Here is a 57,671-nt window from a genome sequence, read left to right as displayed (position 1 = left end):
CGCTTACTTTATGCACGTGTTGGTGAACCGCGATGTCCAGATCATCATTTACCTTTGGCTGCACAAACCATTTCTCAAATGGTTGATCGCGTTTTAGCGCTAGAAGAAGGCACCAAAGTCATGGTGCTTGCTCCCGTTTTACAAGATCGCAAAGGTGAGCATGTTAAATTATTAGATAACCTAGCCGCACAAGGCTATATCCGTGCACGCATCGACGGTGAAGTGTGCGACCTTTCAGATCCACCCACTTTAGAGTTACACAAAAAGCACACCATTGAAGTTGTTGTTGACCGCCTTAAAGTGCGTGAAGACATTCAATTACGCCTTTCTGAATCTTTTGAAACGGCCCTTTCACTAACCTCTGGCACAGTAAAAGTCGCGTTTATGGATGAGCCAAAGAAAGAAGAATTAGTTTTCTCCGCTAACTTTGCTTGTTCTAAATGTGGCTATAGCATGCAGGAATTAGAGCCGCGTTTATTTTCATTCAACAATCCAGCTGGTGCATGTCAAACTTGTGATGGATTAGGTAATCAGCAGTTTTTTGATGAAAGTCGAATTATTACTAGCCCAGAATTAAGCTTAGCCGGTGGTGCTATTCGTGGTTGGGATAAACGTAATTTCTATTATTTTCAAATGTTGCAAGCCTTGGCTGATCACTACCATTTCTCCTTAGATTTAGCCTTTAGTGAGTTAGACAAAAAAATTCAGCAGCTGATTTTAAAAGGCAGTGGTAAGCAAGAAATAGAATTTAAATACATGAACGATCGAGGTGACATAGTTATTCGCAAGCACCCGTTTGAAGGTATTTTAAATAACATGGATCGCCGTTATCGCGAAACAGAGTCAAATGCGGTTCGTGAAGAATTATCTAAATATCTTAATAGCCAACATTGTCCTGACTGTAACGGTAGTCGTTTACGTCTAGAAGCACGTAATGTTTTTGTTGGTGATACGCCCTTACCTGAAGTGGCTGAATACGCTATTTCTGATGCCTTAGCTTTTTTCCAAGGGCTAGAGCTCACTGGTCAAAAAGGGCAAATAGCCGAAAAAATTCTTAAAGAAGTATGTGACCGACTAGGCTTCTTGGTTAACGTAGGTTTAAATTATCTTAACTTGTCACGCGCTGCAGGGACCTTGTCAGGTGGCGAAGCACAACGTATTCGTTTGGCTAGCCAAATTGGCGCTGGTCTAGTGGGCGTCATGTATGTTTTAGATGAGCCGTCAATTGGTTTACATCAACGTGACAATGAACGCTTGTTAGAAACCTTGATTCATTTACGTGATTTAGGCAACACGGTTATCGTGGTTGAACATGATGAAGATGCCATTCGCGCCGCAGATTACGTTATTGATATTGGCCCTGGCGCCGGTGTACATGGCGGTCATATTATTGCTGAAGGTAAAGTAGATGACATTTTAGCGTGTGAAGAATCACTTACTGGCCAGTACTTGTCAGGTAGAGAAAGCATTGCCATACCTAAAAACAGAGTTCCTTTTGACAAAAATAATGTCGTTGAATTAAAAGGCGCAACAGGCAATAACTTAAAAAATGTTGATTTAATTATTCCTAATGGCTTAATGACCTGTGTTACTGGCGTTTCTGGTTCAGGTAAATCAACCCTGATTAACGACACCTTGTATAAGTTGGCGCACATTGAGTTAAATGGCGCTACAACGCAAGAGCCTGCTCCTCACAAAGAAATTATTGGCTTAGATTTACTCGACAAAGTTATCGATATTGATCAAAGTCCTATTGGCAGAACACCGCGTTCTAATCCTGCAACTTATACTGGGATTTTTACGGCTATTCGTGACATTTTTGCTGCCACACAAGAGTCTCGTTCACGTGGTTATAAACCTGGGCGTTTTAGTTTTAACGTTAAAGGCGGGCGCTGTGAGGCTTGCCAAGGCGACGGATTAATTAAAGTTGAAATGCACTTTTTACCTGATGTTTATGTACCTTGTGACGTTTGTAAAAGTAAACGCTATAACCGTGAAACTTTAGAAGTAAAATACAAAGGTAAAAGCATTCATGAAGTGCTAGATATGACCATTGAAGATGCCTTTGAATTTTTCGCCCCTATTCCAGCGGTAAAACGTAAGCTGCAAACTTTAATGGATGTTGGTTTAAGTTATATCAAGCTTGGACAATCAGCAACCACCTTGTCAGGTGGTGAAGCACAACGTATTAAATTGGCTAAAGAGTTATCAAAACGAGATACCGGTAAAACTTTATATATTTTGGATGAGCCAACCACTGGTTTACATTTTCACGATATTAAACAATTACTACAAGTTATCCATCGCTTGCGTGACCATGGTAATACCATAGTGGTCATTGAGCATAATTTAGACGTGATAAAAACAGCTGACTGGATTGTAGATTTAGGTCCAGAAGGTGGTGGCGGTGGTGGTGAAATATTAGTTACAGGTACACCAGAGCAAGTGGCTAAACATAAAGGCTCGAATACCGCGAGATTCTTAAAGCCATTACTAGCTAAAAACAAGTCATCTAAGTAAGCTGTTGATAGTGTAATAATCCCATCAAATTTCTCCTTGATGCTTCTCTAAAGGCTTGTTTTTTAACAAGCCTTTTTATTGTGTTCATTTTTACATAAGTTAAGTTTAGTGCTGCTGATAATTGATAGTCTCAGTAAACTGTCACGGTAAATAATCCTAGTAATTAAGCGAGAAATCTAAAGTAGCTTTAACGCCTATTGCTTAGATTGATGAACTGACTTTTCTGCAATTAAGCATCAACAGAACACCATGCAATTGAATAGTTTTTATCACTTATAATTGCTCACTTTCTTAATTCAATTGGTATAAGATAACTCATCGAATTAAAACGGAAACTTAAGCAGTAAGTAAATGAATATAATAAATAACAATAATTCGCCTTGGCAGAACCCTTTAATCTATTTATTGGCCTTTAGTAGTGGCTTTTGCATCATGAGCATTGAGCTATTAGGCGGCAGGATTTTAGCGCCATTTTTTGGCAGTAGTGTCCATATTTGGGGCAGTATCATTACCGTATTTATGCTGAGTTTATCTTTTGGTTACTTAGCCGGTGGGAAGCTATCGACAAAAAATGCATCTTTAAATCGTTACGGGTTAATTTTTATTTGTGCTGGTATCACCATTTTACCCGTCGCTTTTTCTTCGCAATGGTTAATGGAAGCTATATTTCTAGCTATTGAAGATACGCGATATGGTTCGTTATTAGCGTCAATGGCCTTATTTTTTATCCCTACAGTGATACTCGGTATGATTTCACCTTACTCAGTGCGTTTGCTAGTTACTGATAAAGATAAAAGTGGTCAAGTGGCGGGGTTTCTCTACTTTGTATCAACACTGGGCAGCGCATTAGGGACTATAATTACTTCTTTCTATTTGGTTTTACTGTTCGAGGTTAACGATATTATTATGGTATGTAGTGCCGTACTGATATTTCTTGGTGTAAGTGCCATGATATTTAATCGTATTAATCAACAAAAACAAAGTCACAATAACAACGCGCTTCATCAGCAAGGGACAGCACATGAATAAATTTTTTTTTACACTTATTATCAGTGGTTTACTCATTGGCTCAATATTAAGTACGCAAGCAATCGCCAAAACTATCCACAGTGAACGCTCGTTATACCGGAACATATTGGTGGAAGAAAGCAAGGGCTTACGCTGCTTAAAATTTAATGTGAAAAGCTCGAAAACTCAACAAAGCTGCATGTTGGTTGATGACCCACAACGCTTAGTTTTTAATTATACCAAAATGCTATTTTCAAGCTTATTACTAAACCCTAACCCTGAGCGTATATTAATTATTGGTTTAGGTGGCGGCACAATGTCGAACGCTTTACACCAAATATACCCTAAGGCCACGATTACTAATGTAGAAATAGATCCCGCCGTGATTAAAGTTGCGCGTAACTACTTTACATTTTTCGAAAACGACCACATTACCGCGATAGCACAAGACGGGCGTATTTTTGTAAAGCGTGAATCAATAAAAAAACAACAATATGATTGGATAATTCTCGACGCGTTTAACGGTGACTACATACCTGAACATTTAATGACACAAGAGTTTTTACAAGAAGCTAAGAACTTACTCAGTGCCAACGGGGTATTAGCAGCAAACACATTCTCGGTAAGTGACTTATATAATTATGAGTCGGCGACTTATAAATCTGTTTTTGGTGATTTTTTCAATGTGAGAAATAATAACAACAGTAATCGCATTATATTAGCGAGTGCGAAACCCTTGCCGAGTAATGAAGTGATAGCAGCGCGAGCATTAGCGCTTAACGATAAGTTATTACCCTTTAATGTCGATATTACAGAAATTAGCCGCCAAATGACTTCAACGGCAACCACACAAGACTGGCCAAAAAATTCACCCATATTAACCGACCAGTATTCACCTGCAAACTTATTGAATTTAAAGTAAGCGTTAAAACAGTGATGTAATACATGTCAAATTAACAAGGTATAGGCAACAACTTAGCCTATACCTTGTTGCCTATACCCAGCTTTAATTCATGCATGTAATTCACTAGCGCTTGATGCTCAGCGGATGGGGATTTACTCAATGCGGCAGTTACGCCTTGTTGATCTTCAATCGACCGATGTTGACCTAGCTTAGCTTTAGCCTCAATAACTTCAATTGAAATTTTAAAACCAACAATACCTCGAGATAATTTTTCTTGATACTCGGCACTCACCACATCTCGGTCAACTAACAGTTCAGGTTCGAACTTTTGCATAAGTAATTCAAGTGCATGTGTTGTCGAGTCTGCCGTTAATATTTCAGCGCAGCCTTTAATATGAATGGCCGCATAGTTCCAAGTAGGTACCGCAGGTTTATTGTTATACCAAGTTGGAGAAATGTATCCATGTGGGCCATGAAATATCACTAGATGTTGCTGAGATATATCCTCACTTAGTTCGCGCCAATGTGGATTAATACGTGCAAAGTGGCCAATTAAGCAATGGTTTTCTCGATCTAACATTAACGGGACATGGGTCGACTGCAATGACGGTGAAACGATTGTGGCAAAGCTATGCTTTTCAATAAAAGCAAAAATATCAGCTTGCTTCTCTAACTGCCATTTTTCAGGAACATGCATAGATTTAGTTACCGTTTCTCGTTTTTACTAACCACAAAGTTAATTTTTCTTTTTTAAGCTTAAGCGTTTTTTGCCCGTTGATGTTGCTGCTGGTTTTTTGACATCAATACGCGTTAAGGTACGTGAAGAAGCCGGTGATTTAGACACGATGCTTTTACTGTCGTGTTTAATGTCGGCAATATCTACCTTTACTGCTGTATCATTCACTTCTGCTTCTGCTTCGTTAAAATCATCCGCATTAATTTCTTTTTCAATAAAATCATCATCAAGCGCAGTTTTACGAGATCCAGCTACCGCAGTATTGATTTCAGCCATTTCACTTACGGTTAAATCTCGCCATTCTCCTGGACGCAATTGACCAAGTTCAACTTTCATAATGCGTGAACGCTTTAACTCAATCACTTCATAATCAAGATATTCACACATGCGACGAATTTGTCGATTTAGTCCTTGCGTCAAAATGATACGAAAAACAAATTTACTCTCTGGTTTAACCTTACAAGGTTTGGTAATGGTACCTAAAATTGGCACACCTTTGGACATACGTTCAATAAACCGTTCGCTGATTGGCTTATCTACTTTTACGATATATTCTTTGTCGTGAGCGTTTTCAGCACGCAATATTTTATTAACAATATCGCCGTCACTGGTGAGGAATATTAACCCTTCTGAAGGTTTATCTAAGCGGCCAATAGGAAATATACGTTTAGTATGACCAATCGCATCAATAATATTACCTTTAACATGACGTTCAGTAGTACAGGTAATGCCAACCGGCTTGTTATAAGCAATATAAACACGGTCAGTATGGTTACTAGCACTGGCTTTAATCTCATTACCGTCAACACAAACTTTATCGCCCGACACAACTTTAGTGCCTAGCTCTGGAATCTTGCCATTAATGGTCACACGATTATTTTCGATTAACTTATCGGCAAATCGGCGCGAACAATAACCCGAGTCGCTAATATATTTGTTGAGACGTTTTTCGTAACTTGACACTGGCTATCCTAAATAAGATCGGTAAATAATGGTGTGTTCTACATTTGATTAAAGCTATTTTACCTAACTTTTGTCACACTGTAGAGTAATGTTATTAAAAGCAGTAAAAAATACAACAAACAAAGGTATAAATATGAAAATAGTCGCATTTGGTGCCAGTACCAGTAGTAAATCAATCAATAAGCAACTTGCTAAGTATGCCGGGCGCTTAGCGACTGAAATCAACCCAAGTATTGAAGTAGAAGTACTCGATTTAAATGATTATGAACTCCCCCTTTTTAGTCAAGATAAAGAAGCTGAATTAGGCCATCCTGAAGCGGCAAAAGCCTTTTTTAACAAACTTGGGGAGAGTGATGCCATTATTATTTCTTTTGCTGAACATAATGGTAGTTACAGTGCAGCCTATAAAAACTTATTTGACTGGACTTCACGCATCAATCAAAAACTTTTCCAAAGTAAGCCAATGTTATTACTGGCCACTTCACCGGGCGCAGGCGGCGCAGTAACGGTGTTAGCCGCAGCTACAGGATCAGCCCCTTATTTTTCTGGGGAAGTAAAAGCTTCGTTATCTGTGCCTAGCTTTTTCGACAACTTTGATGCCGATAAAGCTTCATTAACCAATACTGAGTTAGATTTAAAATTGAAAGCCGCAGTGCAAAGCTTACTTGCATAGCAGCCAATAAGACCCTAAAGCTTATTGTAAGCTTTAGGGTTTATCAGTGGCGTTAATTTGTCCGTTTACAATAACATCGGGTTGCTTAGCTTTGTTACCCACTGTGACTTTTGCACCTTGGTTACTGACAGAAAAAGAACTACAAGCAGCAAGAGTAAACACAATGATGATAAGAAATAATAATTTAAATTTCATATTTACCCTTTAATGTTGACTGTTGACGACTAATTTAGCGAGTTGTCGATCATGATATTTAGCGAGTAAGATAAGTGACATAATCGCGCCAACTAATGCTAATGCCATATCTGATTGTGTATCCCAAATATAACCTTGTGTACCTAGAAATGCTTCCGCATTTTCGCCTGAAGCAACGGCCACCCACCACTCTATTAATTCATAAAATGCGCTAAAAGCTAAACAAATAGCAACAATAATCACATTTAACCAAGCCCTACCATTAACAACGTCTTTGCGGATAAGAATTTCACGCGCCAGTAAAGCAGGTACAAAACCTTGGAAGAAATGACCAATTTTATCGTAATTATTACGCTCAGATCCCATCCAATTAGCAATGGTATCGAATAACGGCACTTCCGCATAGGTGTAGTGTCCGCCCACCATTAAGACGATACAATGCAGTAAAATAAAATTATAAAGTAAACGTGTTAACGCAAAGTTTTTGAAACTTATGACCATTAACACCAAGCCAATAATGGCCGGTAATACTTCTAGAAACCACGTAAATTGATCTTTCGGTCCTATACCCGACCAAATCAAAACAATAAAATAAAGCGTTAACCAAAGAACTTTTAACATGTTAAATACCATTGAATAAATAAAAAACACTAACGAATTAAGTAATACTTATATCGATGTGTAAACTATATAACCACCGAAAATTAAAGAGAATAGACCAAAGAATCTAAATGTAGATCTAAACGTTGTCGCCGACCACAGCGCAAATGTTCGATGTTTTTTTGCGCCCACAACACATAAAACGGCGGCAGCAATTAACATCAAGTATCCCAACACTACATTGATAGTAGGTGCCAATGTTAGTGGTGAGTAATAAACAAAAACCACACCAAAAAATAGCCGACTCATCATTTCAAAAATATGAAAGTATGTTAGCTGGCTAAAGCGAATAATACCTTTTGAAAAAGCATGAGGACTGATGATCATCAACAAACTTAACGCCATCATCATTAGACCAAAACCCGTGATCAATATCATAAAAAGTACCGTCTACTTTTCTGCTTTATCTTACTTGTAATAATTTCCCTTAGGCGCGGCACCAAACAAGCTCATCGCTGCTTGCATTTCATCTTGTGGGTAGTTGGTGATGGCAAGTTGGTGGCTTTCTATATCAACCCAACGCTCTATCATCATAAACTGATCGCTGTGTTCATTATGCTTTAAAAGCTGACATGAAATGCAGCCTTCAGCACTTGAAATATAAGGCACAAGGGTTTGTAAAAATGAAAAAAGTTCGGCTGATTTTTCAGCTGCTGCAGTAAATTCGTTAATGCGGGTTATGTTCATAGTATCCTCTTAAAGCTCATTATTTCATCATAAACAGCTAACGTATTTATTTGCTAGCTCATGTATTATTTCAGGTTATTAAAATTGAATGCTTTCTTCTTTTTACAATCCATATTCCTTAGTATTTAGACTAGGGAAATGCAAAACATGAGCGCCATTAGCACACGTGTTGTCCGAACCCCGAACAACCTAGTTAAACAAACGTTGATTAAAATAAACAATCATGTGCTTTAAAACCTAACAAGCCACTTTTAATGTAATGATATTAAGAGAGACAGGGGCTTAACTCGACCTTACCATACATTAGTTATTATCAATTTCTCGTTGTAATTGTTCTAAAGCCTCAGTAATAGTTAAAAATTTCTTTCCGAATGTAGTCACATGGTATTCGACACGTGGCGGCAATTCATTAAAACTCAAACGTTCTAAAATGCCAAATTCAATATTTTTCTTCAAACAAACATTTAACACTTTTGTCGTTAATCCTTCAACATTACGCACCATTTCACCTGGGCGATTAATTCCATTAGACAATAATTGATAAACCGTTAAAGACCATTTACACCCATAAATGGTTTCAACCATACGTGCGCTGTCCAAAGGAGGTGTTTTTCTTGAAATTATTTTTTCATTATTATTCATAAAGATGTACCAAAAAGTACCTACCCCACTAATTTGTGCCTACTTTTCAACAAGTAAAATTGCTCGCTAAACTGCTCCTACTTTAGCAATTGTAGACAATAATTTGGAGTAAAATATGAGTATTTCGAAAAACACATTAGCCGTTATTATCGGTGGTTCAAGTGGAATGGGATTAGCAACAGCAAAACAGCTAGCCGCGCAAGGAATTGAGCTTATTATCGTTGGTCGTGACAGCGACAAGCTTAATGCAGTTAAACAAGAGCTTTCTGCGTTAACCCGCATTGAAACATATTCAGTAGATTTATATAACCAAATCCAAGTAGATGATTTTAATAAATATATCAACACATTACCTCGACATATAAATTACTTAGTAAACGCGGCTGGTTATTTTAAACCGACTAGCTTTCTTGAACATAATAACGAGGTATACGATCAGTATATGGAGTTAAATCGTGCAACATTTTTCATCTCACAAGCCGTTGCCAAGAATATGATCAAGTATCAGTCTGGCGCAATTGTAAATATTGGTTCTATGTGGGCTAAACAAGCGATAAAGGCAACCCCATCTTCAGCTTACTCTATGGCGAAGGCAGGTTTACATTCATTAACTCAGAATATGGCTATGGAATTAGCCGAATTTAATATTCGGGTTAATGCCGTGGCTCCTGCTGTTGTAAAAACACCTATATATCATTCTTTTATTGAGCCAAAAGATATTGACACTGCACTAGCTGGTTTAGATGCCTTTCACCCAATTGGAAGAATTGGTCAAGCTGACGACATCGCCAACAGTGTTAGTTTCTTACTGAGTAATAAAGCAGATTGGGTGACCGGTGCTATTTGGGATCATGACGGTGGTGTCATGGCTGGTAGAAACTAAAATATAAAACTTTCAGTCACTAAATAACGCTTAATATTGATTGATAAAAAGGAGTCGAGTTATTCTCTTCTCCTTTTTGTACAGCACTGTTATCTGCCCCTGATATCTAACCCTGTTGTGATAAAAGTGCGATGAACGAATGTAAATATCAACTAGCGCTTTTTCACAATGTTTATAAGCTAAGCTGTTTCATCATGTAATATCTGCAGCCAGTTTTTGGGTAACCTTGCTGTGTCCATTGAACTTGGTAGCCATGTTTTTCATAAAATGGCATCGCTTGAAAATTCAACGTATCCAGTAAAGCTTTATTACAACCTCGTGCCTGTGCTGCTTGCTCCATTTCATGTAATATTTTACTGCCAACTTGCTGGCCTCGCAGAGTTTCTGACACCCATAAAGTATTGATCATTAACCAATCACCAAATGTTCGCCCTGCCGCGCCAGCAATAACATCACCATTTTCATCGTTTAACTTCACAGCAATGGCTTTACGTTCACTTACTTCCCAATTCGCCCAGTTAAATTCAGCAATTTTATCGTCTAAAAATGCAATTAACTCTGTTGCTGGGTTTTCAATAACTTCTATTTTCAACACTTCTTCCTGAGCAAGTTTAATACTTATATTGTCATGTATGTTTTTTATAAACTATTTAATAACATCAATTCTTTAGGGTGAGGCTTCATATAATAAGAGTCGGTAATATAGTCGTTTGGAAAGCGTCTAAAATGATGGCGTAATAATGTTATCGGCACAATAAGTGGCAACAGACCATTACGGTATTGGTCAATAATATCAACCAATTCAGTTTTGTCGTCAGCGCTAATGAAGTTTTTCAAATAGCCTTGTAGGTGATGCAAAGTATTTACGTGACCCTTACGGCTCGCTCTTAATTTGAGTAAGGTCATCATTTTGGTTAAGTATTGCGGCAATACTTCGCTCGGATCTTCAGCATGAGCTTGCGCTAGCCAGTGCCCCAACTCTTTAGCCATAGCTTGGTTATGGCTCATAAAAATATACTTATGCTGGGCATGAAAGCGGTTCAGTGTTTGTAATGAAAGTCCTTCTAAAGCTAGCTTTTGCCAACGCGCATAAATAAACACTCGTTGAATAAAGTTTTCACGCAATATCGCATCACCTAACCGGCCTTCTTCTTCAACCGGTAAATTTGGATAGTTTTCCATTAGCTTTTGAGCATAAATTCCCACGCCAATTCGATCAGGCATATCACCTTTGTATAGGCGCACGCGCTCCATACCACAACTGGGTGAATCTTTTTTCAAGATATAACCGCTCAGGTTTTGCTGCCATATTTTTTGTTCTTCAGCACAATCTTTAAGTCGATCCGTTACATCTAAATCAGGATTTTTTGAGCCAACGCAATGTACCTTATCATCTAGCAAAACCAAACGGATGGTTTCACGAGGAATACCTAAGCCTATTTCCACTTCTGGACAAAACGGAATAAAATCGAAATATTCACTTAAGGTATTATTTATATAAGAGTTATTTTTATGACCCGAGTCAAATCGTACTTTATGGCCCAATAAGCAACTACTGATGCCAATTGATATTTTGTTATCCATATTCGTTCCCTTTAACTAAGTTTTTATTTTTTATATAATTTCAGTATAACTAAAAGCCTAATTAAGTTAATCATTTAAATGATATTGGTACTCACAAAAATTTACTCAACAATGAAATAGCTAATAAAGACAATGCTGGAACAGCAATCCAAAGACACTAATGACGCTCAAGGAATGGGGTTTACATGTAACTAGAATAGATAAAGCCCAATAAATACTGGGCTTTATCTAGATACTTTAATAAAACAACGTTGAAAGGTTATTTTTCAAAGTAAAACTTAGCACGCTTATTATCGTAGTTACCCACTTCATTCATGGTTTCAGCATTATACAAACGGCCATTAACCATCGTATAAACAACACGGTCAGATAAACGAATATCTTTGCTGACATCGCCATCTACCACTAAAATATCGGCAAGTTTACCCACTTTAAGTGAACCTAATTGGCTATCTAAACCTAAGGTATGTGCTGGTGCAATGGTTGCAGTTCGAATAGCATTTAAAGGTGTCATACCACCTTGTGCCATCATCCACATTTCCCAGTGCATTGCTAAACCTTCACGTTGACCATGGCCGCCAGCGTTAACCACAACACCTAAATCTTGTAGCTCTTTGGCAACTTTTGCAACATTAATGTGGTTGTAATGATGATGAGGCGCTTTAGTACGACGCATTGAGCGCGGATCTAAAAACTCACTCGGTACATACTTACTCAAACGCGGGTGTTTCCAAACATCAGTAGTGTCATACCAGAAATGTTCTCCTGAAATACCACCATATGCTACACCCATAGTTGGCGTGTAGGCCATTTCAGATTGCGACCATAATTGCTTAATATCGTCATAAATTTTCGCAGTAGAAATAGAGTGTTCTAAGGTTGTATGACCATCAATAATCATCGATAAGTTATGCTGAAGTAATGAACCACCTTCAGGTACAACTAGAATTTCAGCCTCACGTGCTGCTTGTATCATTTGTTGACGTTGATTACGACGAGGTTGATTATAACTTTTAACACTAAACACACCGGCTTTTTTCAAACGTTCAATATGAAATTTAGCATCATCCAAACTATCAACATGTGAAGTATATCCAGCAGCGGTTGCACCGTATAAAATACTACCGGTAGAAAATAAGCGTGGGCCTACAATATCGCCTGCTTTTTGCATTTCACTCGCAGCAAAAAATTCAGTGGTGTCGTTCGACGGATCGTGAACCGTTGTTACACCTAAGGCTAAACCCGCATAGTTTTTCCAGTTTTGTTGAGGAATAATTTCATCGCTACCTTGTGGGCCATGTGCATGTGCATCAATTAAGCCTGGCATAATCGATTTACCTGTAACATCAATCACTTTCGCATTTGAAGGAATATCTACTTCGCCATTTTTACCGACAGCAATAATTTTATTACCTTCGACAACCACAACGCCATTTTCGATAATTTGCTCACCTTCCATTGTGATGACTTTACCACCAACAAAAGCAACACGTCCCGAAGGTTTATCCGCCTTTTCTTTAAAGCCTAAATAAGTTTTAACCGGTGCAGGTGTTGACGACGTTTTTGCCTGTTCATCAGTGTTTTCAGCATCGCTACTCGCAAGCTCTGTTTTGTTTTTTATATCAAATAAACCACCAACGTTTGCTTGGTATAGGTCAGGACCTAAACTCCAATACAATTGATTAGATGTACCATTCCAGTTTATGCCTTCGCCAGCACGTACAGACAATTGTTCAACCGGTAAGTTTTTCGCTTTTGGACCAATATCAATCACTTGGCCACGTTCAACAAATGGCGTTACAAACACTTTAAAGCGTTCAGCAAAAGCTAAGTACTTGCCATCTGGTGAAACTTTATATTCGGTGGCAAACTTACCTTGATAGATAGCCTGTTCCTTCTCAGCACCTAAAGTCGAATCTAAACTTACTTTGAACAGCTGAGGTGTTTCACCGTTGCGTAAAACATAAATACGCTCGTTTTTAGCGCCAAAATGTGGCAACACGCCTGATTCAGTAATTAATTTAGGCGTACCTTTTTTAATATTAACTGTGTATACACCTGGATTTAAGCCCCATGTTGGGTCAGTAATATATCCGCCAGAAACTTTGCGAAATACCACGTTTTTTCCATCAGGCGAAAAGCTAGGCTCTACATACTTACCAGGCTCCTCGGTTAACACACGACCTTTACCACCGCGTGATGAAACGATGCGAATGTCGCCAAGTTTTTTATCATTCCACGTGCTGTAAACAATTGATCTGCCATCGCGTGAAAAACTAGGGTTTAATTCAAAATGCGATTTTTGTTTTGTTAAGCGTTTAGCTTTTCCTTTTGCTTTTCCATCAGCAATGCCACGAACATAAATATGTCCCATTGATTCATAAACCACCTTGCTGCCATCAGGTGATATTTCAACATCACGTAACATTTTTACGTCAAAATTGTCTTGATCAATATCTTGTTGAAAGCGTAATGCCGTTTGAATTTTTTTCTCGGTTTTTACGTGAAAAGGAATAACGGTTGTTTTCTTACTTTTAAGGTCGAGTTTGTTAATTTCTCCACCTGACCAAAACACCATGCCCGCACTATTTGGCAACCATGCCATATTTGGATAAACACCGTGTATCGCCCACGTTTCTTGCATATCACGGTCTAGGTTTTCAAAAATAAGACTTTCTTTACCGCTTTTTAAGTCGTATAGGTACAAGTTAGATTGGAAATCGTCGCGGCTAATATAGGCTAAGTATTTACCATCAGGTGAAGGTACAGGGCGTATTGCTCCACCTTTGCCTGAAATAACCACTTTAATCTCGCCTGATTCAAGATCTAAGCGCTTAATTTTATAAATGCCTTTCTCGGAATCTTTACTGTAATGAAAGGTTTTCCCCGGTGTCGCATCTTGTGAGAAGTACACGTAATTACCGTCATGAGAAAATGCAGGTTCACCTAAATCTTTCTGCTCATTTGGACGTTTTGTTAACATAACGCCGTTACCACCAGTTTTGTGGTACATCCAAACTTCGCCGGCCCCTAAAGAACGCGATCCTGTAAAATGTTTACGACCAACAATATAATTGCCGTCAGGTGACCAAGCAGGACTATTTAATAAGCGGAAAGTTTCCGAGCTAACTGCTTTACCAGCACTACCATCTGCTTTCATAATCCATAAATTATCACCACCATCTTCATCAGAAGTAAAAGCAATGTGTTGACCATCTGGACTAAAGCGCGGTTGCATTTGCCAAGCAATATCGGTCATTAACGCTGTAGCTTCACCACCTTCAATGGGTAAGGTGTAAATGTCGCCAAGTAAATCAAATGCTAACGTTTTTCCGTCAGGGCTAATATCAACATTCATCCAAGTACCTTGGCGAACATCAATATTGGCAGTGGTAAATTTGCCTTGCGGGCTATTAACTAACCATTTTTCAGTTTTGGCCTTTTCGGGTGTTTTTGCTGTATTTTCTTCAGCAAAAGCTTGATGAGTTACACCTGTTACCAGGGCAATGCTAAGTGCAAGTGAAGTAATACGAGTAGTAAATCTAGACATATATTTAACCTAATCAGCTATATAAATTATTGTTATTACCTTACTACAACACATCATTCTTAAAAACTTAAGTCGAATGCGACAAATAGTCGCTATTTGCCGTTCAACACCTGTTACATAGACCTAAGCTAATCGCTATTATTTTGTCGATATTATGCAGAAAAAATAGACAATTTTTATGTTTTTCAGTATGGTAGATAAGCGTTATAACTGTTCTCAACTCCCTGCTATTTGCATGCTAAAAGGTAGCGGTTATATAACAATAAAAACAAGGACTGATTTTTATGAAAAGACTAGAAGAAGCACAAGCAAACTTAATTACCACCTACGCCCTCTACAATGCTGCCAGTGAAAAAAAGTTGCCCAAAATTGACCCAAACGATACAGAAACACTCAAAATTTTATTAGAAGTTATTCAAAATCGTGAAGCTATAGCCTATGTGCAAAAAATAAAGAAAAGCATCCCCACTGAAGTGACTGAACTTAAAAGGTTGTTGGCTGATGTGATGTTATTGCTTGATGGAGTAGATATTAAAATTCTAAAAGCAAAAGGCAAAGCTACAGCAAACGCTGAATAATGCCCTGCTAAGTTAAACCTTTACGTAAAGCTCGCTACTTTAAAGGCTTAATTTAGCATTATAAATTTATAACAATATAGCTAAAGCTAACTACGCAGACCTATTAATATCAATTGAATACAATAGGTCTGTAATACTCATTTCAATAAAATTTATAACAGTTTAATAAGCCTGCCAGGCAAATCTGGTATGCGCTTTATTTACTTACTTTATTTACTTTGTTTGGCTGACTGATAACCCCAACGCGGCATAATTGACTGCTCAATATTTAAATGGTCAAGCATTCGGCCCACCATAAAATCAATCAGGTCATTTATCGACTCAGGCTGATGATAAAAACCAGGACAGGCAGGCATAATGGTTACGCCCATTTGTGATAACGACAACATGTTTTGTAAATGTATGGTTGAAAAAGGCGTTTCACGCGGCACTAAAATTAATTGCCCACGTTCTTTAATCACGACATCAGCAGCGCGCTCAATCAGGTTGTCACTCATACCTTGGCTAATGGCAGCAAGTGTGCCGGTAGAACAAGGACAAACCACCATAGTTTTTGGCGCAGCAGAGCCTGAGGCTACCGGAGAAAACCACTGTTCTTTACCAAAAACAATAATTTGCTCAGGCTTCGCATTAAATCTTTCAGTAAAAAACTGACTAGCAGCATCGGGCGAACTTGGTAGTTTTAAACCAACTTCAGTATCAAAAACCACACGAGCAGCACTTGAGCACAGTAAATACACTTGATAGTTTGCCGCGACTAAACATTCTAATAATCGCAACGCATAAGCCGAGCCTGAAGCTCCAGTGATCGCTAAGGTTATTTTCTGATTAAATTCACTACTATTATTAATTGTGGTTGCTTTATTTTGCACACATGCACCTTAAGGGTAACGTTAATTAACTGTATCTATACTCAATACATGAATGAATTGATCACTTATGAATCTTTATTTTATTGGTTATTATAACTGAGAAAGCGCGGATAACAGTTTTTCATGAATACCGCCAAAACCGCCATTGCTCATCACGACTAACGTATCACCTTTTGTGGTTTTTGCCACAATATCGCTCACCATTTGATCAATATTTTCACCAACAAAACAAGGTTGCTTACAATCAGCAATTAATGCCTCAACCGACCATTGTACTTGCTCGCCTTGATAAACAAAGACCATATCCGCATCAGCCAGTGAGTTTGCTAGCGTGTCTTTATGCACACCTGATTTCATGGTATTTGATCTTGGTTCTAAAATCGCGATGACACGTTTATGACCAACATTTGCCCGTAAACCTGCCAGCGTTTTAGAAATAGCCGTAGGATGATGAGCAAAATCGTCAAACACTCTTACCTGATTCACTTCACCTTTAAGCTCTAATCGGCGCTTGGTGTTAACAAAACTAGCGAGTGCTTCAATAGCGACAGCGGTTGTCACGCCCGCATGACGCGCCGCTGCAATAGCCATTAAACCATTGTCGATATTAAAGTCGCCAATAAGTGCCCACTTAACTTGCCCTTGCTTTACACCTTCAAAGCTCACAATAAACTCACTGCCATCAGCGATACATTTTTCAGCATGCCAACCAGAGGATTTATGTGCTTCGTCAACACTAAATTCAGTAGGTGTCCAACACCCCATGGCTAATGTTTCAGTAATAGCTAACTCATTTTTAGGTGACAACACTAGACCATTACTCGGCACCATACGTATAAGATGATGAAATTGACGTTGAATATCGCTGATATCATTAAAAATATCGGCATGGTCAAATTCCATGTTATTAATCACTAAAGTATTAGGACGGTAGTGCACAAATTTAGAGCGCTTATCAAAAAATGCCGTGTCGTATTCATCAGCTTCGATAACAAAAAAAGGCGCATTACCTAAGCGAGCAGAACAATCAAAGTTTTGCGGAACACCACCAATCAAAAAACCCGGCTCCATACCTGCATATTGCAGTATCCAAGTGAGCATCGAACTAGTTGTGGTTTTGCCGTGCGTACCTGAAACAGCCAGTACCCAGCGATCTTTCAACACATTATCTAATAACCATTGTGGTCCAGAGGTATATGCAATTTTTCGATCGAGTATATATTCAACCATAGGATTACCGCGCGCCATGGCGTTACCCACAATCACTAAGTCGGGTTCATCCGCTAGGTGTTCAACTAAATACCCTGATTTTAATTCAATACCCAGTTGTTCAAGTTGAGTGCTCATTGGCGGATAAACATTGGCGTCGCAGCCTGAAACGCGAAAACCCATTTGTTTAGCAATGGCGGCAATACCGCCCATAAAAGTACCGCAAATGCCTAATATATGAAGATGCATAAAAGCCCATTTTGTTAGCTCTAACACAACGTATGCTAGTTCGAGCTAAGGTTTAAATCACAATGGGCTCAATATACCTTAATCTAGCAAAAATACATATTGCAAAATCAATGCATTTTGCCCACTATCAAGAGGATTATTACTTACCGAAATATGAAGGGCTTACTTGTCATTATTAAGTTCATTGGTATCACCCTAATTAGTTGTAGAGAGAATTAATGAGCCAAGCTATTCTGCAAAATATCTATGTTTATCCTATTAAGTCTAGCGCGGGTATTGAGTTATCAAACAGCTGGGTTGAAGAGCACGGTTTAGCCTTTGACCGTCGTTTTGTGGTTGCAAGCGAGCAAGGTGAATTTTTCACCGCACGCACGCAGCCAAGTTTGTGTTTAATTCAGGCGAATTTAACCTCAACGGGTATTATTATTACTGCGCCTGACATGCCAACCTTGTTGATTGACTATCGCCAGCTTAGCCAACATTATGTTGCCGTGAATATATGGCAAGACACCATTAATGCTCAACAATGTCGTGATAATATTAATCAATGGTTTAGTCGCTACCTCAATCAACCTTGCCAGTTACTTTTTTTTGGCGCTGACTCTCAGCGTTTTGTTAAAAATAAAAGCAGTCAAGTTGGCTTTGCAGACGGCTACCCTTTATTGCTGATTTCACAAGCATCGCTTGATAGCTTAAATGATCAATATAAGCCCAACACCAACCCTATTTCCATGGCACAATTTAGACCTAATATCGTGGTGAATAACTGTGACGCATTCGCTGAAGATACATGGCAACATATTCGTATTGGCGAAGTAGAGTTTGAAATAACTAAACCTTGCACCCGTTGTATTTTTACCACCATTAATCCTGAAACTGCTGAAAAGCATGCCCAGCAAGAGCCTTTAAAAACACTAAAACACTACCGTCAGTTGGCTAATGGCGATATTTTATTTGGGCAAAATTTAGTTGCGCTTAATCAGGGTCAGATTAAATGTGGTGATAAAGTTGAAGTGTTAAACACTCAAGCAAGCCCGATATTCAACATTAAAAACAAACTAACGAACAATTCCTCAGATAAAGAGGCGACGACCTCAGCCAACCAGGAGACTAACTTGAGCGTAAAAACAAGCAAACCGGTACTAACATTTAGTAGTTTTAATAAAACTATTACGGGCAATAACATTCAAACATTGCTTGAACAAGGTGAAGACGCTGGCTTAATACTACCGTATTCATGTCGGGCCGGTATGTGCGGTAGTTGCAAAGTAAAACTAGAACAAGGTGAAGTAGAGCAAATTTGTCAAGATGGTTTGTCCGACGAAGAGCAACAGCAAGGTTATGTATTAAGTTGCAGTTGTACGCCACTTACCGATGTTGTTATTAGTCATCCACAACGACAACGTCGTCACATAAGTGAAGATTAAAGAAGGCATAAACAATGAAGTTAAACTGTGATTTAGGTGAGTTTAAAGAGAACAACGATGCCGATATTATGCCATTGATTGATATGGCAAATATCGCTTGTGGTTTTCATGGTTCTAATCCACTGACGATTAAAAAAACCATTAAACTTGCCAAGCAATATAACGTAATCATTGGCGCTCACCCCAGTTATCCCGATATAGAAAACTTTGGCCGAAAGACCATGCAATTATCGAGTAGTGAATTAATCGCTAATGTGCAATATCAAGTAGGGGCTTTGCAAGCACTTTGCTCGGTCGAAAATGCCGAACTTGATTATGTTAAACCGCATGGCGCACTCTATAACGACATGATGAAAAACACCGTTTTATTTGAAGATATTTGTTTCGCTATATCACAGTTAAATCAAAGCCGAAATAAACCCTTATCACTGATGATACAAGCGGTAAGTGACAGCGAGAAATTTGATCACATAGCAAAAAAACATCATATTGCGCTCTATTATGAAGCCTTTGCTGATCGCGCCTATTTAGATAACGGTTTGTTAGTGCCTCGCACCGAAACCGGCGCAGTTTTAAGTGATAATCACGCAGTTGTTAAACGCTGCCAAGCACTACTTAATCATCAGCCTTTACTCAGTGTTAGCCAAAAACCCCTACAACTTCACATTGATGCTTTATGTGTTCATGGTGATACGCCCAATGCTTTGGCTATGATTAAAGCTTTGCGATCAACCATTGATACACAAACAGTCGCCAAAGGCTAAGTATGACTAAAGTGAATCACCTACAAAATAGCCACAGCGAATACGGCAGCGATAACAAGACTATTGCCTTTGAAATAGTCGCCGAAAACGCTTTATTACTGAGTTGGCAAGCCAAAATATCACTAACACAACACAACCAAATTATCGCATTGCAAAAAGTTCTTGTGCAGAAATTGGACGCGTTGATCATAGAAACCGTGGCGAGTTATCATTGTTTAATGGTTTATTTCAACCCACTATTAACTGACAGCTCGCAACTTATTAACAAAATTAAAACCATTGTTAAAGATCATCCCATTAGTGAAGACCATGATAATAGTGGTGAGCAAAAAGATAACAATACAAACTGCATCAACATTCCGGTTTACTATGACATTGACCAACAGTGGGATTTAGCTGAGGTAGCGCAACGTTGCAATATGTCGATGGATGACGTTATTAAACAACATAGCGCTAATATCTACCATGGGTTTGCTTTGGGTTTTACCCCCGGTTTTTGTTATTTAGCGAGCTTACCTCAAACTTTACATTTACCGCGAAAATCCTCTCCTCGTTTGAAAGTACCACAAGGTGCGGTTGCTATTGCTGAACAGCAAAGTGCAATTTATCCGATAGAGAGCCCTGGCGGCTGGCACATTATTGGCCAAACGCCGCTGCCTATGTATGAAAGTAAAAATGGCCAATTTAATGCCACCATAAACGTTGGACAAAATGTAAAATTTTATGCCATCACTAAAGCTGAATTTATAGCGCTACAAAAAGGTGTAAAAGCATGAGCCAAAATCACCTTGAAGTAATCAGTATTAATGGTCAGGCAAGCATTCAAGATCTTGGTCGACTTAATGCACAACACTTAGGGTTCAGTGCTAGCGGCGCCGCCGATGAATTCGCATTTTTAAGTGCGAATAAAATCATTGCCGAAGCGTTATCAGCCAATGGCATTAAAGTAAAAAACGAAAATAAACAAAGCCATTGTGCCGCAATAGAAATTACCCTTGGGCAAATAAGCTTTGAAGCCAAAGCAGCCTGTATATTGGCGATAACCGGTGCGGACTGCCAAGCTAAAATCAATAATGTACGGATTACTCACTGGCAATGCTATCTATTGCAAGCTGGCGACATTCTTGATTTGGCTATGCCCAAAACCGGTTTGTATACTTATATAGCGGTATTCGGTGGCTTTACCTGCCAAGAAGCACAACAACCTTGGTTAGGGAGCTTTTCTCAAACCATCAATGAAATGGCCTTAGGTTTTACCGCTAAAAAGTTAACAATGAACAGTAAGTTGTACTTTCCAGCACAAAGTAAGTTATTAACTCAGCCTGAAGTAAAAACAAATAAAGCCTTAGCAGCAAACAAGCCAACTAAAGCACCGACTCAATTTTACGCGCAGAAAAATCTCACTTTACGCATTATGCCCAGTAAGTTATTTTCTCAAATGAGCCATAAGCAACAACAACAATTTTTAAACACTGAATATCATATTTCACCTGATAGTAACCGCATGGGATATCGGCTTAGTGTAGTGCATTCACAAACATCACCCGCTAAGTTAGCCAACGAAAAAATTCTTTCAGAGCCATTACGTAACCGTTGTTTATTATCAATGCCTGTAACTTTTGGCATGGTGCAGTTTCCTGACAACGAACAACCCATCATATTAATGAAAGAGCGACAAACCATGGGCGGCTATCCAGTACTTGGCACCGTAATGCAAACAGATTTATTTCGATTAAGCCAAATGCGCCCGGGCGAAAAAGTATCTTTCACTGTTATTAGCAACCAACAAGCTCAGCAACAATTAAAAGCATTTTACCAAAAGTTCTGCCTTTAATTTCTTATGAATACCTAAATCAAGACCTTAAATAGAGCGGTTACGGGCAAAACTAAGCTAAAGGTAGAATGGCTTCCAATAAAAGATTAGAATAACGCCCGTTTACGATTCAGTTTTACGCAGGTATTTTTTTGTTATTAATGATCGACAATTACGACTCTTTTACGTTTAACTTAGTACATTATTTTCAGGCACTAGGGCAAGATGTCAAAGTTTGTCGAAATGATGAAATCAGCTTAGCTGAAATTGAGTCATTGGCACCACAATATATTGTGATTTCACCTGGCCCTTGTGATCCAAATACGGCGGGTTTGTCACTGGCAATCATCGAAAAATTTAAAGGCCGCATTGCCATACTAGGTGTTTGCTTAGGTCATCAATGTATTGCCCAGCACTTTGGTGCTAAAGTTATTAAAGCAAATAAAGTAATGCACGGAAAAACTAGTCTCATCAGTCATAATGAACAAGGGTTATTTAGCGCGTTAAAACAGCCATTAACAGTTACTCGATATCATTCCTTAATTGTTGATAAACATTCTTTACCTGATGTGCTAGAAATAACCGCTTGGGTAACTGAAAACAATCAACAAGAAATAATGGCTTTACGACACAAAACATTAGCTATTGCGAGTGTGCAATTTCATCCAGAATCGGTGTTAACAGAACAAGGCCATCAATTATTGCAAAATTTTATTGACCAATACGCTGATCAAATAGATGATAAAATTTCGCCTAATGATATACACCAATAGGTCGATAACTTAACTAACCTTCGAATTTTTAGATTATTCACAAAAACTAACAATGAAGTTCTGATGCAAATATTTGAAAATAACAAATTAGTTCTCCCTATCTACAGTCGCGTACTAAGCCTTGCGATAAGTAAAGATTTTGCCAATCAAAAAAACGGTAAAATTAATATGACTAAGCATCAAAACAGTGAGCAATTTAATCGCCGACGTGAGTTGCTAGCAGTAGAAGAAGAAACCAACAAAAACAAAATTATTCAAGCACACGGTGCAGAACACTTTAAAGCACAAGTTAAAAATAAATTTTTTAAGCGTGTTAATACTCAAGTCAACAAAGTGTTCGATAACAAAGAAAATCTCTACACGAACGTACTAAAAATTGAAGATGCCGCCCCTTCAATCATGGAAATATTAGCGGTAAAAGCAGCCAGTATTAATCGCATCACGCCATTAGCTAAATCACTCCCTTGGCTATGTAACGACTTAATTAATTTAGTCAACAAACCTCAATATCGAAAACGCTCAGACATACAGGTTACTGAGCCGAGCTTAGCCTTAAGCTATGTCGGGTTAGACAACCTAAAATTGGTTATGCCTACATTTATGCTAAAGCATTGGTTGCCAACAAGCACATCTCCTTACCCATTAATGAAACGCAAATTATGGAACGATAGCCTATCTATTGCGCTTGCTTCTCAGCGATTAGCGAAAGAAGAAGGCTTAGATGAATTCACCGCGTTTACCGCAGGCATGCTTAGCAATTTAGGTTTATTAGCCGTAACACGCGGATTTTTAGATACTTACAGCGAGCTTTACAATAAAGATTTACGTGCTTCATACGAGAATAAAGATAAAAAGCTACATGATATATTGCAAACACTTGATACCGCACCAGATTTATTGCTTGAACAATTACTCGAGCGCAGCAGTAAAGTAGCGGCTGATATGGTCGAGCTTATGCGCTTTGATCGCTTACAAATTACTGAGCCTTTATTTGATCTTGCTTACGCGACAGAAACTAAGAACATGTGTCCAATTGCAAAATTAGTTACCAAAGCCAAAGCCTATGTTGCGTTTAGAAGCTTGGCAAAAGAAGACCTTATTAGTGCTGAAGAAGCCAAAACTTTATTAATGGCTGGTCGACTGACAAAAACTGATATTGCCTTATTAAAGAAAAGTGATATCGATCACATCAAACTCATTTTTAATTAATATTTGTTTCACTATCAGCTCATTATTAATAACTATTTATTGTTAATATAAAGCGCTATCTCCTTTATTCTGCCGCTATTTTTCAAATATGAGCGATTAACGTTACCAAAAATGCCCAAATCGAAAAATTATTTTTGATTAATTATGAAACACGATAAGTAATTACAGATCAGCTTAGGTGACATATAACGCTAATAACTAGCTACAGAGTGTAAAAACACAGCAAATATAGTTATGCAGTAAAAATGAATAAAAACGGAACACCCTTTATTTTACAAGGGCTTCAGCGCACTTTGACAAGACACTGTCTGTTTTTTCTGTCATAATCCGTGCCTATTTTAATTTGTTGTGCATTTAAATAATGCATCACTCGTTAATGCATTTAGTTTTGCTAGCATTGGCTATTACAAAGCTATTACACAATTATTGATTACATATCCTAAATATATAAGGAATTTACAATGTCTAACCACTTCCCAGTAAATCGTGAGTTATTTGATGATGTTATGGTGCCAAACTATTCACCATCTGCTGTTATACCTGTTCGCGGTCTAGGTTCGCGTGTTTGGGATCAACAAGATCGTGAGTTTATCGATTTTGCCGGTGGTATTGCCGTTAACTGTTTAGGACATTGTCACCCAGCTTTAGTTGGCGCATTAACAGAACAAGCTAATAAAATTTGGCATTTATCAAACGTGATGACCAACGAGCCGGCATTACGTTTAGCAAAAAAATTAACGGATAATACTTTTGCTGATAAAGTTTACTTTGCTAACTCAGGCGCTGAAGCAAACGAAGGCGCTTTAAAGCTAGCGCGTCGTTGGGCACTTGAAAACTATGGCGTTGAAAAATCTCAAATCATTGCATTTAAACAAGGTTTCCACGGTCGTACATTCTTCACCGTTACTGTAGGTGGTCAAGCGGCTTATTCTGATGGTTTTGGTCCTAAGCCTGGTGATATAGATCACGCTGAATACAACAACCTAGACAGCTTAAAAGCGCTTATGTCTGACAAAACTTGTGCCGTTGTAATGGAGCCACTTCAAGGCGAAGGCGGAATCGTTTCACCTACGGATGAATTTGCCAAAGGTGTTCGTGAACTTTGTAACCAACATAACGCACTACTAGTATTTGATGAAGTTCAAACAGGCGTTGGTCGTTTAGGCGAATTATATGCTTACATGGGCTTAGGTGTTACACCTGATATTTTAACCACGGCTAAAGCACTAGGTGGTGGATTTCCAATCGGCGCGATGATCACAACAACAGATATCGCCAAACACCTTAAAGTTGGCACACACGGTAGTACATACGGTGGTAACCCATTAGCTTGTGCTGTTGCAGAAGCCGCATTTGATACCGTAAATACTCCAGAAGTATTAAACGGTGTTAAAGCCAAAGCTAAGCTTTATGTTGCAGGTTTAAATGCCATTAACGCAAAATATAATGTCTTTAGTGAAATTCGTGGTAAAGGTTTATTAATTGGTGCTGTCTTAACAGACGCATACCAAGGCAGAGCAAAAGAGTTTTTAAATGCCGCGATGGACGAAGGCGTAATGACACTTGTTGCCGGTGCTAACATTATACGCTTTGCACCTTCATTAGTTATTCCTGATGAAGATATTGCTGAAGGTTTAGCACGTTTTGAAAAAGCAGTAGCTAAATTAACTAAGTAAGTTACCCATTATTATAGCGCTCAAATATTATGATCAATAATAGTATTTGAGCGTCTCATTGAGAGTTTTCTATGATTATAATACGCCCTATTCAAAGTAGTGATTATGATGCACTGCATCGTATTGCTGTGGAGTCAGGACACGGTTTTACATCACTGCCGGTCAACGAAAAGCTACTGAAAAAACGTATTGCTCACGCTGAGGTTTCTTTCAAAAGCACGGTTACTGAACCCGGTAATGAAGGTTACCTGTTTGTGATGGAAGATACCAAAACAGGTGCTGTTGTCGGCACCAGTGGTATTGAAGCGGCTGTTGGTTTGGATGATGCATTTTATCATTACCACTTAGGTAAAGTTGTGCACAGCTCTCGTGAGCTTAATATATACAATACTGTTGAAACATTATCGTTATGTAATGACTACACAGGTGCCTCTGAAATTTGCACTTTATTTTTGAGTGAAAGTCATCGTAAGAATCGTAACGGGCGTTTTTTATCACGTTTTCGCTTTCTATTTATGGCAGAGCATACCGAACGTTTTTCAGAAACAGTTATCGCAGAAATGCGTGGGGTTTCAGACGAAGATGGTGCTTCACCATTTTGGAAATGGCTAGAAGAGCACTTTTTCTCGCTCGACTTCCCTACGGCTGACTATCTAACAGGTATTGGTAAAAAAGAATTTATCGCTGAATTAATGCCTAAATACCCAATTTACGTCAACTTGTTAAGCCCAGAAGCACAACGAGTTATTAACAAGGTACATCCAAAAACTGTACCGGCGTTAAGATTACTCGAAGCTGAAGGTTTCTCACGTCGTGGCTATGTTGATATTTTTGATGCCGGCCCAACGGTAGAAACACAAACAGCATCAGTTAAAACAGTACGTGAGAGCAAAAAGTGTCAAGTTATCATTGGCGAAGTTGCAAAAGACAATAAATATATCATTTGTAATGACAAGGTTGCAGATTTTAGAGCAACTCAAGCCCCGATATTACTGCGTGATACCGCTAATCAAGTGGTGATAACACAAGCAGTTGCCGAGGCATTAATGGTTAACGAAGGAGACTGGGTGCGCCTAGTTTCAAACTAACCATAAACATTACTCATAATTACACTCATGAGCGCTATACGCACAGAGGAAATAAACATGTCACACAATATACAACTTATTAATGGTCAATGGACAGCAGGTTTAGGCCATGAAATTTTTTCAAAAAACCCAGCTAAAAATCAAGTAATTTGGCAAGGTAAAACAGCCTCTCCAGCACAAGTTGGCGAAGCAGTTATGGCAGCGCGCGCAGCCTTTGAAACATGGTCTAACACGCCGATTGAAGATCGTATTGCGATTGCGGTTAAATTTGCTGAGCTATTAACTGAACACAAAGAAGCATTTGCTACCACTATTGCACTTGAAACCGGCAAACCACTTTGGGAAACTCGTACAGAAGTGGGCGCTATGGTCGGTAAAATAGCAATATCTGTTCGCGCAAACGAAGAGCGTACTGGCACTGTTGAAAACCCTATGCCAGGTGCTAAAGCATTTATTCGTCATAAGCCTCATGGTGTTGTTGCCGTTTACGGCCCTTATAATTTCCCTGGTCATTTACCAAACGGTCATATTGTTCCTGCACTTATTGCTGGTAATACCGTGGTATTCAAGCCAAGCGAATTAACGCCTATGGTTGCTGAAGAAACCTTAAAACTCTGGTTAAAAGCTGGCTTACCTGCTGGCGTTATCAACATGGTTCAAGGTGAAGTTGAAACGGGTAAAGCATTGGCAAACCATCCACAAATTGACGGTTTGTTCTTTACGGGCAGCTCAACAACAGGTCACTTTTTACACGAACAATTTGGTGGTCAACCGGGTAAAATTTTAGCACTTGAAATGGGCGGTAATAACCCATTAGTGATCAAAGATGTCAGTGATATAGATGCCGTAGTACACGACATTTTACAATCGGCATTTATTACGACAGGTCAACGTTGTACTTGTGCTCGCCGCTTGTTCATTGAAGTAGGCCCACAAGGCGATGCTATATTAGCTAAACTTGTTGCTAGTACACAAGCCATCAAAATTGGCTACTTTGACGATGAAGACCAACCATTTATTGGTTCAATGATTTCTGAAAAAGCCGCATTAGGTTTAGTTGCAGCACAACAACAACTACTCGACCTTGGCGCTGAATCAATTGTTATGATGAAACACCTTGAAGAAGGTACAGGTTTTATCTCTCCGGGTATTATTGATGTAACAAATATTACTGAAATGCCTGATGATGAACACTTTGGTCCATTATTAAAAGTTTACCGTTATACTGATTTTGACGCGGCGATCGATGAAGCAAATAATACTTCATTCGGCTTATCGGCTGGCTTATTAAGTGATAGCGAAGACTTATACAATCACTTCTTCCGTCGTATTCGTGCTGGCATTGTAAACTGGAACAAGCCGATTACTGGCGCTAGTAGTGCTGCACCGTTTGGTGGTATTGGCGCGAGTGGTAACCACAGAGCAAGTGCATTTTATGCCGCTGATTACTGTGCTTACCCTGTAGCATCAGTTGAAGCGGTAAAAGTATCATTACCCGCTGCGTTAAGCCCTGGTTTAACCATTAAATAACCAGTAAAAACGCATCGAAATGAAACATTACTGCCCATTAAAAAAAGCTGGGATCCGTCCCAGCTTTTTCAAAAATATCGATCAAATATAGCCACCAGTTCTGAGTGGTTGTTCAACTTGCTGTCCCAAATATATCTTCAATGCTCCATTGAAAGATTGACTAAATAGCCTTACATATCACTCAGCCTGCATGGGATATTGACACTCATTTTATTTAAGTATTTAGGAAATTGACATGACACCGGTTAAAGATTTATTTAACAACATTTGGCAAAACTATTTAGAAGTTACTCCGTCGGCAGGTAAAGTACATCAACTTTTAAGCAACGGGGACGACCTGATCAACGATCACGTTGCTTACCGCACCTTTAATATTGCGAAAGTTAATATCGAAAAAATTTCAGCACATTTACTTAACTTAGGCTACACAGAAGGTGGCGAATACCACTTCGAAGCTAAAAAGTTATATGCTAAGCACTTTGAGCATGCCGATACAAGTTTACCTAAAGTATTTATTAGTGAGCTATTAGTAGAAGAATTTTCTCCACGTGTTCAAGAAATCATCAAAAAAATGGTTGCTGGTATAGACCAAGCAGATATCAATGTTGATAGTTTTTTATACTCAGGTACACACTGGAAAGTTAGTCATCAAGAATATTTAGATTTACTCAGCGAAAGTGAATATGCCGCTTGGGTTGCTGCATGGGGCTACCGCGCAAACCACTTTACGGTTAGCATAAATCATTTAGCCAATTACGACTCTATTGAAGCGGTTAATGACGCCGTTAAAGTCGGTGGTTTTAAGCTCAACACTACAGGTGGTGAGATCAAAGGTGATGAAGCAGTTAAACTTGAGCAATCTTCAACGATGGCTGACCACGTAATGGTTGAATTTTCAGATAAAACAGTCGCTATTCCAAGCTGCTTTTATGAATTTGCCAAACGCTACCCAATGGCAAGCGGTGAACTATACACAGGTTTTGTTGCAGCTTCTGCTGACAAAATTTTTGAGAGCACCAACGCTGCATAATGGTTTAATTTTTCAGGACACCTATACTTTGCTAAGATTAGGTGTCAATTTTCACTTACCTATATGAGATACTATGTTTAAAACATTCACTTATATTTCAGTTTTGTATTAATGATTTACCTTAAAGTATAGTAAGAATAAAATATGATAGAAACGAAAATGATTACTGACACTGAGGGCTATATTCATATTATTGAATATTTAACCGCTCATTTAAGCTTATTCGAAAACAGCACAAATATTAATAATAACACTAGCTCAGTGTTAGAAGTTATTGAACTTGAAATGGGTGCGCAAATTATTGCTTTATGCAGTCAAAACCCAGACTTAACCTTTGAGCAACGAAATACCATCATTCGAGAAATTGATGTTATAGTTTATGACTTACAAGAAATTTTATCTGGTGTGATCAACAAACCAGTAACTAATGAGCAGTCTGTATTTATAAAAGAATTTGCTATTCTCATTAAAAATTTATTTGATACTGAAATTAACAAGCAGCTTATACTATAGTCATTCTTTTGCACTGAATAAACTGTCGACGACCTTATTCCTATTATCACAAGTAGCCTTATGTTAGCTGAATTACCTCAAAATCATTTATGTACCGTTACCTTATTAGGTAATTTAGTAAACAAGCCTGACATTCGTTATCAAGCCAATCCCGTTGTAGCTTTTGCAGAATTTACCTTAGCTACCCATAGTCGGTGGTTTGATAAAGCCAATAATAAATTTAAAGAGTGGACGAGTTACCATACGGTAAAAGTCATCGGTGACATTGTTGAACGTGCACTTATTCACGCCGATAAGGGTGATATTATTTTAGTGCAAGGTTACTTAATTAATAGTAAAAAAAATAATCGTGAAATTATTCACGCAACCTATGCCCAAACATTTCCAAAAGGTTATGCTCAATCCATAAACCAAATTCATTATAGTGGTAATATAATATCTGATATTAACGTACTCACTACTGAGCACAATAAAGATCTAACAGAAGTAATTGTAGAGTCTGAGCAACAAATATTTTCAGCGATAACTCACAAATATCATACGGTGACAATACAGCGACCAATACATGTTTGGGGCAAACAAGCACTTTACTTGGCCGAGCATGGAAAAATAAATGATCAAATAGTAGTTGACGGGAAATTAAGCTATCTTAATAATAAGAATAAAAATCAATTCATAGATGCCCAACAAGCTGTTTTAATTGCTAAAGATTAAACAATAGCTGCCTATGATAAATCATCAAGGGATGTACTATATTTATGCAAAAAGGCAGCGGGTTTAAGCAGGGTACATTAGGCTTTCTTTTCATAATACTGGCTATTGTTAATCTCACCGCCAATGCTGAAGTACAAACAATAAATGAATTGGAATTATCAACAATAGCAAATCTTGATAAGGCGGCATTAAATAATGACCAATGGCAAACCGTACTACCCGTTTTAGGTGATGAGGATCATTATTTCATCGCAACACAAGCGGGAAAAATTTATCAAATACATAATAACCAGGTATCTTCCTCTGCATTTTTCGATCTAAAGTTAGCGCTTAAAAACCCTAATATTGTCGCTTTAACCGCAATTACCTTAGACCCCAACTTCCATTATCGCGATCGAGATGGCTACCACACTTTTTACACCGCTCATACTGAGGCAAGTAAACCATCAACCGCGAAGTTAGCCTCTATTAACGCTGAAGTTAATTCGCTTTACGATACTGTTTTAGTTCGCTGGAAAGTAGACAACTTTCGAACAAAACCTCTGGTAAGTCAACAATATGAAGTTATGCGAATTGCCATTATGGAAGTTGATGAACCCATTCAACAACTTAGTTTCAATCCTTATATTGAACCTTGGCATGATGATTTTGGTTTACTTTTTATTGCGCTTGCCCGTAATGAAACGTTGAAAAACGAAGCGCTTTACGCAGGGTCTATATTGCGGATAAAACCTGAAAAATACGGTTTACAAAAATATACGGTTCCAACTAATAACCCTTTCTCAAAAACAGCTGACATTCAAAATGAAATTATATTCATTGCAGGACAGAAAACTGAGCATTTTGACTGGATAAAGCAAAGTGCGTATAGGTTGCTTGTACAGTTTAACCAACCTGATTCAAGTTTGCTTATTGAAGCTAAAATAGGTGAAGACTGGCGTGAAGCTATTCCACAAGAAAAGATAAAAAAGCACTTGCCTATATTGGATACAAAGCACAAAACGTTACTTTATCAAGGCAGAGATTTAAAAAAGTTGTGGGGGAAAGTCCTGCATTTGCAAGAGAAAGAAAATGACTGGCAGTTGCAAGCATTAACCATAAATTCGACTGATGATGCGGGAAACACGCCTAATATTTCGCATAAGCTCATCAACTATAATACCAATAAACAATCTAAATTCAGTTTACACCAAAAACATAATGGCGAACTACTACTGCTTGAGCATAGTCAACAACGTTTATATAGCATTAAAAAGCCTACTGCAGTTGTTAATAACGTAGATAAAAAGCAAGATTTACCGAGTAGTTCAAATAGTCAAAGTATCTTGCTGATACTATTCTGCTTTGTGTTCATTTTAACAGGCACATATTGGTATATCAGAAGCACAAACACTAAGAAGCAAGGCTTTTTCCAACAACAATGGGCTAACTTTGAAATCGATATGGCAACTAAATCAATATCGCTTTATAAACGACATAACAAGAGCCCTGAAAAGAACTTAACAATATCGTCATTGATATGTAGTGAAATATTATTAAACGATGAGGTTATTTCAACCATCAGTGCCGATACAACACAAGCTTTCTCAAACGAATTAGAAAGCTTAGTCTTAGCGGCATTTGGTAGTGAACACCGTATAAAAATGATTAATGACAAACACAGAAAAATTCAATTGTGTTTAACCGACGATCAAAAACAGCACTATATGATATGTCTTTATTATCGCGTAGGAAATATTCGCCATACCAAGCTAAAATATCAACAAGTAATTGATAAAGCTATCGATTGGCAATGGCTATTGGCTCAGCATATCAACCCAACACTAACCACTAAACGGAAAATAAAAGTTAAGCCGATACCTGAAAAGGTTGTTTCGCCTAGTGAACACAAGTCAGTTTCCGTAAAAGCTATAGAACGTGAAGTTTTTGAAGATAACTCAACAGAAGCGACCCAAGATATTGATTTATCGATAAACAGTCTTATTGATAGTACTCATGAGGCACCTAGTACAACTAAAAGCTCAATCGACGCTACTGAAGAAAATACACTTGTTGCAGACTTAGACAAACTCGTGATGATGAAAAAACAAGGTTATTTATCTGAAACTGAATTCAATGCTGCGAAGGCAAAAATTTTAAAGCATGTAGCTAACGATTAAGTCGACATGATCATTTCAACACAAGGTAGTTTAGCTGTTTATTTTTTAAAACATCGACAGAAAAATTAACATTTAATTATTATCGAAATATTGTGTGCGACAATAGAGCACTAATTTCTGGTCATTAAAATAACTTAAATTGAATAATTAAGCGTGATTAAAAATAAATCTACCTTCAAGTTAGCCTTACTAACAACGGTTGCTTCTTTATTGCTAGCCATTACCTTAGCAACAATGTTTTTCGGTGATTATGGCGTTTCTATTCAGCTGTATTTAAATGCGCTAATACCAAAAACCTTAACAGGCGCGTTAACTTTTATCTTATTACTGACACCTGCTTTAGCTATTGGTTTGCCACGTCAAATTGCCGCATTAAGTGCAGGCTTTTTATTTGGTGCTGGCTTTGGCGTATTGCTAGCGACAATTTCTGCCATAGTCGGTTGCTTAATAACATTGCTATTAGCGCGTAAATTATTAAGTAATTTGGTTGAGCAACAGTACCCAGAGCCTTTAGCAAAAGTCAGTTATTTTTTTAGTCATCACACCTTTATTAAAGCGCTGACTATTCGATTGATACCAGCAGGGTCAAACTTCTTAACGAATGTGTTGGCAGGAACGGCAAGAACACCTATATCACCTTTCATTTTCGGTTCAGCAGTAGGATTTATTCCACAAATGACAATATTTTCATTAATGGGCGCAGGCTTGCAGGTTAATGGTCAACAGCAACTTATGCTCAGCTTGGTATTACTCGTTATGGCATTATTACTCAGCGGTTATTTTTATAGAAAAAATATCAAGCGTCTACCTTTGATATAACAACACCTGTTAGCTGTTTACTCTATGTCTGGTAAGAGCTTGGTATCATTATGTCGGCCAAGTAGTTCATTTGATCTACGCCATAAATGTCGACCTATTAATAAGTGAGCGGACAATAAAAAAGAGGCCGTAGCCTCTTTATTGCATCACATTATAAATTTTACTTTAACGTTAATAAGTGATTTACAAGATTGATGTAATCTTGCTCAAAGTTATTTCGGTCAAGGCCTTGAGCATCAACACGGTACTTACCGTTAACAATAACTGCTGGTACACCTTTCAAAGCACCCTTACTAGCAAAATAGTCTTGCTGCTTTTTCATTGCTTTGGCTTTACTTACTACACCAAAGCTTTTCATTAACTTATCGAATTTTTCGCCGTCTGCACCATTAAGTACGAAAACATTGCGAATATCTTTTTCTGAAGTAAATACGGCTTTTTGCACATGAATATAGTTGAACATTGCGCCAATAACTTTTTTCTCTACACCCATTTGATGAGCAACAACAACCGCTTTAGTCAACATTTGTTGCACTTTAGGTGAAGCAGCACGTAAGAAGTCAACATGGTTCATTTCGAACTTAGTATCTGCAGGTATAGCTGTTTTTAACTTAGCCATAAACGGTTCAAATTGAAAACAATGAGGACAATAAAATGAGAAAAACTCTCGTACTTCTGACTTCGCGGTAACTTCTTCATTAACCTTAGTGTAATGCTCGCCTTCAGTATAGTTTGCTGCGAATGCGAATACTGGTAATAACATTAAAGCGAATAAGCTCACTAACTTTTTCATAAAAATACAATTCCTAATCATTAAAAAATAAAATAATAGTGCTAAGCCAACCTAATAAGGGAGTAAGCTTAACGGAGGCTGCTGCAGTGCTGACATTTGCTCTTTAAGCATCAAAATTTGTTGTTCCCAATATTTCTCAGTATTAAACCACGGAAAATTATGAGGAAAAGCAGGGTCTTGCCAGCGTTTACATAGCCATGCCATATAATTAACTACTCGCATAGTACGCAATGATTCAATTAAAGGCAATTGATTGGTCTCAAAGCTATGAAATTCATCGTAGCCCGACAGTATAGTATCTAACTGCAATAACTGCTGTTGTCGATCACCACTGAGCATCATCCAAATATCTTGTACTGCAGGCCCCATACGACAATCATCTAAGTCGACAAAGTGCGGGCCTTTATCTGTCCATAAGATATTACCGGCATGACAATCACCGTGCAGGCGAATCTGTGATTTAGGTTGGTATTGTTCACTCGCAACCTTAATCACTTGTTCTAAAATCGTAAAGAAAGGCAATGTTAATCCTGAAGGAACAAAATTAGATTTCTCTATCAGCAACTGTGCTTGCTGCAACATTTCTTCACTGTTAAATGTTGGTCTTTTAGTAAAGGGCTTTTTAGCGGCAACCGCATGAATGCGTCCTAAAAATCGGCCCATCCATTCTAATTGGTCTAAATTGTCGACCTCAAAAATACGCCCTCCACGACATGGAAAGATAGCAAAATGATAACCCTCATATGAAAACAAAGACTCACCATCAATTTTCATTGGCGCCACTAAAGGTAATTCATTTTCATCTAACTCAAAAGAAAACTCATGCTCCTCTCTAATTTCAGCCTCACTCCACCGCTGCGGCCTGTAGAACTTAGTCACATATTTAGTTTTATCAATATCATGAAATTGATAAACACGGTTTTCATAACTGTTTAATGCCAGCAATCCGCTATCGACAATTAAGCCAGTACTTTCTAGGCCATCAAGAATTAAATCAGGTGATAGCGACGTAAAATCAAATACTGACATTAGCGTTTATTAAAGAAGCGGCTTTCATGTTCAAGCTTGACCTCATCCGTGTCTGATACTAATTCAATAACAAAACTTATATCTGTCATATAACCTTCAAGTTCATAAGGGTCTACTGAAAGGCTAATCGGCAGCGTATACACTTTTGCTGCCTTTACTATCACCTCTTGTTCACCGTGCCATTTAGTGTTGTTAATGCCTTTTACTGACAGGCGATAACGATTATCTTTTTGAGATTTATTAAGAATTTTTAAAGTATAAACATTCTCAATGTCACCATTAAAGTTCTCTTTAGCTAATTCGTTTCTATCGCGAATAATATCGAGTGATACCGGCACTCGGTTCACCATTTCTATCACTAATAAGCTGGTCATTACAATCAATACAAGTGCGTAACCAATCAATTTCCCTCGAATAAGGTGGACCTTTTTCCCTTCAAGTTCATGCTCTGTAGTGTAGCGAATTAGACCTTTGTCATAACGCATTCGCTCCATAACATCATCACAGGCATCAACGCAGGCACCACAGTTAATACACTCATATTGCAAGCCGTTGCGAATATCAATACCGGTAGGACAAACCTGAACACATAAATTACAATCTATGCAATCTCCTAAACCAACATCTTTTGGTACATCTTTGCGGGTACGTGGCCCGCGATTTTCGCCACGTTTAGCATCGTAAGAAACGGTTAACGTGTCTTTATCAAACATCGCTGACTGAAAGCGAGCATAAGGACACATATGCAAACACATAATTTCACGCATCCAGCCCGCATTACCGTATGTACAAAATGCAAAAAACCATACCGTTGCTGCCAAAGCAAATGAGGCATTAAAGGTAAAAAAGTCCACAAACACTTCACGCATTGGCGCAAAATAGCCGGCAAAGGTAAGCGCCGTTAAAATAGAGAAGAAGCCCCAACAAAAGTGTTTAAATGCTTTACGCCAAAACTTATTTACGTTCATTGCTTGGCTATCAAGCTTTTTACGCTGATTAGCGGTACCTTCAATTTTTTCTTCAAACCAAATAAAAATAAAAGTCCATACGGTTTGAGGGCAAAGGTAACCACACCACACTCGCCCTAAAAAGGTCGTCACAAAAAACAAAAGGAATGCACTGAGAATGAAAAGCCATGCGAGTAAGGTTAAATCTTGAGGCCACAATGTGACACTCCACAAAGTAAAACGCTGTTCACTGATATCGAATAAAATGGCTTGGTGTCCGTCATATTGCAACCATGGTAAAACAGCAAATAATGCTAAAAAGAAAAAATTCATCTTTTTACGCAGTTGCTGAAATACACCTTTTACTTTACGAACATAAATTTGATCACGAGGTGCATAGTTCTCGTGCTTAGCGGGCTGATGAATTTGAACATTTTTAATCGGAATTTGCTGACTAACGTGAATGTTTTTATCTTTTGCTTTCAATGCGGTTCCTTTATGACGTTAAGGCTATTTAATTATAACGGATCAGCTAGCGATACTTATCAAAAAATTAGCAATAAATTGTAATAAATTGCTTTGTAGGCACAAAATTGATTACTCTATAACTATTATTATGACATTTCGTCTAAGAAATCGATAATGCTATGTGTGGTTGCTTCAATAACAACAAAATAGTTTGTTATTTGTACGCACATATAATTATAAGGCAAGGTATGAAAAAATTATTGATCTTGATCGTCGCTGGCGCATTATATTTTCATTATTATCCCAATGAAAAACTTAATAACTGGTTATTCGAACAAAAACAAACAGTACTAGGTTATTTTTCAGACGCAACAGATACTAAAGTGCGTTTGAAATCAGATAAAATATATCAAGACTTAGCAAAAGATTTTGGCCAATTTAATAGCCAAGAAAAAGCATTTGTTGCTGAAATGACCAGCAGTCGTGAAAAAGTAAAAACATTTAACGAGCAATACTGTAAAACCAAGAAACAAACACCAAAATTACATCGCGATAATTTAGTTAAAGTTTGTTATACCATCAGCAAGTACAGTAATTTATTATAATAACCAATAGTTTTAGACGATCAGAGCATACGCTGATCGTCTTACTAGCTAAAAACGCATTAAACTAATCTAAGCTGACAGCTTCGCTAATAAACGCGCAAAACTGTCACCACTTGCTTGCCCCTGCACATGCTCTTTATCTCGAATAACAAATTGCCCGTTTACCATCACGTCTTGCACAGGATTTTGTTGGCTAGCAAATATAATACTGTCGAGTAGATGAACATCGTCGTGAGCAAATAAACGTAATTGGCTATCATCTAGTACCAACAAGTCAGCCTGCTTACCAACCGCTAATGCTCCGGTATTGCTATTGGTACTTTGCGCGCCACCCATAGCGGCTTTTTGCCATAAATTTTGTCCAACCGACTTTTGTTCGCTCGTTGCCAACATAGCGCGCTGTTGCTTACTTAAACGTTGTGCATACTCAAGCCAACGTAGTTCTTCAATTGGGTTCACTGAAATATGGCTATCTGAGCCAATAGCAAAAGTGCCATTTTCTCTTAAAAATTCATCGGTGGGGAATATCCCGTCACCTAAGTTTGCCTCTGTGGTCGGACAAATACCTGCAATAGCTTTCGAGGCTATTATTCCTTGTCGTTCTTGCTCATCGATATGTGTTGCGTGAATTAAACACCAATATTGATCTAGGTCAGCATTGTTGAGTAACCATTGCACTGGTCGTTGACCATAGTGCGCTAAACAGTCTTCCACTTCTTTTTTCTGCTCAGCAATATGGATATGGATGGGTGCTTGTGCATCGAGCGAACGAACATGCTTCACCGCTGCTAGTAATGAGCTTTTATCAACCGCCCGTAAAGAATGCGGCGCAATACCCACATTACAATTAGGTTGTGCTTGAGCAAGTTTAAAACAATCACTCACTAACTCGTTAAATTGCTCAACGCTATTAATAAAACGTTTTTGTCCTTCGGTAGCCGCTTGGGGGCCAAAGCCACTAAAACGATACAATACAGGTAGAATAGTTAACCCAATACCAGACACTTTCGCCGCATCAAATATAGCTTGTGACATCGACGCTAAATTTTCATGATTTTGTCCATCAATTTCGTGATGAAGATAGTGAAATTCAGCCACGCGGGTATAGCCCATTTTTAACATTTCAATATAGAGCTGGCTTGCAATAACTTGTATATCTTTAGAGGTTAATTGCCCCAAAAATTTATACATAATATTTCGCCAAGTCCAAAAGCTGTCGTTACCTTCACTACCTTGCTCACTAAAGCCAGCAAAAGCGCGTTGAAAAGCATGCGAGTGACAGTTCACCATTCCAGGAATAACAACACCTTTTGCTCTTTCAGCGCCAGCTACATAGCCAGAGGCAATATCAGTAATAACGCCCTGCTCAATGGTCAACGTTTTTTCATTTGCCCAGCCATCGGCTAACAATATTTTTTTAGCAAAAAATTTCATTATTACACCTTATGAGTTCGTTACACTTTTATTAGCATTTTCAGCCGACGCAAAAGCTATCAGGGTTTTAACCAGCGTTTCAAGTTTAGGTTGTACCTGCACTGCCAGTGTTTCGTTGTAGGTCATAGCTTGCTCATTCATATAGGTAAATTGTGACAGCTCTAATTGAATAGCGTGATAATTAATCTCAGGTTTACCGAAGGCCCGTGTAATATAGCCCCCTTTAAACCTACCATTACAAACCATAGTGTAAGGGGCGTAATCTAAACCTGCTATGGTAGAAATCAACTCAGGTGAACAACTTTTACCGTCAGCATTGCCAAAATTAAAATCGGGTAATTGGCCTTGAAAAAACCTCGGAACTTGTGAACGAATAGAATGGGCTTCAAGTAGTATAGCTTGACCAAATTGAGCTTTTATTTCCTGCATTGTTGACGCTAAAGCTTGATGATACGGTTGCCAATAAAGTTCAACACGTTCGGATATTTGCTCAGGAGTAGGCTGACAATCGTTCTTATATAAAGGTGATAAATCAAATGCGGTGGTCGGACAAAGTTCTGTATTGTTAGCACCTGGATATAAATCAACTCCGTCAGGATCACGGTTTAAGTCAATAACATAGCGATTAAATTTAGGAACTAATATATAAGCCCCCAGTTTTTGAGCAAAAGCGTACAAACGATCCATGTACCAGTCAGTATCGGCTACTTCATGTCCTTTTTCTGTCATCACCTCAGCAATATCTTTGGGTATCGCTTCACCGTTATGCGGCATGCTAATAAGCAAAGGTACAGAGCCTTTAATTAACGTGTAACTATTAGACATATAATCCTCTCGAAATTGTATATACAACTTAATTAACCATAATTTACCACTTCATTGATAAAACAGGAAACCATTTCGTTCTGCAACCGTAAATTCACGTAGGTAATGTTAATCAAATCCATTAATACTGAGTTTGCTAATAAAGCATAAACCAGCACAATAAGCGTAGCGTGCAGTTTTACCTTAAAATAAATGCTTAAAACCTTAAGTTAATCGCTTTTATGAATCACAAAGCACAATATTAATCACTTTACTGATTACCGATCATATTTGATAATAACCGCATATCGAGCAACACTACTATTTTATAAACTATAAACGGAGCCATTATGTTAGAAAATAAAGAGCAACAAAAAGTCCCTAATGTTACTTTTACATTAAGAGCAAACGACGAGTGGACAACGCGTACTAGTGATGAAATTTTTAATGATAAAACTGTTGTGGTTTTCTCATTACCTGGTGCTTTTACACCAACGTGTTCATCTTCACATTTACCACGCTACAACGAATTAGCACCAACGTTATTTAAAAATGGCGTTGATGAAATTATTTGTATGTCAGTTAACGACACATTCGTAATGAACGCATGGGCAGAGCACCAAGATGCCGACAACATTAGCTTTATTCCTGACGGCAACGGTCAATTTACTGATGCTATGGGCATGCTTGTAGACAAAGCTGACATTGGTTTTGGTAAACGCAGCTGGCGTTATGCAATGCTAGTTAAAAATGGCATTATTGAAAAAATGTTTATCGAACCTGATTTACCAGGCGACCCGTTTGAAGTATCAGACGCTGACACTATGTTAAAGCACATCAATCCTTCAGCATGTCAAACGTCTGCCATCACAGTATTTAGCAAGCCAACTTGTCCATACTGTAAAAAAGCAAAGGCATTGTTAACTGAAAAAGGTTTAACATTTGAAGAATTAGAAGTTGGCAAAGATGTTAATTTAACTATGTTTAAAGCAATTACTAACGCTGACACAGTTCCACAAGTATTTATCGATGGAAAAAATATTGGTGGCAGCGAAGCATTAGCAGCTCACTTTAGTTAATTCATTATTAACTAGGTTAAACATTGTTTAGTCTAAATATAATAAAAACGGCGCATTGCGTCGTTTTTTGTTTTTTGCCTTATAACTATTAACTCACGCCATGGTAGAATAGTGTACAAAATAGCTAAGGCCAAACAATATGGATCATCAACCTTACAACCCTCTACATGGGTTAACGTTAAAAATTATCGTCACACAACTCGTTGAACACTTTGGTTTTACTTACCTTGGCAAAGAAATAAAAATCCGTTGTTTTACCGATGATCCTAGTATTAACTCAAGCTTAAAATTTCTCAGAAAAACCCCTTGGGCAAGAGAAAAAGTTGAAGCACTTTATATTCAACATAAAAGTAAACTCAGCGATGAAAACCCATCCGCTTAAATTAGTCTTAACATATAGCGCAAAAGTATTTATCAATTTGGCCGTAAAGTGTGAAACTGCTCACATATAACCATAGAAACTCTTCAATATGACAAACACTCATCACTACATTTTAACTTGGCAATGCCCAGATACTTCAGGTGTGCTTGCAAAAGTTAGCCAAAGTTTATTCCAACATGGCGCATTTATTACTGAAACTAGCCAATACAGTGATCCTTATACCGATACATTTTTTTCACGTATTGCATTTGATGATCGTGAGCTAACAGTAAGTTTTGAAGAGTTCAGCCAAGCGATTGAACTGCTAGCTAAACCTTTGAACATGAATTATCAATTGCGAGAAAAAGCCAATTTCCCTAATGTGGTCATTGCAGTTTCAAAAGATGACCATTGCTTAGTCTCATTGCTAACAAAATGGAAAGCGGGTGTATTACCGGTTAATATTGTTGCAATCACGTCAAACCACCAAGATTGTCAGGCGCTAGCACAATGGCACAATGTGCCGTTTCATCACTTACCAGTTAATAAAGAAAATAAAGCACAGCAAGAGCAAGCCTTATTAGATATTTATCAACAATATAACGGCGACTTGCTAATACTTGCCCGCTACATGCAAATATTATCAGACGAGCTTTGTAACAGCTTACGTGGCCAAGCTATTAATATTCATCACTCTTTTTTACCGAGTTTTAAAGGCGCAAAGCCTTATCATCAAGCTCATAAACGCGGTGTTAAGATCATTGGCGCTACAGCACACTATGTTACTGCTGACCTTGACGAAGGACCGATTATTGTTCAAGAAGTAAAACCGATTAATCATGCTTTTACTATTGAGCAAATGGTACATTTAGGCCATGACCTTGAAGCCACAGCGCTATGCCACGCGGTGAAAATGCATGCCGAGCAACGCATTTGTATTAATAAAGATAAAACCGTCATTTTGAATTAGCTTTAAATTAACTTTAAATGAGTACAAATATAAAACAGTCTGCCGCTAAGGCGCATTTCCAAGCTGTTATATTCAAATAACTCTGCTACATTGGAGCACAAATATCTTGTCAACATTTGTGCGCCAATATGATCCAATATCAAATTTCCCCACTGAACCCAAATAGTCATTTATTTGAGGTACTTCTATCTTTTAAAAGCACTCCGAGCCAAAACTATACGTTAACGTTACCCGCTTGGTTGCCCGGCAGTTATATGATCCGAGACTTTGCAAAAAATATTACCGGAATTTGCGCAGTTAACAGTAAAAATGAAGCGATTGAATTAACCAAAACTGACAAACAAACTTGGTTAATAGAAGCAAGTGATGAACAGGTTCAGGTTCGTTATCAAGTGTTCGCTTTTGACCTCTCAGTACGTACCGCCTATTTAGACAGTCAACGTGGCTTTTTCAATGGCAGCTCAACATTTTTACAAGTAGAGGAATTAAGTGAGCAACCCTGTCAGCTTAGTATTTTGCCATCAACTTTATCCGAACATAGCCAGTGGCGTGTAGCAACAGGATTAACCCGAGCAAATGGCACAGAAAAATATCAATTTGGCCAATATACTGCTGATAATTACCAACACTTAATTGATTGCCCAGTAGCCATAGGTGAGTTTGATAGCACCGAATTTACCGTAGAAGGTGTTGTTCATCACTTAGTATTTACCAGCAAGCATTATGGTGATACCCAACAACTAGCGGAAGATGTTAGCAAGTTATGTCAACATCACATCAGTTTATTTGGTGAAGCCCCATTTAAAGAGTATTGGTTTATTACCCATTTACTCGCCAACGGCTTCGGTGGTTTAGAACACAAAAACTCTACTATTTTACAAGCAGGTCGTTTCGATTTACCCAACCCGCAACAACCGACAACACAGCGTTCTGAAGATTATAGAACCTTCTTAAGTTTATGTTCACATGAATATTTTCACGCCTGGAATGTTTGTCGTATAAAGCCAAAAGAATTTGTTCCTTACAATTTAAAACAAGAAAGCTACACCAAGCAGTTATGGGCTTTCGAAGGAATTACTTCTTATTACGATGACTTTTCACTTTTCCGCACAGGCATCATTAACTTCGATGAGTATTTGGCAATAATAGCGAAAAATTCTACACGAGTTAATCGCGGTGTAGGTGAGTTAAAGCAAAGCATAACCGCTTCAAGCTTTGACGCTTGGACCAAGTTTTATCAACAAGGCCCTGATGCGGTTAATAATATTGTTAGCTACTACGCTAAAGGCGCAATTATTGCGTTATGGCTAGATTTAACTATTCGCAGTAAATCAAATGGCCAGTATAGTTTAGACACTTTAATGCGAGAGTTATGGATACATTTTGGTCGCACCAATATCGGCACCAGTGAAGAAGACTTCATTAATATTGCCAGCATGCTTTGCGGTGAAGATATTTCGTCAATATTTAAACAACACTTATACAGTAATAAACGCATAGATTTAACAGCTGAACTGGCTAATTATGGTGTTGAATTGCAACAGCATAAATTCAAAAAGTTAAACAGTTTAGAAACAACCTCTGAGACAAATTTTCACGCTTATATAGGTGCAAATTACAAAGCGCAGCCTTTTGGGTTAATGATCACACAAGTATTAGAAAAATCACCTGCGGCCAAGGCAGGGTTAGCCGTTAACGATGTACTCATTGCACTTGACGAAGTAAAAGTTACAGAGCAATCGATACAAGCTATCGTTGATCATCAACCTGAAAACAGCGAGCTAACATGCCATTTTTTTAGGGATGACCAACTGTTAAGCTCAACAATAACCGTTATCGACTCACCATTAGCAGGTATAGCATTCAAGGTCGTTGACGATATTTTAGTGAAGCACTGGCAAGATATTATTCCCAATGGTTAAGGTCGCTTTATAAAACCTTTGTAAACTAAAGCGTACGTAATTACTGACAACTTTACGTCGTTAAACTCAGCAGAAAATTAGGGTGAATTATCGAGTTATGGTAAAAATTACCTATTCGATAATCGCTCTATTTATAATTTAAGTACTAACCTTATGATTAATTTAAAACGCTTCCACCACGTGGCTTATCGCTGTAAAGACGCAAAAGAGACTGTCGAGTGGTATCAAAAACATTTAAATATGGAACTCACCGTTGCCATTGCAGAAAATGAAGTACCTTCAACCAAAGCGCCAGATCCCTATATGCATATATTTTTAGATGCAGGCATGGGCAATGTTTTAGCCTTTTTTGAAATTCCAAACTCTCCTGATATGGGCCGCGATGAAAACACGCCAACATGGGTTCAACATATCGCTTTGGAAGTTGAAGATTTAGACGCGTTAGTGTCAGCCAAAAATGATCTGCAGTCACACGGTTTAGATGTATTAGGCCCAGTAAATCATGGTGTGTTTAGATCTATTTATTTCTTCGATCCAAATGGTCATCGCCTAGAGTTAGCGGCAAATACAGGCACAATTGAGCAATATGCCGAGCTTAAAAGGGTTGCACCACTCATGGTTGAAGAATGGTCAAAAACTAAAAAAGCGCCATCTCATGCAGCTTGGTTACACCAACTAGATGACTAATATTTAACAAAAATAACGCTACAAGCCTTATTAACGAAGAGCTTCGTAATTAAGGTTTGGCAAAAATCATTCAAATATTTGCCCGTTTTTGTAAGACATTGCCCACTAAAATTGAATAAATAAAAATTAAATTACACTTATTAACAAATTTATTACACTTAAAAACAAAGACTTGCTGAATTTTAGTTTTTTTGCGTAATAAACAAACGAAAAAACCGCTTGATGCTTGACGAAACTCACGTAAAGTATGGGTCAGCTACATAGATAGCACTAAACAAAACGGATAATAATTGCACGGACAGCAATAAGCGTTAACTAACGCAGAAGAAAATTTAAAATACGGATGGTTTAATAAAGCTTGGGATAAGCACTGAATATTTCGCCTAAAAAGGCATTAGGGATAGCTCAAAAAAGTGTCAGGATGACCGATAAAAATAAAATTAAGCACGGAAATAATAATAAAAATAATATTGGAAATTAAAAACCCAACAGGGACCGTAACAAAAGGCTAGGATAGCCACTTAAGAATCGGGATTATATATGTTGGCAATTGCCACATTTTCTCAAAAAGCGACGTTAATAACGTCGCTTTTTTTCTTTCTATCGCGGTTTACTGTGGAATGTCGTAAAATAAGCACAATTGTTCATTATTTTAAGTTATTACTATGTCTCGTACGAAAAAATCACGCAAGCCAGGCACCGGTTCTATTGGCATCCTAAAAGATGACAAAAAGAAATTGGTAGAGCCAAAGCCGCGTAGAGCAAAAAAATCAAATGGTAACGAAGCGGGTAACCGTCAAAAAGAAGCCACACCAAAAATTAACCAAAATCAAAACTCTGCAAAAAATAAAGATCCTCGCATTGGTAATAAAACGCCTATCGATTTAGGTAAGCCAGTTAATGCGCCGATAAAAACTAAGCCAGCTAAAAAAGTGCAAGATAATTCACCTATCGCGGCTATCCGTGTGGTTGAAACAGGTGAGTCATTAGCTGATCAATTAAGCCGTATTGAGCAAGACCCTAGATTGCTTGAAATACTTGAAAAACAAGATAATGAAATAACCTTAACGTCAGAAGAGGTTAACTATTTCAATACGCTGATGGAACAGCACGAAAAAATCAGTCAAGAATTAGGCCTAGATGATGAAGATGAAGTTGTTGAACAAACTCAGAAGTCAGATTCAGAAGATGATCTATGGGACAAGTTTAATAATAGTGATTTATCAAAATTTGAATAGGTAACTTAAATGCTATCAAATCCTTGGGTATATCTAGCTTTATTAGCCTTTGTAATTATTGGTGTTTTAGCAGCAATAGCCGTCAAGCTATTGCGCCAATTGAAGCTTCAAACGCAAGCACAAGAGCAAAAAGAAATAGCTCAGCAGCTAGCATTGCAACAGCATGATAAAAAAATAATCTCTAGTGTTATTATTATTGTGCGTGCAATGAAAGAAGAGCAATGTGATATTGCAGAAGGTTGCTGGCGATTAAGCGTACTGCTTGATTCATTAAAATTAAGCCAAAATTTAAATGTTCAGTTTCCTTCAGTATTCAAGTTTTATGAAGCTATAAAGCACATGCCTATTTTATCAGCACGTAAAAAGCTGGATAAAAAATCACGGATGAAACTCGATTTTGAGCGTATGAAGCTTGAAGCTGAAATGGCTGACGATATTCGTAAAGATATCGAGTTACTACACCAGTACGCTAATGAACGAAATAGTATGCTGAGTGAATCCACGACTTAAAGCATTAACAATTTTATTGATGCCGTTAGTGAATACTGCGGCTCAATACTTTCCCCACAAAAACCTCATAAAAAGCCCTGTATCCAAAATTAAATATACGCGACAAATTTTTCACGATAATTAAACCATAAATAACTAATTTACTTCAAAGATGCCCATAGTATTGAGCTCGATCAATGTTTGAGTTGCTAGTTTACCTATAATATCGAAAAATGAATAAATCGGTATTCTTATGCGAGCAACACAGTTTTTTGATCAGGCACTATTAAAAAAATATAACACCAGTGGCCCACGCTATACTTCATATCCAACCGCACTAGAATTTAATGAACAATTTAGTTACACCAACTTAGTCTCTGCGATAAAAGAGTCACCCAATAATGAGTTGTCCTTGTATGTGCATATCCCATTTTGTCATAGCCTTTGCTATTACTGTGGTTGTAATAAGGTCGTCACACGTCACCGAGATAAAGCTGACACTTATCTAGAGTTTCTCGCACAAGAAATTACCGAAAAAGCGGTATTATTCAAAAACTATACCATCAAGCAGTTACATTGGGGTGGTGGTACTCCAAGCTTTTTGCGGCACGAACAAATGGTAAAACTAGTAGCACTGCTAAAAGAAAATTTTACCTTTGCAGAGCAAGTAGAAATGAGTATTGAAATAGACCCGCGTGAAATAGAAATGAACCTAGCTGAGCACCTTTACAGTCTAGGATTTAATCGTTTAAGCATTGGCGTGCAAGACATTGATAAAAAAGTTCAGCAAGCAATTAACCGAGTACAGTCGACCGAGTTTATTGCCAGCTTTATTGCTCATGCCAAACAAGTCGGCTTTAAATCCATTAATATTGATTTAATCTACGGCTTACCGCATCAAAATATAGCAACCTTTACTCGTACACTAAGCAAAGCCAATGAAATGGCTGTTGACCGCATTTCGCTATTTAGTTACGCACATATGCCAACACGCTTTGCCGCACAGCGTAAACTCAAGGATGAATGGCTACCGAGCATAGAGGAGAAATTTGCATTGATGAAACTTGCCATAGAGATGCTCTGTGACTTTGGATACGAATTCATTGGTATGGATCACTTTGCAAAACCTGAAGATGAATTAGCTATCGCTCAAAATGCCGGAGACTTGCACCGAAATTTTCAAGGCTACACAACCAAAGGTGGTTGTGATTTACTCGGTTTAGGTGTTTCGTCAATTAGTGCCATTGGTAATAGTTTCAGCCAAAACACCAAAGAGCTACAAGGCTATTATAAAGCGATTGCTACAAAAGCACACGCTCACGAAAAAGGGGTAAATTTATCTCGCGATGACATTATTCGAGGTGAAGTTATTCGCGAACTTATGTGTAACCTTTACCTCGATAAAAATAAAATTAATGAAAAATTTGCTATTAGTTTTGATGACTACTTTGCTGACGACTTACCTTTGCTGCAAACCTTCATTCAAGATGGGTTAATCAGTAATACTAGAGATCATATTCGTGTCGATCAAAAGGCTAGGCTGTTAATCCGCAATATTTGCATGAGCTTTGATGCATACTTAAAACAACATATAAACACACAACGCTTTTCTCGGGTAATATAAATTAGCTTTATAATTGCCCTAAACTAAATCGACAATCAGCGCTGAAAAACACCAATTCAGCGCCATTACCCTTGTCATCTTCACGAGCTAAATCAACCCATTGATAATAAACATTACGATGTACTTTGGCTTGTAAGTTACGCCTAACGGTAACGTATAAAGCGCCATCTTCACTAGCTTCTAAGGGGTGCTCAGCATTTAAAATAAAGCTGTCATCTAAATTAGTCGTAACTTGCATACTGGTTTTTTGCTCATCTAACCATTGCCATTGCGTTAAAATAAAAGGTGCATCAGCCACCATTATTCCAACTTTTTCAACCGGCGTGACTAGAAAGTATTTATCAGCTTCTTTTTTCAAAACCGAGGCAAATAATTTCACCAAAGACAAACGTTTAAAAACAGTACCATTATAAAACCAACTACCATCCGACTTTATTTCTAAATCTATATCACCACAAAAAGGTGGATCCCATAATTCAACCGGTGGCATTTTTTTAGCATTACCCTGCTGAGAGTCAGAAATTTGCGCTGATATTTTTTCTAATGACATAATGGTTAACTTATTAGATAGCTTTACTTCATATTAGCAAGTTAATGGTAAAAGTTGAAATAACCGAATAGCTGACCGCCAAGCAAAAAATCATTCATCACTCTAAAAAATTCAAAAAAACCTGTCGAAATGCAATATTTCACTTGTCATATCACTATAAAATGCAATACAATCCTCGCGCCTTATCACTGGGCGCTTCAAGTATTATCAGTGGTGGCTATAGCTCAGTTGGTAGAGCCCCGGATTGTGATTCCGGTTGTCGAGGGTTCAAGTCCCTTTAGCCACCCCATTTTTTTATATTCAATCATGTAAGAAATAGTTAACTCGACCAAAATCACGGGTGATTCCGCTATTTCAAGTGCGCGAGAATTCAAGTCCATTTAGTCACTCCATTTATTTATATTTCTCTTTATATTCAATTATTTAAAAAGTCGCCAACTCGATCGTAATCACCTATGATTCCGCATTTCAAGTTCGCGAAGGTTCAAGTCCCTTTAACCACCCCATTTTTTCTTGCCTTTTCAAAACTCAAAACCTTTTGGCACTTTAATACTATAAATATCTATGTATTATCACTCCTTTGAAAATTCTATAGATATGTGAGGAAAAAGCTTACTTTATTAGATATATATCCATATTATTAACAATGCTGTTCAACCCTAGCAACGAGCTATGCTGCTATCTGCTTTAACCATATGAGCATCCTGTAAAGCGTTATAGCAAATAAATAGTCGTCGGGTATTAAGCACAATTTATCAATTTTTTTTATTAAAGGCATATCAAGATGAAATTTATCCAAGTATTAAGTTCAGCAATAATAGGAACTATAGTGATTGCAGGTTGTGCTACTAACACAATAAACGAAACATCGAGCAAGCCAATTCCTGCAGCTAAATTTGATTTATCAACATGGAAAATTACCATTCCGACAGATAATGATAATAATGGCAAAGTTGATCAGGTAAGCAAAATTGATATTCAAAATTATAGCCACCTTGATTATTTTTACCTTGATGACGAAAATAATATGGTCTTTGCTACACCCAATAAAGCCTTTACCACTGCCAATTCAAGCAACACACGGAGTGAACTGCATCAGTTATTAGGCGGACCTCAGTTAACAAACTATGCGCCAGGCAATAACTTCTCTTTAAAATCACACAAAAACGCTCAAAGTTATGCACAAATAGGCGGTAACTTACAGGCTACAGTTAAAGTTAACCATGTCGCAAAACGCGCTACTTACCCAGAAAAAAATCCTGCTTATTCCGTTGTTGTAGGGCAAATTCACGCCACTAAAGATAAAACTATCGTCGCTGAAGGAAATGGCTTTGGCTATGGTAATGAGCCGATTAAAATATATTTTAAAAAATGGCCAAATCATCAATATGGCTCAGTATTCTGGAATTATGAACGCAACTTACCAAAAGCAGATCCTAACCGTGTAGATATTGCCTACCCAGTTTGGGGTGAATTGTGGAGTGAAAGCAATGAACCTGGTGAAAATGGCATAGCGTTAAACGAAGCGTTCAGCTATGAAATAAATGTCGTTGAAGATATTATGCACTTAACTTTTACAACTGCACGCCACAAGCCAGTGACCTTTCAAATTAACTTAGCAAACAACATTGATGCTAACGGTAAAGTTGATAAATTCGACCATCCTTATGGCTACAAAGGTGATGCATTGTTTTTTAAAGCTGGTGCATATAATCAATGTAGCATTAAAGACGACCCTGGCTTTTGGTACCCTAAATGTTTAGGTACGGGTGACTGGAAAACTGATAAGAAAAATGGTGATTATGCGCAAGTCACCTTTACACGTTTAGTTACTGGCATGAGTAAAAAGCCGCAATAATGTAAACTTAACAATAATTCGGCTAAATAAAATGTAATCGTATTTTAGCTGATTTAATAAATTGCCTCGTTAATCGGGGCTTTTTATTATAACGAGAATAAAATGATTCATGTGATGGTAACGACAACTAATACCATTTAACTGACCCGTACTTCGCCGTGTATTGATCAAAAAACCTTCTTATTTGGCTAGTGTATTTGACTTTATTTATGCTTACATACTTTCCTTACTGCACTTACATGGGCTGATTAATACAAGCCATTGTTTAAAGTGTATTTTTTATGTTTTAGCTCATTAGTCAAGTTTATCAACTCCACGAAGTCTAAAAATAAGTTTGGCTAAATCGATATCAGCGACTTTAATTAAAAGTAGATTTACTCTCCTAATTAAACGTTTATTGATAACACACAGGTGAGGAGCCATACCATTCGTTTGCAAGTCGAAGCGAGAATACTCTTGTTCATGTCAGCGCCGTGCATGTGTTGTGGTAAGTTTAATTTATACAATCTAGATTCAAGGAAAATGATGAAATTAAAATATTTTGCTCTATATGGCTTAATTACTTTGCTTGGCGCTTGTAGCCAAACACCTAGAGTGTCGGATCAGTCTACCCCATCTAATCAATCGTCATCGATAACAAAAAATGACCCGAGCATGTTTAAAACAAACCGTTCCTGCATTAATATTATTAAAGAATTTGAAGGAGTGCGCCTCAATGCTTATAGAGGTCTCTCAGGTGCTTTCCTCATAGGTTACGGTCATATGGCTGATGTTCACAAAGGAATGAAGATATCGCAAAAGCAAGCTGAGAAGTTGCTAAAAGAAGATTTAAATCGATTTGAAAATGACGTTGCCCGACATGTTAAAGTGCCGATAACAGAAAATCAGTTTAGTGCAATGGTTTGCCTCTCGTACAATATTGGTAGTGGTAATTTTTATAATTCGACAGTACTGAAAAAAATTAACAACAATTTACCGATAGAAGCAGCTGATGCCATTTTAATGTGGAATAAAGTGAATAAAAAGGTAAACCTTCATCAAGTTAAACGTAGAAAAATGGAAAGAGCTTTATTTATTAAGCCTTAAATAGCCATACATATTAAATAAAGGATAAGTTGTGCATCACCACAAATTACCTTTAAATCCAAGCTATTACATGAACAAAACCGTAATATCTAGCTTAATACACATTGATCCTACTATAGCCTAAAGAACCTAGTTGTGACTCCGCTATTTTAAGTGCGCTAAGGTTCTTCCGCTTTAACTATTTAATTCTTTTTTATTTCTAATATATTCAACAATTAGCTTAATGTTTAACTCAACATTAAGCGTAAAGTCATAAATTATTTTGTTGCTGTACCTTGCTCACGATTTTGATTTTGATTTTGATTTTAGATAGGAAGACTTATAAGTCCCATGACATACGCAGGTAATAATAACCGCCGTTAAATCCCATCGGCGAATTAAGTGGGTAAATAGCCCCTAAAAATCCCGATGTTCGCCCTTTACTGTATTCATCAGGAAAGACGTCAAAAATATTATTAGCACCTAAAGCTACCGTTAAACTCTCATTAATTTCATAAGAAAACTCAACATCTGTTATAACAATTGCATTCACTTTCTCAATAAGCGATACGTCATTAAACTGTGCATTGTAAAAACTGCCATAGTAGTTAACACGTAACATGCTACTTAAATGGCCTTGCTTTTGAGAATAGGTTAATACGGCTCGGTTATTTGGAATGCCTTCTTCACGCTCTTTGCGAGCATTAACATTAGCAATAGGGCTCTTACTGTCAAAGCCACCTAACTTTGTTTCTGTATAGTTATAGGCGAGTGATACTAAGCTATTATGGCTAATAAACCCCAATGGCAAACTGGCAACCAAGTCAAATCCCTGTGTTATTGAGTCAAAATCATTAGCATAATATTGAATACTGGTGACGTTTGATTTAACCCCTGAGGTGGCTAATAATCTTGTATCTACAGCAGTTACATCACTCGAAAATAAAGATAGCCTGTCATCAACATCAATAAGAAAATAATCCAAGGTAATATTTGCTGGTCCTATATCCGATAATAAACCAATACTAAAGCTAGTTGCAGTTTCTGGTTCAAGGCCACCACCAGATCGTGCGACAGCAATCGGACTTAACGCACTTACTAGCTGTGATCGTTGTTGCACTACAACACCATTAACGATTGAATTTGAGGTAGATATGCGTTGCAAAGTAGATTGACCCACAGTCGGAGCCCGAAATGCCGTACTCAGTGTTGAGCGTATGGCTATTTCATCACTGAGCTGTAATCGGGATGACACTTTCCCGTCAAAAGTATTGCCTATTTTAGCGATATCTTCATACCTGATCGCCAGCGACATAGAGAGCGCTTCTGTAATGTCGCTTTCTATATCTAAATATACGGCATTAGATATGCGATCATTAATACTAGCGGTCTCGGGTGAGAAACCAGGAAAGCCATTTGCTCCGACCGCCTCACTATTATTATCAAAAGGTCCTGCCTGATAAGATGCCGTTTCGCCCGTAACAATCTCAAATTTTTCGAAATGAGTTTGGTACCCAAAGGCAACATTCAAGTCTGACTCAAAATCAACGTTAATTGGGTAAGTAAAATCAGCGTTAAATACACCTTCGGTTTGTATTTGAGAACCGAGTTCAAAATCACTGGGTGAATTTTCACCTAATGAGGCATTAACACTATTGCGTAGTTTGTAATCATTGCGATTTCTCCCAACGACCATACTAATATCATACGTTAGATCAGCATTATTTTTAATTAGCGAACCTCGTAAGCCTACCGCGAGACTTTCATCGGTTACTCTGCCGCCAAATCGTGGAGTAAAGCCACCAGGAAAACGCTCGTTAAAAGCAAAGCAATTGGGATTAGCTGAAACAGCCGCTAAAGCTTCAGCATCACCCGGACTACCAGGAAGAGTGGGTACTGGACAATTACCCGTGTTATTACTCGTCATATCAAAAAATAGTCGTGTGCCATCATTTGGATTCGTAAATACACTTGCTCGGGTATTTGGATTACGATAATAAAAGCTGCCATCAATATCGCGCTGCGCCCAATTTCCAAACATATAAAGTTGTTGGTATTGGTTTTTAGCGCCAATATCCATCTCCAGATGACCGAATAACTTGATATTGTTGCTAATTTTTGGTGCACCCCAAATAACAACAGGATCTTGAATATCGTCCGCATTGATACCGCTATCAATCAACGACTGTACTGCTGGATCTTGAATTCCACGAGAAGTACTGTCACTTTCTGAAAGTTGGAATGAAAAATTAGCACTACCACTACTACCAATTTGGCTACCTAGAATGCCAGACAATTCGAGCGTCGAACCATCTCCAGCGTAGTATTGGCCTGTACTTACTTCAATTCGACTGATATCTGCACTGTTTTCTAGACGAAAATTAATAACTCCCGCGATGGCATCAGAACCATATTGCGCGGCCGCACCATCACGTAAAACTTCAACACTTTTTAAAGCAATACTCGGAATAGGTTCAAGATCAACACCATGAGCGCCAATATTCAACCCTGAGATAAACTCATAGATCACGCCACTGCGATGTCGCCGTTTACCATTCACTAATATTAACGTGCTATCGGTTGGCAATCCTCTAAGGTTAGCAGGTCTTACCATAGTACCTGCATCACTAATGGCTTCTTGACTGGTATTATAAGAAGGAATAACACTCGACAAACTGAATATTAGGTCGTTATTGCCTTGCGAGCTTAAATCACGTTTATTGATGATATCTAATGGCGCCAAAGCACTGCTTGGCGATCTATTGATACGACGAGATCCAATTATTTGAATGCGCTCAGCTTCTACTTCGCTAGTTAATTTTTTTTCTTCGTTTATTGCTTGAAAAGAAAAATCTATATCGGGTAAATTAGCAGTAAGAAAATCAGGTCCAAAGAGAATATTATCCATTTGATGTTTGAGATGGTTTTTTAAGAACACATCAATAGCAAAATTTTTACCATTATAGTCATAATTGCTTAGCTCCGAAGACACCGCGATAACACGTTTTTCAGTAGCAAAAGCACTAAGAGGCGTGTTTAAAAGTAACTGCCCTAGAGCATCTTCAAGTGAGTAAGTACCAAAAAGTGGATTACTAACAACAATGATAGAATCATCAAATGGGTATATGAGTGAATAACCTGATATTGTGGCTAATTTATCTAAAGCCTGAGCAGCAGACATGGCAGGGAGTTCAAATTGATAACGCTCAGCGGCTTTACACGCCAAAGCATTACCGAAAAATAGCAAAGAGAATGCAATAATAAATTGACGGTATTTTATTTTTTGTTGTTTTAGTGACCAACTACGCACTTAACAAATATCTCACGTTTTTTATTCTTCACTCAAAAGTGCTCTATCTTGATGGTTATATTATGAACGCAGTTTGACTGGAGTTACTAGTTATTTTTCCTAATTTATTTATTTTGTTAACAATCTAAATCATAAGCTAATCATTAGCTCTCTCGATAATCTGACAATACGACATTAACTCGCTAGCAAAGGCCAAGTTCCGCTTCTAATTTCATGCTATATTTTTTTGCAAGTCAGCTTAATAAATACCGCCAATGACGAATAGTAATTCATCTTGTCTACTCACTGAGTGTAATAGCGGTCAAAGTCGCTGTTTCTAATGCAGATAAAGCTATGAATAGTTATCAAGCATTAGACATAAAAAAACCCAGCCAAAGCTGGGTTTTTTATATCAACAATATGCTAGCTGATATTAGAAGTTATATGTTGCTTTTACGTAGTAGAAACCACCATTAAAACCAAACGGAGATGTTTCATAATATTTACCACCCCATTGATTATTAACACAACCACCACAACTAGCTGCACCGGCATCGGTGAAGTTTATTTCAGTTGCTTCTTGGTCGAACAAGTTTTGCGCGCCAACAGACAACACGATGTCATCTGAAGCAAAGTAACTAAACTCGGCATCAATTGTTACTGCAGCATCGCCAGTATTAACTGTGTCAACATAGTCAACATGAACACCTTGATATTCGCCATAGTAATTACCACGAATCAAGAAGCTCACTTCATCCCATGATTGTGACCAAGTCAACGTTGCACGGTGATTAGGTAAATCATTTTCTAAACGAGATACTTTAAAGTCGCCAGTAATCGCTGTGAAGCTATCAACTTCAGTTTTATTGTAGTTGTACGCTAAACTAAACTTGGCATCACCATCAAGTAATTCCATACCGTAGTTAGCGATTAAATCAACACCTGATGTTGTTGTATCAAAATCATTTGTGAAGAAACTTACTAACTGTATTGATTCAACATTGGCTACACCAGCATTGGTTAAAGCTGTTTTATCATCATCTGTTAGTTCATATTTAGTTGATTGAGACACGCGGTCTTCAACTGAAATATTGTAGTAATCAAGCGTAATGAATAGCTCGCCAATATTCCAAACTGCACCTAAAGTATAACTTTGAGATGTTTCTGGTGTTAACTCTGTTGCACCTAACTGTATCGCAATCGGGTTACTCGCTGGTAATAATGCAGAATCAACTAATGCACCATTTTCCAATGCGGTTTGCACGTTCGAGTAATTAGCTTGACCTACTGTAGGAGCACGGAAACCTGTACTGATTGAACTACGTAAAGAAAAGTCATCGGTTACATTATATTGTGCTGTAAGCTTGTAGTTAGAGTCACTACCAAATGAGCTGTAGTCTTCATAACGAAGTGCTGCACCTAGTAAAAAGTCTTCTGTTATTTGTGCTTCAGTATCAACATAGAACGCGAAATTTTGGCGAGAATAAACACCAGCAGCTTGAGGCTTAAATCCTGGGAAGCCATTAGAGCCGATACCAAAACCTTGTTCAGTGTATGGACCTGCAGTATATGATGCAACATCACCAGCGGTTACTTCAAATGATTCTGAATGCCATTCATAACCACCAGCAACCATTAATGATTCAAACATATCAACATCAATATCTTTGCTGAAATCAACGTTAAAAGTTTTTTCTAACTGAGTATGTTTACCTGGACTAAAGTCACGCGGAGTTGCAGGACCTAAAGAGGCGTTTAAGGTATCATAAATTACATAAGTAGATTCGTTAAAGCCAACAGAACCACTAACGTCATACATTACACCGTTATCTAGTTCACCACGTGTACCTAAAGTGATTGAGGTATCAATAATATTGCCACCGAAGTTTGGTGTAAAACCACCTGGTAACATTTCGTTGAAACTAAAACAATTGTCATTATTAGCAACATTGTTAATGTAATCGTCTTGCGTTAATACATTAGCGCTAGTCACGTTGACAGGAGAACAGCTGCCTCCAACACCCAAACCGTCTAAATCTGCGATAAGGAGATTTGATACGCCATCACCATCGGTATCACCATTACTATAAACACCACCACGAGTATGCGGATTACGATAATAGAAACCACCGCGAACATCACGCTCAGAGAAGTTACCAAACATGTAGGCTTCGCTATCGTTACCTAAATCTAAACCTGAGTTTACAAAAATAGTGTAGTCATCATTTACTTCAGGAGAACCCCAAATTTGAGCTAAGTCTGATACAGCCGTGTTACCTGCAGCGATAAAAGCTGCTGCGTCAGGGCGTTGTACACTTCGACTAGTTGCATCAGCATTTTTATATTGAAAACTTAAATTCAAAAAGCCGTCTTTCGTTAATGGCATACCAACGTTACCAGATACTTCCATGGTATCGCCGTCGCCTTCATAATAAGAGCCGTAACGAGCAGTTAAAGAGCCACCATCAGCGTCATCTTTTAAAACAAAGTTCATTACACCAGCAATAGCATCAGAGCCATATTGTGCAGCTGCGCCATCACGAAGTACTTCAACTTGTTTTAATGCAACGCTAGGGATAACTGAAATATCAGGACCTTGGGCACCATCATTAATACCGCCACCTAATAATGCAATGACAGAAGCACGATGACGACGTTTGCCGTTAACTAAAATCAAAGTACTGTCAGATGATAAACCACGTAGATTGGCAGGTTTAACTAAACTTGCCGCATCTGAAATAGGGTTTGAGTGGACGTTAAAGGAAGGAACACTGCCTTTTATTAATTCAAGCATGTCGGTATTACCGCCACGCGCTAGTTCTTCTCCACCAATTAAGTCAATTGGTACAGGAGAGTCGTTTACTGAGCGAGGAGCACCACGCGAGCCTACGACAACAATTTTTTCTACATCTTTTTCTGCTTTAATTTTTGCACTATTATCTTCAGCAGCATAAGTAGATGTAGTTCCTAAAGCTAAACTTACAGCAATTGCTAACGTTCCTGTACGGAATTTATTAGACATGTTATTTCC

51 protein-coding genes and 1 tRNA gene (1 of these 52 running past the window's edge) are annotated in these 57,671 nt (G+C 38.0%); 32 read left to right on the top strand and 20 right to left on the bottom strand.

The features are described from left to right. The 3 genes from uvrA to H4J50_RS00750 form a co-directional block, all read left to right on the top strand. A protein-coding gene (uvrA, locus tag H4J50_RS00760; protein ID WP_182253869.1) for an excinuclease ABC subunit UvrA crosses the window boundary here: on the top strand, positions 1-2,520 show its 3' portion. The gene continues 324 nt to the left of window position 1, outside the view; the window shows 2,520 of its 2,844 coding nt (coding positions 325-2,844); the start codon falls outside the window, past its left edge; its stop codon occupies positions 2,518-2,520. Positions 2,521-2,871: 351 nt separating this feature from the next. Next, a complete protein-coding gene (locus H4J50_RS00755) occupies positions 2,872-3,549 on the top strand; it encodes a fused MFS/spermidine synthase (RefSeq protein WP_182253867.1) in 678 nt (225 codons plus the stop codon). Further along, positions 3,542-4,450, top strand: coding sequence for a spermidine synthase (locus H4J50_RS00750; RefSeq protein ID WP_182253865.1), 909 nt, complete (start codon positions 3,542-3,544; stop codon positions 4,448-4,450). Before H4J50_RS00755 ends, H4J50_RS00750 begins: the two co-directional genes overlap by 8 nt. Positions 4,451-4,508: 58 nt before the next feature. Here H4J50_RS00750 and H4J50_RS00745 read toward each other — a convergent pair whose 3' ends face one another. Together H4J50_RS00745 and rluF are read right to left on the bottom strand one after the other, a co-directional pair. Then, positions 4,509-5,129: an FMN-binding negative transcriptional regulator gene (locus H4J50_RS00745; protein WP_182253863.1), complete on the bottom strand. Its 621-nt coding sequence runs from the start codon at positions 5,127-5,129 to the stop codon at positions 4,509-4,511. A gap of 39 nt (positions 5,130-5,168) precedes the next feature. After that, a complete protein-coding gene (rluF, locus tag H4J50_RS00740; protein WP_182253861.1) occupies positions 5,169-6,131 on the bottom strand; it encodes a 23S rRNA pseudouridine(2604) synthase RluF in 963 nt (320 codons plus the stop codon). A gap of 133 nt (positions 6,132-6,264) precedes the next feature. Here rluF and H4J50_RS00735 point away from each other — a divergent pair, with 133 nt between their 5' ends. Beyond that, a complete protein-coding gene (locus tag H4J50_RS00735; protein WP_182253859.1) occupies positions 6,265-6,804 on the top strand; it encodes an NADPH-dependent FMN reductase in 540 nt (179 codons plus the stop codon). A 33-nt stretch (positions 6,805-6,837) separates the two neighbouring features. Here the strand turns inward: H4J50_RS00735 and H4J50_RS00730 are convergent, their stop codons facing one another. From H4J50_RS00730 to H4J50_RS00710, 5 genes are all read right to left on the bottom strand, one after another. After that, positions 6,838-6,999, bottom strand: a complete 162-nt coding sequence (locus H4J50_RS00730; protein ID WP_182253857.1) for a hypothetical protein — start codon at positions 6,997-6,999, stop codon at positions 6,838-6,840. A 9-nt stretch (positions 7,000-7,008) separates the two neighbouring features. Further along, entirely contained in the window at positions 7,009-7,620 is a 612-nt protein-coding gene (locus H4J50_RS00725; protein WP_182253855.1) for a DUF2238 domain-containing protein, read from the bottom strand. Between the two features lie 48 nt (positions 7,621-7,668). Further along, complete coding sequence (locus H4J50_RS00720; RefSeq protein ID WP_182253853.1) at positions 7,669-8,037, bottom strand: hypothetical protein; 369 nt, start codon at positions 8,035-8,037, stop codon at positions 7,669-7,671. Positions 8,038-8,067: 30 nt separating this feature from the next. Further along, entirely contained in the window at positions 8,068-8,346 is a 279-nt protein-coding gene (locus H4J50_RS00715) for a putative quinol monooxygenase (RefSeq protein ID WP_108457430.1), read from the bottom strand. Positions 8,347-8,649: 303 nt separating this feature from the next. Further along, positions 8,650-8,988 (bottom strand): helix-turn-helix domain-containing protein, encoded by a 339-nt coding sequence (locus H4J50_RS00710; RefSeq protein WP_108457431.1) that lies wholly within the window; start codon positions 8,986-8,988, stop codon positions 8,650-8,652. A gap of 115 nt (positions 8,989-9,103) precedes the next feature. Between H4J50_RS00710 and H4J50_RS00705 the strand changes: the two genes are divergently transcribed. Further along, positions 9,104-9,871: an SDR family NAD(P)-dependent oxidoreductase gene (locus tag H4J50_RS00705; protein WP_108457432.1), complete on the top strand. Its 768-nt coding sequence runs from the start codon at positions 9,104-9,106 to the stop codon at positions 9,869-9,871. 172 nt (positions 9,872-10,043) lie between these two features. Here H4J50_RS00705 and H4J50_RS00700 read toward each other — a convergent pair whose 3' ends face one another. The 3 genes from H4J50_RS00700 to H4J50_RS00690 form a co-directional block, all read right to left on the bottom strand. Beyond that, positions 10,044-10,463, bottom strand: coding sequence for an N-acetyltransferase (locus H4J50_RS00700; RefSeq protein ID WP_182253851.1), 420 nt, complete (start codon positions 10,461-10,463; stop codon positions 10,044-10,046). 47 nt (positions 10,464-10,510) lie between these two features. Then, on the bottom strand, positions 10,511-11,455 hold the full coding sequence (locus H4J50_RS00695; protein ID WP_182253849.1) for a DUF523 and DUF1722 domain-containing protein: 945 nt from the start codon (positions 11,453-11,455) through the stop codon (positions 10,511-10,513). Between the two features lie 259 nt (positions 11,456-11,714). Further along, positions 11,715-15,005 (bottom strand): amidohydrolase family protein, encoded by a 3,291-nt coding sequence (locus tag H4J50_RS00690; RefSeq protein ID WP_182253847.1) that lies wholly within the window; start codon positions 15,003-15,005, stop codon positions 11,715-11,717. Positions 15,006-15,289: 284 nt separating this feature from the next. On the opposite strand from H4J50_RS00690, the gene H4J50_RS00685 reads away from it, so the two are divergent. Then, entirely contained in the window at positions 15,290-15,583 is a 294-nt protein-coding gene (locus H4J50_RS00685; RefSeq protein ID WP_108457436.1) for a hypothetical protein, read from the top strand. Between the two features lie 209 nt (positions 15,584-15,792). On the opposite strand, the gene H4J50_RS00680 is transcribed toward H4J50_RS00685, so the two are convergent. Further along, positions 15,793-16,455: a flavin prenyltransferase UbiX gene (locus H4J50_RS00680; RefSeq protein WP_239059033.1), complete on the bottom strand. Its 663-nt coding sequence runs from the start codon at positions 16,453-16,455 to the stop codon at positions 15,793-15,795. Between the two features lie 90 nt (positions 16,456-16,545). Beyond that, a complete protein-coding gene (mpl, locus tag H4J50_RS00675; protein ID WP_182253845.1) occupies positions 16,546-17,913 on the bottom strand; it encodes a UDP-N-acetylmuramate:L-alanyl-gamma-D-glutamyl-meso-diaminopimelate ligase in 1,368 nt (455 codons plus the stop codon). Positions 17,914-18,131: 218 nt separating this feature from the next. Here mpl and H4J50_RS00670 point away from each other — a divergent pair, with 218 nt between their 5' ends. The 14 genes from H4J50_RS00670 to H4J50_RS00605 all read left to right on the top strand — a co-directional run bounded on the left by H4J50_RS00670 (position 18,132) and on the right by H4J50_RS00605 (position 33,428). Then, complete coding sequence (locus H4J50_RS00670; protein WP_182253843.1) at positions 18,132-19,340, top strand: YcbX family protein; 1,209 nt, start codon at positions 18,132-18,134, stop codon at positions 19,338-19,340. Between the two features lie 14 nt (positions 19,341-19,354). Next, entirely contained in the window at positions 19,355-20,104 is a 750-nt protein-coding gene (locus H4J50_RS00665) for a 5-oxoprolinase subunit PxpA (RefSeq protein WP_182253841.1), read from the top strand. A 2-nt stretch (positions 20,105-20,106) separates the two neighbouring features. Next, on the top strand, positions 20,107-20,880 hold the full coding sequence (gene pxpB, locus H4J50_RS00660; RefSeq protein WP_182253839.1) for a 5-oxoprolinase subunit PxpB: 774 nt from the start codon (positions 20,107-20,109) through the stop codon (positions 20,878-20,880). Further along, a complete protein-coding gene (locus H4J50_RS00655; protein ID WP_182253837.1) occupies positions 20,877-21,938 on the top strand; it encodes a biotin-dependent carboxyltransferase family protein in 1,062 nt (353 codons plus the stop codon). Before pxpB ends, H4J50_RS00655 begins: the two co-directional genes overlap by 4 nt. A 131-nt stretch (positions 21,939-22,069) precedes the next feature. After that, positions 22,070-22,690, top strand: coding sequence for an aminodeoxychorismate/anthranilate synthase component II (locus tag H4J50_RS00650; protein WP_182253835.1), 621 nt, complete (start codon positions 22,070-22,072; stop codon positions 22,688-22,690). A gap of 63 nt (positions 22,691-22,753) precedes the next feature. Beyond that, positions 22,754-23,899 carry an HDOD domain-containing protein gene (locus H4J50_RS00645; protein WP_108457442.1) on the top strand — a complete coding sequence of 382 codons (1,146 nt, stop codon included), beginning with the start codon at positions 22,754-22,756 and terminating at the stop codon, positions 23,897-23,899. A gap of 461 nt (positions 23,900-24,360) precedes the next feature. Then, a complete protein-coding gene (locus tag H4J50_RS00640) occupies positions 24,361-25,575 on the top strand; it encodes an aspartate aminotransferase family protein (RefSeq protein WP_182253833.1) in 1,215 nt (404 codons plus the stop codon). Positions 25,576-25,646: 71 nt separating this feature from the next. Continuing rightward, positions 25,647-26,663, top strand: a complete 1,017-nt coding sequence (gene astA / locus H4J50_RS00635; RefSeq protein WP_182253831.1) for an arginine N-succinyltransferase — start codon at positions 25,647-25,649, stop codon at positions 26,661-26,663. 57 nt (positions 26,664-26,720) lie between these two features. Then, positions 26,721-28,193 (top strand): succinylglutamate-semialdehyde dehydrogenase, encoded by a 1,473-nt coding sequence (gene astD / locus H4J50_RS00630; protein ID WP_182253829.1) that lies wholly within the window; start codon positions 26,721-26,723, stop codon positions 28,191-28,193. 235 nt (positions 28,194-28,428) lie between these two features. Continuing rightward, positions 28,429-29,223, top strand: coding sequence for a DUF1338 domain-containing protein (locus H4J50_RS00625; RefSeq protein ID WP_108457445.1), 795 nt, complete (start codon positions 28,429-28,431; stop codon positions 29,221-29,223). Positions 29,224-29,367: 144 nt separating this feature from the next. After that, the gene (locus H4J50_RS00620; RefSeq protein WP_310733241.1) at positions 29,368-29,736 is read left to right on the top strand and encodes a DUF3802 family protein; all 369 of its coding nucleotides are present in this window, start codon (positions 29,368-29,370) and stop codon (positions 29,734-29,736) included. Positions 29,737-29,796: 60 nt separating this feature from the next. Beyond that, positions 29,797-30,450, top strand: coding sequence for a single-stranded DNA-binding protein (locus tag H4J50_RS00615; protein WP_182253827.1), 654 nt, complete (start codon positions 29,797-29,799; stop codon positions 30,448-30,450). A gap of 44 nt (positions 30,451-30,494) precedes the next feature. Beyond that, positions 30,495-32,609, top strand: a complete 2,115-nt coding sequence (locus tag H4J50_RS00610) for a hypothetical protein (protein WP_182253825.1) — start codon at positions 30,495-30,497, stop codon at positions 32,607-32,609. Between the two features lie 153 nt (positions 32,610-32,762). Next, entirely contained in the window at positions 32,763-33,428 is a 666-nt protein-coding gene (locus H4J50_RS00605; RefSeq protein ID WP_182253823.1) for a TVP38/TMEM64 family protein, read from the top strand. 160 nt (positions 33,429-33,588) lie between these two features. Here H4J50_RS00605 and H4J50_RS00600 read toward each other — a convergent pair whose 3' ends face one another. Genes H4J50_RS00600 through ccoG form a run of 3 tightly spaced genes read right to left on the bottom strand, consistent with a single transcriptional unit; the run spans position 33,589 to position 36,683 of the window. Then, a complete protein-coding gene (locus H4J50_RS00600) occupies positions 33,589-34,221 on the bottom strand; it encodes a DsbA family protein (RefSeq protein WP_108457449.1) in 633 nt (210 codons plus the stop codon). A 51-nt stretch (positions 34,222-34,272) separates the two neighbouring features. Continuing rightward, positions 34,273-35,250 carry a serine/threonine protein kinase gene (locus H4J50_RS00595; RefSeq protein WP_108457450.1) on the bottom strand — a complete coding sequence of 326 codons (978 nt, stop codon included), beginning with the start codon at positions 35,248-35,250 and terminating at the stop codon, positions 34,273-34,275. Further along, entirely contained in the window at positions 35,250-36,683 is a 1,434-nt protein-coding gene (gene ccoG, locus H4J50_RS00590) for a cytochrome c oxidase accessory protein CcoG (protein WP_220466068.1), read from the bottom strand. Before ccoG ends, H4J50_RS00595 begins: the two co-directional genes overlap by 1 nt. Positions 36,684-36,913: 230 nt before the next feature. Between ccoG and H4J50_RS00585 the strand changes: the two genes are divergently transcribed. After that, a complete protein-coding gene (locus H4J50_RS00585; RefSeq protein ID WP_182253821.1) occupies positions 36,914-37,270 on the top strand; it encodes a hypothetical protein in 357 nt (118 codons plus the stop codon). 69 nt (positions 37,271-37,339) lie between these two features. Here the strand turns inward: H4J50_RS00585 and H4J50_RS00580 are convergent, their stop codons facing one another. Then, positions 37,340-38,704, bottom strand: coding sequence for a formimidoylglutamate deiminase (locus H4J50_RS00580; RefSeq protein ID WP_182253819.1), 1,365 nt, complete (start codon positions 38,702-38,704; stop codon positions 37,340-37,342). Positions 38,705-38,713: 9 nt separating this feature from the next. Beyond that, positions 38,714-39,529: an N-formylglutamate deformylase gene (gene hutG, locus H4J50_RS00575; RefSeq protein WP_182253817.1), complete on the bottom strand. Its 816-nt coding sequence runs from the start codon at positions 39,527-39,529 to the stop codon at positions 38,714-38,716. 329 nt (positions 39,530-39,858) lie between these two features. Between hutG and H4J50_RS00570 the strand changes: the two genes are divergently transcribed. The 8 genes from H4J50_RS00570 to hemN all read left to right on the top strand — a co-directional run bounded on the left by H4J50_RS00570 (position 39,859) and on the right by hemN (position 47,878). Next, complete coding sequence (locus H4J50_RS00570; protein WP_108457454.1) at positions 39,859-40,587, top strand: glutathione peroxidase; 729 nt, start codon at positions 39,859-39,861, stop codon at positions 40,585-40,587. A gap of 139 nt (positions 40,588-40,726) precedes the next feature. Beyond that, complete coding sequence (locus H4J50_RS00565) at positions 40,727-40,969, top strand: VF530 family DNA-binding protein (protein WP_108457455.1); 243 nt, start codon at positions 40,727-40,729, stop codon at positions 40,967-40,969. A gap of 88 nt (positions 40,970-41,057) precedes the next feature. Next, entirely contained in the window at positions 41,058-41,918 is an 861-nt protein-coding gene (gene purU, locus H4J50_RS00560) for a formyltetrahydrofolate deformylase (protein WP_108457456.1), read from the top strand. A gap of 128 nt (positions 41,919-42,046) precedes the next feature. Continuing rightward, the gene (locus H4J50_RS00555; RefSeq protein WP_182253816.1) at positions 42,047-43,840 is read left to right on the top strand and encodes a M61 family metallopeptidase; all 1,794 of its coding nucleotides are present in this window, start codon (positions 42,047-42,049) and stop codon (positions 43,838-43,840) included. Positions 43,841-43,993: 153 nt separating this feature from the next. Continuing rightward, on the top strand, positions 43,994-44,527 hold the full coding sequence (locus tag H4J50_RS00550; RefSeq protein WP_108457458.1) for a VOC family protein: 534 nt from the start codon (positions 43,994-43,996) through the stop codon (positions 44,525-44,527). A 665-nt stretch (positions 44,528-45,192) separates the two neighbouring features. Beyond that, on the top strand, positions 45,193-45,765 hold the full coding sequence (yihI, locus tag H4J50_RS00545) for a Der GTPase-activating protein YihI (protein WP_108457459.1): 573 nt from the start codon (positions 45,193-45,195) through the stop codon (positions 45,763-45,765). Positions 45,766-45,774: 9 nt separating this feature from the next. Continuing rightward, a complete protein-coding gene (locus H4J50_RS00540; protein WP_108457460.1) occupies positions 45,775-46,275 on the top strand; it encodes a DUF2489 domain-containing protein in 501 nt (166 codons plus the stop codon). A gap of 232 nt (positions 46,276-46,507) precedes the next feature. Further along, the gene (hemN, locus tag H4J50_RS00535; protein ID WP_182253814.1) at positions 46,508-47,878 is read left to right on the top strand and encodes an oxygen-independent coproporphyrinogen III oxidase; all 1,371 of its coding nucleotides are present in this window, start codon (positions 46,508-46,510) and stop codon (positions 47,876-47,878) included. A gap of 7 nt (positions 47,879-47,885) precedes the next feature. Here hemN and H4J50_RS00530 read toward each other — a convergent pair whose 3' ends face one another. Next, on the bottom strand, positions 47,886-48,428 hold the full coding sequence (locus tag H4J50_RS00530) for a DUF1285 domain-containing protein (protein WP_182253812.1): 543 nt from the start codon (positions 48,426-48,428) through the stop codon (positions 47,886-47,888). A 213-nt stretch (positions 48,429-48,641) separates the two neighbouring features. Here H4J50_RS00530 and H4J50_RS00525 point away from each other — a divergent pair. The 3 genes from H4J50_RS00525 to H4J50_RS00515 all read left to right on the top strand — a co-directional run bounded on the left by H4J50_RS00525 (position 48,642) and on the right by H4J50_RS00515 (position 51,372). Beyond that, positions 48,642-48,717 (top strand) — tRNA-His (locus H4J50_RS00525). Between the two features lie 495 nt (positions 48,718-49,212). After that, a complete protein-coding gene (locus H4J50_RS00520; protein ID WP_182253810.1) occupies positions 49,213-50,286 on the top strand; it encodes a polysaccharide lyase family 7 protein in 1,074 nt (357 codons plus the stop codon). A 525-nt stretch (positions 50,287-50,811) separates the two neighbouring features. Further along, a complete protein-coding gene (locus H4J50_RS00515) occupies positions 50,812-51,372 on the top strand; it encodes a lysozyme (RefSeq protein ID WP_182253808.1) in 561 nt (186 codons plus the stop codon). 319 nt (positions 51,373-51,691) lie between these two features. On the opposite strand, the gene H4J50_RS00510 is transcribed toward H4J50_RS00515, so the two are convergent. Further along, entirely contained in the window at positions 51,692-54,661 is a 2,970-nt protein-coding gene (locus H4J50_RS00510) for a TonB-dependent receptor domain-containing protein (RefSeq protein ID WP_182253806.1), read from the bottom strand. 412 nt (positions 54,662-55,073) lie between these two features. After that, positions 55,074-57,662 carry a TonB-dependent siderophore receptor gene (locus H4J50_RS00505; RefSeq protein ID WP_108457485.1) on the bottom strand — a complete coding sequence of 863 codons (2,589 nt, stop codon included), beginning with the start codon at positions 57,660-57,662 and terminating at the stop codon, positions 55,074-55,076. Positions 57,663-57,671: the final 9 nt, after the last annotated feature.

Source organism: Colwellia sp. 6M3, from assembly GCF_014077595.1.
Lineage (GTDB): Bacteria > Pseudomonadota > Gammaproteobacteria > Enterobacterales > Alteromonadaceae > Cognaticolwellia.
The sequence above is the reverse complement of the archived record's forward strand: the minus strand, read 5'-3'. Positions and strand labels throughout refer to the sequence as shown.

Coding starts and splice junctions, on each gene's coding strand:
- H4J50_RS00755 (WP_182253867.1), top strand. CDS start 2,872: ATGAATATAATAAATAACAATAATTCGCCTTGGCAGAACCCTTTAATC.
- H4J50_RS00750 (WP_182253865.1), top strand. CDS start 3,542: ATGAATAAATTTTTTTTTACACTTATTATCAGTGGTTTACTCATTGGC.
- H4J50_RS00745 (WP_182253863.1), bottom strand. CDS start 5,129: ATGCATGTTCCTGAAAAATGGCAGTTAGAGAAGCAAGCTGATATTTTT.
- H4J50_RS00735 (WP_182253859.1), top strand. CDS start 6,265: ATGAAAATAGTCGCATTTGGTGCCAGTACCAGTAGTAAATCAATCAAT.
- H4J50_RS00730 (WP_182253857.1), bottom strand. CDS start 6,999: ATGAAATTTAAATTATTATTTCTTATCATCATTGTGTTTACTCTTGCT.
- H4J50_RS00725 (WP_182253855.1), bottom strand. CDS start 7,620: ATGTTAAAAGTTCTTTGGTTAACGCTTTATTTTATTGTTTTGATTTGG.
- H4J50_RS00720 (WP_182253853.1), bottom strand. CDS start 8,037: ATGATATTGATCACGGGTTTTGGTCTAATGATGATGGCGTTAAGTTTG.
- H4J50_RS00715 (WP_108457430.1), bottom strand. CDS start 8,346: ATGAACATAACCCGCATTAACGAATTTACTGCAGCAGCTGAAAAATCA.
- H4J50_RS00710 (WP_108457431.1), bottom strand. CDS start 8,988: ATGAATAATAATGAAAAAATAATTTCAAGAAAAACACCTCCTTTGGAC.
- H4J50_RS00705 (WP_108457432.1), top strand. CDS start 9,104: ATGAGTATTTCGAAAAACACATTAGCCGTTATTATCGGTGGTTCAAGT.
- H4J50_RS00695 (WP_182253849.1), bottom strand. CDS start 11,455: ATGGATAACAAAATATCAATTGGCATCAGTAGTTGCTTATTGGGCCAT.
- H4J50_RS00690 (WP_182253847.1), bottom strand. CDS start 15,005: ATGTCTAGATTTACTACTCGTATTACTTCACTTGCACTTAGCATTGCC.
- H4J50_RS00685 (WP_108457436.1), top strand. CDS start 15,290: ATGAAAAGACTAGAAGAAGCACAAGCAAACTTAATTACCACCTACGCC.
- mpl (WP_182253845.1), bottom strand. CDS start 17,913: ATGCATCTTCATATATTAGGCATTTGCGGTACTTTTATGGGCGGTATT.
- H4J50_RS00670 (WP_182253843.1), top strand. CDS start 18,132: ATGAGCCAAGCTATTCTGCAAAATATCTATGTTTATCCTATTAAGTCT.
- H4J50_RS00665 (WP_182253841.1), top strand. CDS start 19,355: ATGAAGTTAAACTGTGATTTAGGTGAGTTTAAAGAGAACAACGATGCC.
- pxpB (WP_182253839.1), top strand. CDS start 20,107: ATGACTAAAGTGAATCACCTACAAAATAGCCACAGCGAATACGGCAGC.
- H4J50_RS00655 (WP_182253837.1), top strand. CDS start 20,877: ATGAGCCAAAATCACCTTGAAGTAATCAGTATTAATGGTCAGGCAAGC.
- H4J50_RS00645 (WP_108457442.1), top strand. CDS start 22,754: ATGCAAATATTTGAAAATAACAAATTAGTTCTCCCTATCTACAGTCGC.
- H4J50_RS00640 (WP_182253833.1), top strand. CDS start 24,361: ATGTCTAACCACTTCCCAGTAAATCGTGAGTTATTTGATGATGTTATG.
- astA (WP_182253831.1), top strand. CDS start 25,647: ATGATTATAATACGCCCTATTCAAAGTAGTGATTATGATGCACTGCAT.
- astD (WP_182253829.1), top strand. CDS start 26,721: ATGTCACACAATATACAACTTATTAATGGTCAATGGACAGCAGGTTTA.
- H4J50_RS00625 (WP_108457445.1), top strand. CDS start 28,429: ATGACACCGGTTAAAGATTTATTTAACAACATTTGGCAAAACTATTTA.
- H4J50_RS00620 (WP_310733241.1), top strand. CDS start 29,368: ATGATAGAAACGAAAATGATTACTGACACTGAGGGCTATATTCATATT.
- H4J50_RS00615 (WP_182253827.1), top strand. CDS start 29,797: ATGTTAGCTGAATTACCTCAAAATCATTTATGTACCGTTACCTTATTA.
- H4J50_RS00610 (WP_182253825.1), top strand. CDS start 30,495: ATGCAAAAAGGCAGCGGGTTTAAGCAGGGTACATTAGGCTTTCTTTTC.
- H4J50_RS00600 (WP_108457449.1), bottom strand. CDS start 34,221: ATGAAAAAGTTAGTGAGCTTATTCGCTTTAATGTTATTACCAGTATTC.
- H4J50_RS00595 (WP_108457450.1), bottom strand. CDS start 35,250: ATGTCAGTATTTGATTTTACGTCGCTATCACCTGATTTAATTCTTGAT.
- H4J50_RS00585 (WP_182253821.1), top strand. CDS start 36,914: ATGAAAAAATTATTGATCTTGATCGTCGCTGGCGCATTATATTTTCAT.
- H4J50_RS00580 (WP_182253819.1), bottom strand. CDS start 38,704: ATGAAATTTTTTGCTAAAAAAATATTGTTAGCCGATGGCTGGGCAAAT.
- hutG (WP_182253817.1), bottom strand. CDS start 39,529: ATGTCTAATAGTTACACGTTAATTAAAGGCTCTGTACCTTTGCTTATT.
- H4J50_RS00570 (WP_108457454.1), top strand. CDS start 39,859: ATGTTAGAAAATAAAGAGCAACAAAAAGTCCCTAATGTTACTTTTACA.
- H4J50_RS00565 (WP_108457455.1), top strand. CDS start 40,727: ATGGATCATCAACCTTACAACCCTCTACATGGGTTAACGTTAAAAATT.
- purU (WP_108457456.1), top strand. CDS start 41,058: ATGACAAACACTCATCACTACATTTTAACTTGGCAATGCCCAGATACT.
- H4J50_RS00555 (WP_182253816.1), top strand. CDS start 42,047: ATGATCCAATATCAAATTTCCCCACTGAACCCAAATAGTCATTTATTT.
- H4J50_RS00550 (WP_108457458.1), top strand. CDS start 43,994: ATGATTAATTTAAAACGCTTCCACCACGTGGCTTATCGCTGTAAAGAC.
- yihI (WP_108457459.1), top strand. CDS start 45,193: ATGTCTCGTACGAAAAAATCACGCAAGCCAGGCACCGGTTCTATTGGC.
- H4J50_RS00540 (WP_108457460.1), top strand. CDS start 45,775: ATGCTATCAAATCCTTGGGTATATCTAGCTTTATTAGCCTTTGTAATT.
- hemN (WP_182253814.1), top strand. CDS start 46,508: ATGCGAGCAACACAGTTTTTTGATCAGGCACTATTAAAAAAATATAAC.
- H4J50_RS00530 (WP_182253812.1), bottom strand. CDS start 48,428: ATGTCATTAGAAAAAATATCAGCGCAAATTTCTGACTCTCAGCAGGGT.
- H4J50_RS00520 (WP_182253810.1), top strand. CDS start 49,213: ATGAAATTTATCCAAGTATTAAGTTCAGCAATAATAGGAACTATAGTG.
- H4J50_RS00515 (WP_182253808.1), top strand. CDS start 50,812: ATGAAATTAAAATATTTTGCTCTATATGGCTTAATTACTTTGCTTGGC.
- H4J50_RS00505 (WP_108457485.1), bottom strand. CDS start 57,662: ATGTCTAATAAATTCCGTACAGGAACGTTAGCAATTGCTGTAAGTTTA.